The organism is Streptomyces diastatochromogenes, assembly GCF_002242805.1.
In the GTDB taxonomy this organism is placed as follows: Bacteria; Actinomycetota; Actinomycetes; order Streptomycetales; family Streptomycetaceae; genus Streptomyces; species Streptomyces diastatochromogenes.
Map to the genome: position 1 here is coordinate 567,171 of NZ_MCGQ01000007.1, position 56,393 is coordinate 623,563.

At 69.6% G+C, this 56,393-nt stretch carries 52 protein-coding genes and 4 tRNA genes (2 of these 56 cut by a window edge); 16 read left to right on the forward strand and 40 right to left on the reverse strand.

Annotated elements, in window-relative coordinates; translation table 11 throughout:
* The 15 genes from BEK98_RS07165 to BEK98_RS07240 all read right to left on the reverse strand — a co-directional run.
* Nucleotides 1–2,323, reverse strand: the 5' portion of a protein-coding gene (locus tag BEK98_RS07165) for a glycosyl hydrolase 115 family protein (RefSeq protein WP_094215518.1). The gene continues 710 nt to the left of window position 1, outside the view; 2,323 of the gene's 3,033 nt are visible here — the first part of the coding sequence; it begins with the start codon at nucleotides 2,321–2,323; its stop codon lies off the left edge, out of view.
* A gap of 181 nt (nucleotides 2,324–2,504) precedes the next feature.
* The gene (tuf, locus tag BEK98_RS07170) at nucleotides 2,505–3,698 is read right to left on the reverse strand and encodes an elongation factor Tu (protein WP_094215519.1); all 1,194 of its coding nucleotides are present in this window, start codon (nucleotides 3,696–3,698) and stop codon (nucleotides 2,505–2,507) included.
* Between the two features lie 156 nt (nucleotides 3,699–3,854).
* Entirely contained in the window at nucleotides 3,855–5,981 is a 2,127-nt protein-coding gene (fusA, locus tag BEK98_RS07175; RefSeq protein WP_094215520.1) for an elongation factor G, read from the reverse strand.
* Between the two features lie 39 nt (nucleotides 5,982–6,020).
* Nucleotides 6,021–6,491, reverse strand: coding sequence for a 30S ribosomal protein S7 (gene rpsG / locus BEK98_RS07180; protein ID WP_003992340.1), 471 nt, complete (start codon nucleotides 6,489–6,491; stop codon nucleotides 6,021–6,023).
* Nucleotides 6,492–6,493: 2 nt separating this feature from the next.
* Nucleotides 6,494–6,865 carry a 30S ribosomal protein S12 gene (gene rpsL / locus BEK98_RS07185; protein ID WP_003948652.1) on the reverse strand — a complete coding sequence of 124 codons (372 nt, stop codon included), beginning with the start codon at nucleotides 6,863–6,865 and terminating at the stop codon, nucleotides 6,494–6,496.
* Nucleotides 6,866–7,329: 464 nt separating this feature from the next.
* Nucleotides 7,330–11,229 (reverse strand): DNA-directed RNA polymerase subunit beta', encoded by a 3,900-nt coding sequence (locus BEK98_RS07190; RefSeq protein ID WP_094215521.1) that lies wholly within the window; start codon nucleotides 11,227–11,229, stop codon nucleotides 7,330–7,332.
* 97 nt (nucleotides 11,230–11,326) lie between these two features.
* Nucleotides 11,327–14,812 carry a DNA-directed RNA polymerase subunit beta gene (gene rpoB, locus BEK98_RS07195; protein WP_094215522.1) on the reverse strand — a complete coding sequence of 1,162 codons (3,486 nt, stop codon included), beginning with the start codon at nucleotides 14,810–14,812 and terminating at the stop codon, nucleotides 11,327–11,329.
* Between the two features lie 571 nt (nucleotides 14,813–15,383).
* Nucleotides 15,384–15,767, reverse strand: a complete 384-nt coding sequence (gene rplL, locus BEK98_RS07205) for a 50S ribosomal protein L7/L12 (RefSeq protein WP_094215523.1) — start codon at nucleotides 15,765–15,767, stop codon at nucleotides 15,384–15,386.
* A 116-nt stretch (nucleotides 15,768–15,883) separates the two neighbouring features.
* Entirely contained in the window at nucleotides 15,884–16,414 is a 531-nt protein-coding gene (rplJ, locus tag BEK98_RS07210) for a 50S ribosomal protein L10 (RefSeq protein WP_094215524.1), read from the reverse strand.
* A gap of 314 nt (nucleotides 16,415–16,728) precedes the next feature.
* Entirely contained in the window at nucleotides 16,729–17,646 is a 918-nt protein-coding gene (locus BEK98_RS07215) for an SCO4651 family lipoprotein (RefSeq protein WP_094215525.1), read from the reverse strand.
* 164 nt (nucleotides 17,647–17,810) lie between these two features.
* Complete coding sequence (gene rplA, locus BEK98_RS07220) at nucleotides 17,811–18,536, reverse strand: 50S ribosomal protein L1 (RefSeq protein WP_094215526.1); 726 nt, start codon at nucleotides 18,534–18,536, stop codon at nucleotides 17,811–17,813.
* Between the two features lie 81 nt (nucleotides 18,537–18,617).
* A complete protein-coding gene (gene rplK / locus BEK98_RS07225; RefSeq protein WP_037858373.1) occupies nucleotides 18,618–19,052 on the reverse strand; it encodes a 50S ribosomal protein L11 in 435 nt (144 codons plus the stop codon).
* A 199-nt stretch (nucleotides 19,053–19,251) separates the two neighbouring features.
* Nucleotides 19,252–20,106, reverse strand: coding sequence for a transcription termination/antitermination protein NusG (nusG, locus tag BEK98_RS07230; RefSeq protein WP_094215527.1), 855 nt, complete (start codon nucleotides 20,104–20,106; stop codon nucleotides 19,252–19,254).
* 80 nt (nucleotides 20,107–20,186) lie between these two features.
* Nucleotides 20,187–20,474: a preprotein translocase subunit SecE gene (gene secE, locus BEK98_RS07235; RefSeq protein ID WP_094215528.1), complete on the reverse strand. Its 288-nt coding sequence runs from the start codon at nucleotides 20,472–20,474 to the stop codon at nucleotides 20,187–20,189.
* A 105-nt stretch (nucleotides 20,475–20,579) separates the two neighbouring features.
* A tRNA-Trp gene (locus BEK98_RS07240) sits at nucleotides 20,580–20,652 on the reverse strand.
* Nucleotides 20,653–20,913: 261 nt separating this feature from the next.
* Between BEK98_RS07240 and BEK98_RS07245 the strand changes: the two genes are divergently transcribed.
* Together BEK98_RS07245 and BEK98_RS07250 are read left to right on the forward strand one after the other, a co-directional pair.
* Complete coding sequence (locus BEK98_RS07245) at nucleotides 20,914–22,140, forward strand: pyridoxal phosphate-dependent aminotransferase (RefSeq protein WP_094215529.1); 1,227 nt, start codon at nucleotides 20,914–20,916, stop codon at nucleotides 22,138–22,140.
* A 130-nt stretch (nucleotides 22,141–22,270) separates the two neighbouring features.
* Complete coding sequence (locus BEK98_RS07250; protein WP_094215530.1) at nucleotides 22,271–23,311, forward strand: adenosine deaminase; 1,041 nt, start codon at nucleotides 22,271–22,273, stop codon at nucleotides 23,309–23,311.
* On the opposite strand, the gene BEK98_RS07255 is transcribed toward BEK98_RS07250, so the two are convergent.
* Together BEK98_RS07255 and BEK98_RS07260 are read right to left on the reverse strand one after the other, a co-directional pair.
* Nucleotides 23,256–23,966: a hypothetical protein gene (locus tag BEK98_RS07255; protein WP_094215531.1), complete on the reverse strand. Its 711-nt coding sequence runs from the start codon at nucleotides 23,964–23,966 to the stop codon at nucleotides 23,256–23,258. The genes BEK98_RS07250 and BEK98_RS07255 overlap by 56 nt on opposite strands.
* 54 nt (nucleotides 23,967–24,020) lie before the next feature.
* Entirely contained in the window at nucleotides 24,021–24,656 is a 636-nt protein-coding gene (locus BEK98_RS07260; protein WP_094215532.1) for a TetR/AcrR family transcriptional regulator, read from the reverse strand.
* 104 nt (nucleotides 24,657–24,760) lie between these two features.
* On the opposite strand from BEK98_RS07260, the gene BEK98_RS07265 reads away from it, so the two are divergent.
* Nucleotides 24,761–25,393 carry an NAD(P)-dependent oxidoreductase gene (locus BEK98_RS07265; RefSeq protein ID WP_094215533.1) on the forward strand — a complete coding sequence of 211 codons (633 nt, stop codon included), beginning with the start codon at nucleotides 24,761–24,763 and terminating at the stop codon, nucleotides 25,391–25,393.
* Between the two features lie 37 nt (nucleotides 25,394–25,430).
* On the opposite strand, the gene BEK98_RS07270 is transcribed toward BEK98_RS07265, so the two are convergent.
* The 6 genes from BEK98_RS07270 to BEK98_RS07295 form a co-directional block, all read right to left on the reverse strand.
* The gene (locus BEK98_RS07270) at nucleotides 25,431–26,486 is read right to left on the reverse strand and encodes a UDP-N-acetylmuramate dehydrogenase (RefSeq protein WP_094215534.1); all 1,056 of its coding nucleotides are present in this window, start codon (nucleotides 26,484–26,486) and stop codon (nucleotides 25,431–25,433) included.
* A 153-nt stretch (nucleotides 26,487–26,639) separates the two neighbouring features.
* The gene (locus BEK98_RS07275; protein ID WP_094215535.1) at nucleotides 26,640–27,068 is read right to left on the reverse strand and encodes a MaoC family dehydratase; all 429 of its coding nucleotides are present in this window, start codon (nucleotides 27,066–27,068) and stop codon (nucleotides 26,640–26,642) included.
* Nucleotides 27,069–27,075: 7 nt separating this feature from the next.
* Complete coding sequence (locus BEK98_RS07280) at nucleotides 27,076–27,528, reverse strand: MaoC family dehydratase N-terminal domain-containing protein (protein WP_094215536.1); 453 nt, start codon at nucleotides 27,526–27,528, stop codon at nucleotides 27,076–27,078.
* Between the two features lie 88 nt (nucleotides 27,529–27,616).
* Entirely contained in the window at nucleotides 27,617–27,781 is a 165-nt protein-coding gene (rpmG, locus tag BEK98_RS07285) for a 50S ribosomal protein L33 (RefSeq protein ID WP_003948671.1), read from the reverse strand.
* A 90-nt stretch (nucleotides 27,782–27,871) separates the two neighbouring features.
* A tRNA-Met gene (locus BEK98_RS07290) sits at nucleotides 27,872–27,944 on the reverse strand.
* A gap of 44 nt (nucleotides 27,945–27,988) precedes the next feature.
* Nucleotides 27,989–28,061, reverse strand: a tRNA-Thr gene (locus BEK98_RS07295).
* 304 nt (nucleotides 28,062–28,365) lie between these two features.
* Here BEK98_RS07295 and BEK98_RS07300 point away from each other — a divergent pair.
* Together BEK98_RS07300 and BEK98_RS07305 are read left to right on the forward strand one after the other, a co-directional pair.
* Nucleotides 28,366–29,634, forward strand: a complete 1,269-nt coding sequence (locus BEK98_RS07300) for an amidohydrolase family protein (RefSeq protein ID WP_094215537.1) — start codon at nucleotides 28,366–28,368, stop codon at nucleotides 29,632–29,634.
* A 350-nt stretch (nucleotides 29,635–29,984) separates the two neighbouring features.
* Nucleotides 29,985–30,641: an SDR family oxidoreductase gene (locus BEK98_RS07305; RefSeq protein WP_094215538.1), complete on the forward strand. Its 657-nt coding sequence runs from the start codon at nucleotides 29,985–29,987 to the stop codon at nucleotides 30,639–30,641.
* A gap of 24 nt (nucleotides 30,642–30,665) precedes the next feature.
* Here BEK98_RS07305 and BEK98_RS49870 read toward each other — a convergent pair whose 3' ends face one another.
* Nucleotides 30,666–30,878: a hypothetical protein gene (locus BEK98_RS49870; RefSeq protein WP_094215539.1), complete on the reverse strand. Its 213-nt coding sequence runs from the start codon at nucleotides 30,876–30,878 to the stop codon at nucleotides 30,666–30,668.
* A 78-nt stretch (nucleotides 30,879–30,956) separates the two neighbouring features.
* A tRNA-Tyr gene (locus BEK98_RS07315) sits at nucleotides 30,957–31,038 on the reverse strand.
* A gap of 213 nt (nucleotides 31,039–31,251) precedes the next feature.
* Here BEK98_RS07315 and BEK98_RS07320 point away from each other — a divergent pair.
* Entirely contained in the window at nucleotides 31,252–31,740 is a 489-nt protein-coding gene (locus BEK98_RS07320; protein WP_094215540.1) for a YajQ family cyclic di-GMP-binding protein, read from the forward strand.
* Between the two features lie 83 nt (nucleotides 31,741–31,823).
* Here BEK98_RS07320 and BEK98_RS07325 read toward each other — a convergent pair whose 3' ends face one another.
* A complete protein-coding gene (locus BEK98_RS07325) occupies nucleotides 31,824–32,090 on the reverse strand; it encodes a GlsB/YeaQ/YmgE family stress response membrane protein (RefSeq protein ID WP_094215541.1) in 267 nt (88 codons plus the stop codon).
* A gap of 155 nt (nucleotides 32,091–32,245) precedes the next feature.
* Here BEK98_RS07325 and BEK98_RS07330 point away from each other — a divergent pair, with 155 nt between their 5' ends.
* Entirely contained in the window at nucleotides 32,246–33,490 is a 1,245-nt protein-coding gene (locus BEK98_RS07330) for an APC family permease (protein ID WP_094215542.1), read from the forward strand.
* A gap of 31 nt (nucleotides 33,491–33,521) precedes the next feature.
* On the opposite strand, the gene BEK98_RS07335 is transcribed toward BEK98_RS07330, so the two are convergent.
* The 12 genes from BEK98_RS07335 to BEK98_RS07390 all read right to left on the reverse strand — a co-directional run bounded on the left by BEK98_RS07335 (nucleotide 33,522) and on the right by BEK98_RS07390 (nucleotide 44,763).
* Complete coding sequence (locus BEK98_RS07335; protein WP_094215543.1) at nucleotides 33,522–33,914, reverse strand: YccF domain-containing protein; 393 nt, start codon at nucleotides 33,912–33,914, stop codon at nucleotides 33,522–33,524.
* Nucleotides 33,911–34,774 (reverse strand): zinc metalloprotease HtpX, encoded by an 864-nt coding sequence (gene htpX / locus BEK98_RS07340; RefSeq protein ID WP_094215544.1) that lies wholly within the window; start codon nucleotides 34,772–34,774, stop codon nucleotides 33,911–33,913. Before htpX ends, BEK98_RS07335 begins: the two co-directional genes overlap by 4 nt.
* A gap of 214 nt (nucleotides 34,775–34,988) precedes the next feature.
* A complete protein-coding gene (locus BEK98_RS07345; protein WP_094215545.1) occupies nucleotides 34,989–36,512 on the reverse strand; it encodes an NADH-quinone oxidoreductase subunit N in 1,524 nt (507 codons plus the stop codon).
* Nucleotides 36,509–38,083: an NADH-quinone oxidoreductase subunit M gene (locus BEK98_RS07350; RefSeq protein WP_094215546.1), complete on the reverse strand. Its 1,575-nt coding sequence runs from the start codon at nucleotides 38,081–38,083 to the stop codon at nucleotides 36,509–36,511. The genes BEK98_RS07345 and BEK98_RS07350 overlap by 4 nt, the downstream gene beginning before the upstream one ends.
* A 6-nt stretch (nucleotides 38,084–38,089) precedes the next feature.
* The gene (locus BEK98_RS07355; protein WP_094215547.1) at nucleotides 38,090–40,111 is read right to left on the reverse strand and encodes an NADH-quinone oxidoreductase subunit 5 family protein; all 2,022 of its coding nucleotides are present in this window, start codon (nucleotides 40,109–40,111) and stop codon (nucleotides 38,090–38,092) included.
* Entirely contained in the window at nucleotides 40,108–40,482 is a 375-nt protein-coding gene (gene nuoK / locus BEK98_RS07360; protein ID WP_094215548.1) for an NADH-quinone oxidoreductase subunit NuoK, read from the reverse strand. The genes BEK98_RS07355 and nuoK overlap by 4 nt, the downstream gene beginning before the upstream one ends.
* Complete coding sequence (locus BEK98_RS07365; RefSeq protein ID WP_094215549.1) at nucleotides 40,482–41,117, reverse strand: NADH-quinone oxidoreductase subunit J family protein; 636 nt, start codon at nucleotides 41,115–41,117, stop codon at nucleotides 40,482–40,484. Before BEK98_RS07365 ends, nuoK begins: the two co-directional genes overlap by 1 nt.
* A complete protein-coding gene (locus tag BEK98_RS07370; protein ID WP_094215550.1) occupies nucleotides 41,114–41,665 on the reverse strand; it encodes a NuoI/complex I 23 kDa subunit family protein in 552 nt (183 codons plus the stop codon). Before BEK98_RS07370 ends, BEK98_RS07365 begins: the two co-directional genes overlap by 4 nt.
* On the reverse strand, nucleotides 41,665–42,633 hold the full coding sequence (locus BEK98_RS07375; protein ID WP_094215551.1) for a complex I subunit 1/NuoH family protein: 969 nt from the start codon (nucleotides 42,631–42,633) through the stop codon (nucleotides 41,665–41,667). Before BEK98_RS07375 ends, BEK98_RS07370 begins: the two co-directional genes overlap by 1 nt.
* Entirely contained in the window at nucleotides 42,630–43,736 is a 1,107-nt protein-coding gene (locus BEK98_RS07380) for an NADH-quinone oxidoreductase subunit C (protein ID WP_094215552.1), read from the reverse strand. Before BEK98_RS07380 ends, BEK98_RS07375 begins: the two co-directional genes overlap by 4 nt.
* On the reverse strand, nucleotides 43,733–44,356 hold the full coding sequence (locus BEK98_RS07385) for an NADH-quinone oxidoreductase subunit B (RefSeq protein WP_094215553.1): 624 nt from the start codon (nucleotides 44,354–44,356) through the stop codon (nucleotides 43,733–43,735). The genes BEK98_RS07380 and BEK98_RS07385 overlap by 4 nt, the downstream gene beginning before the upstream one ends.
* Entirely contained in the window at nucleotides 44,347–44,763 is a 417-nt protein-coding gene (locus tag BEK98_RS07390) for an NADH-quinone oxidoreductase subunit A (RefSeq protein ID WP_094215554.1), read from the reverse strand. The genes BEK98_RS07385 and BEK98_RS07390 overlap by 10 nt, the downstream gene beginning before the upstream one ends.
* A gap of 220 nt (nucleotides 44,764–44,983) precedes the next feature.
* Between BEK98_RS07390 and BEK98_RS07395 the strand changes: the two genes are divergently transcribed.
* From BEK98_RS07395 to BEK98_RS07415, 5 genes are all read left to right on the forward strand, one after another.
* Nucleotides 44,984–46,174 (forward strand): sensor histidine kinase, encoded by a 1,191-nt coding sequence (locus BEK98_RS07395; RefSeq protein ID WP_094215555.1) that lies wholly within the window; start codon nucleotides 44,984–44,986, stop codon nucleotides 46,172–46,174.
* 160 nt (nucleotides 46,175–46,334) lie between these two features.
* A complete protein-coding gene (locus tag BEK98_RS07400; RefSeq protein ID WP_094215556.1) occupies nucleotides 46,335–47,663 on the forward strand; it encodes a sensor histidine kinase in 1,329 nt (442 codons plus the stop codon).
* A 152-nt stretch (nucleotides 47,664–47,815) separates the two neighbouring features.
* On the forward strand, nucleotides 47,816–48,475 hold the full coding sequence (locus BEK98_RS07405; protein ID WP_279635455.1) for a LuxR C-terminal-related transcriptional regulator: 660 nt from the start codon (nucleotides 47,816–47,818) through the stop codon (nucleotides 48,473–48,475).
* 292 nt (nucleotides 48,476–48,767) lie between these two features.
* Entirely contained in the window at nucleotides 48,768–50,696 is a 1,929-nt protein-coding gene (locus BEK98_RS07410; RefSeq protein WP_094215557.1) for a 2-oxoacid:acceptor oxidoreductase subunit alpha, read from the forward strand.
* On the forward strand, nucleotides 50,689–51,750 hold the full coding sequence (locus BEK98_RS07415; RefSeq protein WP_094215558.1) for a 2-oxoacid:ferredoxin oxidoreductase subunit beta: 1,062 nt from the start codon (nucleotides 50,689–50,691) through the stop codon (nucleotides 51,748–51,750). The genes BEK98_RS07410 and BEK98_RS07415 overlap by 8 nt, the downstream gene beginning before the upstream one ends.
* A 16-nt stretch (nucleotides 51,751–51,766) precedes the next feature.
* Here BEK98_RS07415 and BEK98_RS07420 read toward each other — a convergent pair whose 3' ends face one another.
* Nucleotides 51,767–52,177: a winged helix-turn-helix transcriptional regulator gene (locus tag BEK98_RS07420; protein WP_094215559.1), complete on the reverse strand. Its 411-nt coding sequence runs from the start codon at nucleotides 52,175–52,177 to the stop codon at nucleotides 51,767–51,769.
* Nucleotides 52,178–52,268: 91 nt separating this feature from the next.
* Here BEK98_RS07420 and BEK98_RS07425 point away from each other — a divergent pair, with 91 nt between their 5' ends.
* The 3 genes from BEK98_RS07425 to BEK98_RS07435 all read left to right on the forward strand — a co-directional run bounded on the left by BEK98_RS07425 (nucleotide 52,269) and on the right by BEK98_RS07435 (nucleotide 54,770).
* Nucleotides 52,269–53,123: an SDR family oxidoreductase gene (locus tag BEK98_RS07425; protein ID WP_094215560.1), complete on the forward strand. Its 855-nt coding sequence runs from the start codon at nucleotides 52,269–52,271 to the stop codon at nucleotides 53,121–53,123.
* A gap of 135 nt (nucleotides 53,124–53,258) precedes the next feature.
* Nucleotides 53,259–54,209 carry an EamA family transporter RarD gene (rarD, locus tag BEK98_RS07430; RefSeq protein WP_094215561.1) on the forward strand — a complete coding sequence of 317 codons (951 nt, stop codon included), beginning with the start codon at nucleotides 53,259–53,261 and terminating at the stop codon, nucleotides 54,207–54,209.
* A gap of 93 nt (nucleotides 54,210–54,302) precedes the next feature.
* The gene (locus BEK98_RS07435) at nucleotides 54,303–54,770 is read left to right on the forward strand and encodes a VOC family protein (protein ID WP_094215562.1); all 468 of its coding nucleotides are present in this window, start codon (nucleotides 54,303–54,305) and stop codon (nucleotides 54,768–54,770) included.
* A 23-nt stretch (nucleotides 54,771–54,793) separates the two neighbouring features.
* Here BEK98_RS07435 and BEK98_RS07440 read toward each other — a convergent pair whose 3' ends face one another.
* On the reverse strand, nucleotides 54,794–55,912 hold the full coding sequence (locus tag BEK98_RS07440; RefSeq protein WP_208643035.1) for a hypothetical protein: 1,119 nt from the start codon (nucleotides 55,910–55,912) through the stop codon (nucleotides 54,794–54,796).
* 205 nt (nucleotides 55,913–56,117) lie between these two features.
* Between BEK98_RS07440 and BEK98_RS07445 the strand changes: the two genes are divergently transcribed.
* On the forward strand, nucleotides 56,118–56,393 hold the 5' portion of the coding sequence (locus BEK98_RS07445) for a flavodoxin family protein (protein WP_094215563.1). Its footprint extends 318 nt past the window's final position; 276 of the gene's 594 nt are visible here — the first part of the coding sequence; it begins with the start codon at nucleotides 56,118–56,120; the stop codon falls past the right edge of the window.

Here is a 56,393-nt window from a genome sequence, read left to right on the forward strand (position 1 = left end):
GCACCGAGCACTCCACCCGGTACTCGAAGGGCGTACGGCCCCGGTTGAAGATCTCCACGTACTGCTGCGGGCGCGTCTGGTACGGGCTGAACTCAGCGAGCGATGCCTCACGAACCGCACCACCCCCGGGCCACCACTCCCCCGCATCCTCGGAGCCGTCGACGGACACCCCCAGCTCCGCCGCCTCCGGCACCTCGATGCGCCGCACCGCCGGGAAGAGCACGTCGGGCAGTGCCACGTTGTCCTTCTCCGGCTGCTGCCAGCCCGCGTTGGGGCCGTATCTGTCCACATCCCCGTAGTCGATGTGCGGCTGCGTCTGGAAGCCCCGCCATTTGCCGTTCGCCACCGTGGAGTTGAAGCGGTCCGCGAGTGCGAAGTCCTTCGCCAGGGCCGCCTCGGCCTCCGCCGCGCGGTCGTTCGTCGCGGCTCTGCCCTGCCTCGCGTAGAGGAGGTTCGTGAACTCCGCCTCACGGAGGGCGTACAGGTTCGCGGTCGCCGTCACCTCGTAGCCGACGAGTTCGAACCACGCGTCCTGCACCGGGGCCGGCAGCCGCCGCGCGAGACGGTCCGCCCGCCGGCCCAGCTCTTGCCACTCCCGCGTCACCCGCTCCAGCTCCCGGTGCCCGAAGTAGTACGGGGACTGCTGGTCGTCGTACACCACCTTGCCGTCGGCCAGTGTGATCCGGCGGTTCAGCAGCTCCGGCTTGCGGCGGGCCTGCAGACTCCCGTAGGCCGCCAGGATCGAGGCGATCTCCGCCGCCTGCCCCGGGCCCGGTCCGAAGTTCTGGCGCGCGTATCTCCGCTCCCACTCCCCCAGCCGCTCCAGCGGCCAACCCGAGGGGTTCCAGGCGTAGTTCAGGAAGAACTCCGTGGGGACCTCGTTGCCCTTCAGGTCTCCGACGTTCGCCACCCACAGTCCGTGGTTGCCGTACGCGTGCGCCTGGTGGAGCTGGTCCCAGACGTTGCGCAGGTTGGCCGTGTCGACCCACTTGTAGTTGCGGCCGACGCCCACGTAGTCGAAGTGGTAGTAGAGGCCGTAGCCGCCGGGCCGGGCCTCGGCCGGGTGTCTGCGGATGTTGCCCCAGTTGTCGTCCGTCAGGACCACCGTCACGTCGTCCGGCGCTCTCAGCCCCCGGTCCCAGTACCGCTGCACCTCCTTGTACAGCGTCCACACCTGCGGGGTCTCGGCGGCCGGCTTCCCCGTGACCTCCTCGATGATCTGCCGCTGCGCCGCGATGATCTCCTGCATCAGCTCGATGCCGTCGCCGTCGGGGAGGCTGGTGTCGCCGTTCCCGCGCATGCCGAGGGTCACCACGCCCTCGAAGCCCTGGTCCACCATCCGCTGGATCCCGGCCCGCCAGTACGCGCGGATCGCCTCTGCGTTACGGCGGTACGACCACTCCCCCGTGCCCCCGTAGGGGTCGCGACCGGCCGTCGCATGCCGGTTCCACTCCTCGATCCCCCTCATCATCGGCGCCTCATGAGACGTGCCCATGACAATGCCGTACTCGGAGGCACGCCGGTGGTTCTCCGGATCGTCCTCCGCGAAGGCCCGGCCCCACACCGCCGGCCACAGGTAGTTCCCCTTCAGCCGCAGCAGGACCTCGAAGACCCGCGCGTAGAAGTCCGCGTTGAAGCCGCCCGGGTACCCCGCCGCCTTCCCCGGCCCGAAGTGCGCCGGCGCCCACGCCCCCAGCGCCGGGTTCTCGTCGTTGACGAAGATGCCCCGGTACTTCACCGCCGGGGTGCCCTGGGTGAACCGGCCCGCGCGCACCCACACCTCGTCGCGGTGCACCGGCGGCACGTCGTCCCACCAGTACCAGGGCGAGACACCAATGCCGTACGAGACGTCGTACGCCCCGAAGATCGTGCCCCGCGGGTCGCTGCCCGCGATGACGAAGGCCCGCTCCACCCCGGGCATCGGGTGGTCCACGACCGTCTGCAGCGAGGTCTCCCAGCGGCCCCGCACCCCGGTCACGTCCAGCTTGCCGCTGTCGATCAACCCGTCGATCAGCGGACTGCGGCCGATCGTGCCGACCAGCACCGGGAAGCGGGCGATCGTCGAGCCTGGCCGTACGCCCATCACCCGCTCGATGTCGTCCCTGAGGTCCCCTGCCACCCGTACGACTCCGGGGTGATCCCCGGCGCTCACGACCACGGGGGCGCCCGCGAGCGAGAACGCGCCGCCCGTGAAGGAGACGTACGACCCCGGGTCCGTCACCCGCAGGACGTCACCCTCACCCCCGGCCCATGCGACTCCCGACGTCAGCGCCGGCACGACGGTGAGCCCTGCACCCAGCACAGTCCTGCGACGGACAGACATGCCCCACCCCTCCACCCGAATTTGGTCAGCGGCATGACAAATTCTGGAGGGCGTCGACGCACGTGCGGAACCGGTCGTCGGCGCCGAATAGTTTCGAACAGCAGAGGGGCCCGTACGACCGAAGTCGTACGGGCCCCTCCGACAGCTACCAGGTCGAAGACCCGGTCCTGGTCAGTTCAGATCACTTGGTGATCTTGGTGACCTGGCCGGCGCCCACGGTCCGGCCACCCTCACGGATGGCGAACTTCAGGCCCTCTTCCATGGCGATGGGCTGGATGAGCTGCACCGACATCTCGGTGTTGTCACCCGGCATGACCATCTCGGTGCCCTCGGGGAGGGTCACCACGCCGGTCACGTCCGTCGTACGGAAGTAGAACTGCGGACGGTAGTTGTTGAAGAACGGCGTGTGGCGGCCACCCTCGTCCTTGGACAGGATGTAGGCCTGCGCCTCGAACTCGGTGTGCGGGGTGACCGAGCCCGGCTTGATGATGACCTGGCCGCGCTCGACGTCCTCGCGCTTGATGCCGCGGAGCAGCAGACCGACGTTCTCACCGGCCTGGCCCTCGTCGAGCAGCTTGCGGAACATCTCGATACCGGTGACCGTGGTGGTGGTCTTCTCGGTCTTGATGCCGATGATGTCGACGGTCTCGTTGACCTTGAGGATACCGCGCTCGATACGACCGGTGACGACGGTGCCACGACCGGTGATCGTGAAGACGTCCTCGATCGGCATCAGGAACGGCTTGTCGACGTCACGCTCGGGCTCCGGGATGGACTCGTCGACGGCCTTCATCAGGTCGAGGACGGTCTGGACGTACTCCGGGTCACCCTCGAGGGCCTTGAGCGCCGAGACCTTGACGACCGGCAGGTCGTCGCCCGGGAACTCGTACTCGGAGAGGAGCTCACGGACCTCGAGCTCGACGAGCTCCAGGATCTCCTCGTCGTCCACCATGTCGGCCTTGTTCAGGGCGACGACGATGTACGGAACGCCGACCTGGCGGGCCAGGAGCACGTGCTCCTTGGTCTGCGGCATCGGGCCGTCGGTGGCGGCGACCACGAGGATCGCGCCGTCCATCTGCGCGGCACCGGTGATCATGTTCTTGATGTAGTCCGCGTGACCCGGGCAGTCGACGTGGGCGTAGTGACGCGCCTCGGTCTGGTACTCGACGTGCGCGATGGAGATGGTGATACCGCGCTGACGCTCTTCGGGCGCCTTGTCGATGTTGTCGAACGGGGTGGCCTCGTTCAGGTCCGGGTACGCGTCGTGCAGCACCTTGGTAATGGCGGCCGTGAGGGTCGTCTTACCGTGGTCGATGTGACCGATGGTGCCGATGTTGACGTGCGGCTTAGTCCGCTCGAACTTCGCCTTCGCCACTGGGGTCCTCCTGTGGAGTGGTTCTGTACGCCTTACTTCATCGGCGCCAGGTGATCTTTGCTGTAATGGCCCGGAACCCGGGGCAAACATCCGTGTTTGCGGCTGTTTGCCCCGTGAGGCTCCGGAGTCAAGCCTAAGGCGTGGGAACGCTGAGCGTTACTCGCCCTTGGCCTTCGCGATGATCTCCTCGGCGACGTTCCGCGGAACCTCGGCGTAGGAGTCGAACTGCATGGAGTAGCTCGCACGGCCGGACGTCTTGCTGCGCAGGTCGCCGACGTAGCCGAACATCTCCGAGAGGGGCACGAGACCCTTCACGACGCGGGCACCGGCCCGCTCCTCCATGGCCTGGATCTGGCCACGGCGGGAGTTGATGTCGCCGATGACCTCACCCATGTAGTCCTCGGGCGTGGTGACCTCGACGGCCATCATCGGCTCGAGCAGCACGGGGCTGGCCTTGCGCGCGGCCTCCTTGAAGGCCTGCGAACCGGCGATCTTGAAGGCGAGCTCGGAGGAGTCCACCTCGTGGTAGCCACCGTCGATGAGGATGACGCGCACGCCGGTCATCTCGTAACCGGCGAGGATGCCGAACTGCATGGCCTCCTGCGCACCGGCGTCCACCGAAGGGATGTACTCCTTCGGGATACGGCCACCGGTCACCTTGTTCACGAACTCGTACGAGGCGTCGCCGCCCTCGATGGGCTCGATCGCGATCTGCACCTTGGCGAACTGACCGGTACCACCGGTCTGCTTCTTGTGGGTGTAGTCCACGCGCTCGACGGCCTTGCGGATCGTCTCGCGGTACGCGACCTGCGGCTTGCCGACGTTGGCCTCGACCTTGAACTCACGGCGCATACGGTCGACCAGCACCTCGAGGTGCAGCTCGCCCATACCACCGATGATGGTCTGGCCGGTCTCCTCGTCCGAGTGGACCTGGAAGGACGGGTCCTCCTCGGCCAGGCGCTGGATCGCGACGCCCAGCTTCTCCTGGTCGCCCTTCGACTTGGGCTCGATGGCGACCTGGATGACCGGCGCCGGGAAGTCCATGGACTCCAGGATGACCGGGTTCTTGTCGTCGGACAGCGTCTCACCGGTGGTGGTCTGCTTCAGGCCCATGACGGCGACGATGTCGCCGGCGCCCACCGACTCGATCTCCTCACGCTTGTTGGCGTGCATGCGGTAGATCTTGCCGATGCGCTCCTTCTTGCCCTTGACGGAGTTCAGCACCGAAGAGCCGGACTCCAGGCGGCCCGAGTAAACCCGGACGAAGGTGAGCTTGCCGAGGTGCGGGTCGCTCATGATCTTGAACGCCAGCGCCGACAGCGGCTCGTCGTCGGACGGCTTGCGCTTGACGACCGTCTCCGGGTCCTTGACGTCGTGGCCCTCGATGGCCTCGATGTCGACCGGGGAAGGCAGGTAGCGCACGACCGCGTCGAGCAGGGGCTGAACGCCCTTGTTCTTGAACGCGGTACCGCAGAACACCGGGGTGACCGTGGTGTCCTTGGACTTGCCGGACGCGATGGTGATACGACGGATCGCGGCGTACAGCTGCTCCACGGAAGGCTCTTCGCCCTCCAGGTACAGCTCCATGATCTCTTCGTCGTTCTCGGCGACGGCCTCGATCAGCTTGCCGCGGTACTCCTCGGCAGCCTCGGTGTGCGTGGCCGGGATGTCGACGACGTCGTACATCTCACCCTTGGTGGCCTCGGCGGACCAGACCAGGGCCTTCATCGTCACGAGGTCGACGACGCCCTTGAAGTCGGCCTCGGCACCGATCGGGAGCTGCATGACGATCGGCTGCGCGCCCAGGCGGTCCGAGATCATGTCCACACAGCGGTGGAACTCGGCGCCCGTGCGGTCGAGCTTGTTGACGAAGCAGATACGCGGAACGCCGTAGCGGTCCGCCTGACGCCACACCGTCTCGGACTGCGGCTCAACGCCGGCGACGCCGTCGAACACCGTCACGGCACCGTCGAGCACGCGCAGGGAGCGCTCCACCTCGACGGTGAAGTCGACGTGGCCCGGGGTGTCGATGATGTTGATGGTGTGGTCGACGTCTTCCAGCGGCCAGTGGCAGGTGGTGGCAGCAGAGGTGATCGTGATGCCACGCTCCTGCTCCTGCTCCATCCAGTCCATGGTGGCAGCGCCGTCGTGGACCTCACCGATCTTGTAAGACACACCGGTGTAGAACAGGATCCGCTCGGTGGTGGTCGTCTTGCCCGCGTCGATGTGGGCCATGATCCCGATGTTGCGGACCTTGGCCAGGTCAAGTGAAGTGGTAGCCATAAGGCTTCAGTCTTCTCTCGGTCTCGATGTGGGTAGCGACTACCAGCGGTAGTGCGCGAAGGCCTTGTTGGACTCGGCCATCTTGTGCGTGTCCTCGCGCTTCTTGACGGCCGCACCGAGGCCGTTCGAAGCGTCGAGAAGCTCGTTGAGCAGACGCTCGGTCATGGTCTTCTCGCGACGGGCGCGGGAGTAACCGACCAGCCAGCGCAGCGCGAGCGTGTTGGCGCGACCGGGCTTGACCTCGATCGGAACCTGGTACGTCGCACCACCGACACGGCGGGACTTGACCTCGAGGGTCGGCTTGATGTTCTCCAGCGCGCGCTTCAGCGTGATGATCGGGTCGTTGCCCGTCTTCTCACGCAGGCCCTCCATGGCGCCGTAGACGATGCGCTCGGCGGTGGAGCGCTTGCCGTTCAGCAGCACCTTGTTGATGAGCGACGTGACCAGAGGAGAACCGTAGACCGGGTCGATGATGACCGGGCGCTTCGGGGCGGGGCCCTTACGAGGCATTCTTACTTCTCCTTCTTGGCGCCGTAGCGGGAACGGGCCTGCTTGCGGTTCTTGACACCCTGGGTGTCGAGGGAGCCACGGATGATCTTGTAGCGAACACCCGGCAGGTCCTTCACACGGCCGCCGCGCACGAGCACGATGGAGTGCTCCTGCAGGTTGTGTCCCTCACCCGGAATGTAAGCGGTGACCTCGATGCCGCTGGTCAGACGCACACGCGCGACCTTACGCAGGGCCGAGTTCGGCTTCTTCGGGGTGGTCGTGAACACACGCGTGCAGACGCCACGACGCTGAGGGGAACCCTCGAGTGCGGGCGTCTTGTTCTTCTCGACCTTGTCCTGCCGGCCCTTGCGGACCAGCTGCTGGATCGTAGGCACTACTTCTCCGGTTTCTGTGTGCCGATAGGTACAGCTAACCTGGAACGTCGCCGACCCACGCGGTCGGGTGTGTCGAATCTCGCGGACCTTTGCCGCAAGGCGAAAAGGGCGCAGATTACGGTGGCCGGTGTCGGCTCGCGATGCGGTTGAAGGCACGCACGAGAGCCAGGGCACACCCCAGGCACAAGGTCTGAGCGTACCTACCTCATTCGCTGCGGTCAAAACAAATGGAACCCAACGGCCTCGCGCTGCGGGGAATGTCAAGCCGCTGTACGCTACGTGATCTTCGAATCGACGACCGGGATGCCCACAGCGGCCGCACGGGCCCCGGAACGGCCGGCGCCTCCAGGACGGCGTTCCCCCGCTGTACGCGCGCCGTAGCCCCCCTCCACCCGCTTCTCGCCTGCCGCAACGCCGAAGGGCGGCCACCCCGAAACGGAGTGGCCGCCCTTCATGCTGCTCGCTTACTGGTTGTACGGACCGTAGTCGTAGTCCTCCAGCGGAACGGCCTGGCCGGAGCCGGTGCCGAACGGCGAGTAGTCGATGTCGTCGTAGCCGACGGCCGAGTACATCGCGGCCTTGGCCTCCTCGGTCGGCTCGACCCGGATGTTGCGGTAGCGGGACAGACCCGTACCGGCCGGGATGAGCTTACCGATGATGACGTTCTCCTTGAGGCCGATGAGGCTGTCGGACTTGGCGTTGATCGCCGCATCCGTCAGGACTCGGGTCGTCTCCTGGAAGGAGGCGGCCGACAGCCAGGACTCCGTCGCCAGCGAGGCCTTGGTGATACCCATCAGCTGCGGACGACCGGAGGCCGGGTGACCGCCCTCCTGGACCACACGACGGTTCTCGGTCTCGAACTTCGAGCGCTCGACCAGCTCGCCGGGCAGCAGCTCGGCGTCGCCGGACTCGATGATCGTCACGCGGCGGAGCATCTGCCGGATGATGATCTCGATGTGCTTGTCGTGGATCGACACACCCTGCGAGTTGTAGACCTTCTGGACCTCGCCGACCAGGTGGACCTGGACGGCACGCTGACCCAGGATGCGCAGCACGTCGTGCGGGTTGGTGGCACCCACGGTGAGCTGCTGGCCCACCTCGACGTGGTCGCCCTCGCGGACCAGGACCTTGGCACGCTTCGAGATCGGGAACGCCGTCTCGTCGCTGCCGTCGTCCGGGGTGACGACGATCTTCTTGGTCTTCTCGGTCTCCTCGATCCGGATGCGGCCGTTGGCCTCGGAGATCGGGGCGACACCCTTCGGGGTACGGGCCTCGAAGAGCTCGACGACACGGGGCAGACCCTGGGTGATGTCGTCACCGGCCACACCACCGGTGTGGAAGGTACGCATCGTCAGCTGGGTACCGGGCTCACCGATGGACTGGGCGGCGATGATGCCGACCGCCTCACCGATGTCGACCAGCTTGCCGGTGGCCAGCGAACGGCCGTAGCACATCGCGCAGGTGCCGACGTGCGACTCGCAGGTCAGGATCGAGCGGGTCTTGACCTCCTCGATGCCGTGGTGCACCAGCTGGTCGATGAGCACGTCGCCCAGGTCCACGTTGGCCGGCGCGATCACCTTGCCGTCGATGACGACGTCCTCGGCGAGCATGCGGGCGTAGACGCTGGTCTCGACGTCGTCCGCCTTGCGGAGCACGCCGTCGGCGCCGCGCGAGGCGATCCGCAGCTTCAGACCGCGCTCGGTGCCGCAGTCCTCCTCGCGGATGATGACGTCCTGCGAGACGTCCACCAGACGACGGGTCAGGTAACCCGAGTCGGCGGTACGCAGGGCGGTGTCCGCCAGACCCTTACGGGCACCGTGCGTGGAGATGAAGTACTCCAGCACGGACAGACCCTCACGGAACGAGGCCTTGATCGGACGCGGGATGGTCTCGTTCTTCGCGTTCGACACCAGACCACGCATACCGGCGATCTGCCGCATCTGCATCATGTTTCCTCGGGCACCCGAGTCAACCATCATGAAGATGGGGTTCGTCTTGGGGAAGTTCGCGTTCATCGCCTCGGCGACCTCGTTGGTCGCCTTGGTCCAGATCGCGATGAGCTCCTGAGTGCGCTCTTCCTTGGTGATCAGACCGCGCTCGTACTGCTTCTGGACCTTCTCGTCCTGCGCCTCGTAGCCGCGGACGATCTCCTTCTTCGCCTCGGGAACGACGACGTCGGAGATGGCCACGGTGACACCGGAACGGGTCGCCCAGTAGAAGCCGGCCGCCTTCAGGTTGTCGAGCGTCGCCGCCACGATGACCTTGGGGTAGCGCTCGGCGAGGTCGTTGACGATCTCGGAGAGCTGCTTCTTGCCCACCGAGTAGTCGACGAACGGGTAGTCCTCGGGCAGCAGCTCGTTGAAGAGCGCACGGCCCAGGGTCGTCCGCAGGCGGAAGGTGTCACCCTGCTGCCACTCGGGCTCGCCCTCCTCGCGCGCCGGCGGGGTCCAGCCGCGCGGCGGGATGGTGCCCACCGGGAAGCGGATGTCGACCGCGGACTGGAGCGCGAGCTCGCCGGCGTCGAACGCCATGATCGCCTCGGCCGTGGAGCCGAAGGACCGGCCCTCGCCCTTGGTGTCACGCAGCTCGCCGTCGGTGGTGAGGAAGAACAGACCGAGGACCATGTCCTGGGTCGGCATCGTCACCGGACGGCCGTCGGCCGGCTTGAGGATGTTGTTCGAGGACAGCATCAGGATGCGGGCCTCGGCCTGCGCCTCCGCGGACAGCGGCAGGTGCACGGCCATCTGGTCACCGTCGAAGTCCGCGTTGAACGCGGTGCAGACGAGCGGGTGGATCTGGATGGCCTTGCCCTCGACCAGCTGCGGCTCGAAGGCCTGGATGCCGAGGCGGTGCAGGGTGGGAGCACGGTTCAGCAGCACCGGGTGCTCGGCGATGACCTCTTCGAGGACGTCGTACACGACGGTGCGGCCGCGCTCCACCATGCGCTTGGCGCTCTTGATGTTCTGCGCGTGGTTCAGGTCGACCAGGCGCTTCATCACGAACGGCTTGAAGAGCTCCAGCGCCATGGCCTTGGGCAGACCGCACTGGTGCAGCTTCAGCTGCGGGCCGACGACGATGACGGAACGCGCCGAGTAGTCGACTCGCTTGCCGAGCAGGTTCTGACGGAAGCGACCCTGCTTGCCCTTGAGCATGTCGGACAGCGACTTCAGCGGACGGTTGCCGGGGCCCGTGACCGGGCGACCACGACGGCCGTTGTCGAAGAGCGCGTCGACGGCCTCCTGGAGCATGCGCTTCTCGTTGTTCACGATGATCTCGGGCGCACCGAGGTCGAGAAGGCGCTTCAGGCGGTTGTTGCGGTTGATGACACGGCGGTACAGGTCGTTCAGGTCGGAGGTCGCGAAGCGGCCACCGTCCAGCTGCACCATCGGACGCAGGTCCGGCGGGATGACCGGGACGCAGTCCAGGACCATGCCCTTGGGGCTGTTGGACGTCTGCAGGAACGCGGAGACGACCTTCAGCCGCTTGAGGGCACGGGTCTTCTTCTGGCCCTTGCCGGTGCGGATGATCTCGCGGAGACGCTCGGCCTCCTCCTCGAGGTCGAAGGACTCCAGGCGCTTCTGCAGCGCCGCGGCACCCATCGAGCCGTCGAAGTACGTGCCGAAGCGGTCACGCAGCTCGCGGTAGAGCAGCTCGTCGCCCTCGAGGTCCTGGACCTTGAGGTTCTTGAACCGGTTCCACACCTCGTCGAGGCGGTCGATCTCGCGCTGCGCACGGTCGCGCAGCTGCTTCATCTCACGCTCGGCACCCTCGCGCACCTTGCGGCGCACGTCGGCCTTGGCACCCTCGGCCTCCAGCTCGCCCAGGTCGGCCTCGAGCTTCTTGGCACGGGCCTCGAGGTCGGCGTCGCGACGGTTCTCGATCTGCTGGCGCTCGACCGAGACGTGCGCCTCCAGGGAGGGCAGGTCGCGGGTACGACGCTCCTCGTCGACGTACGTGATCATGTACGCCGCGAAGTAGATGACCTTCTCGAGGTCCTTCGGCGCCAGGTCCAGCAGGTAGCCGAGGCGCGAAGGAACACCCTTGAAGTACCAGATGTGCGTGACGGGCGCGGCCAGCTCGATGTGGCCCATCCGCTCACGGCGCACCTTGGCGCGCGTGACCTCGACGCCACAGCGCTCACAGATGATGCCCTTGAAGCGGACGCGCTTGTACTTGCCGCAGTAGCACTCCCAGTCCCGGGTCGGACCGAAGATCTTCTCGCAGAAGAGTCCGTCCTTCTCGGGCTTGAGGGTGCGGTAGTTGATGGTCTCGGGCTTCTTGACCTCACCGTGGCTCCACTGACGGATGTCGTCAGCGGTGGCCAGGCCGATCCGGAGCTCGTCGAAGAAGTTGACGTCGAGCACTATGCGTCAATCCCTCTCAGGGTCGTAAGTCTGTGGTCTGAAACGGGGGCCTGGGGGTCGGCGGGGCCCTGTGGGTGAGGGCCCCGCCGGACTCCCGTCAGACCTCTTCGACGCTGCTCGGCTCGCGCCGGGACAGGTCGATACCGAGCTCCTCCGCAGCGCGGAAGACATCCTCGTCGGTGTCACGCATCTCGATGGACATACCGTCGCTGGACAGCACCTCCACGTTCAGGCAGAGCGACTGCATCTCCTTGATGAGCACCTTGAAGGACTCGGGGATGCCGGGCTCGGGGATGTTCTCGCCCTTGACGATGGCCTCGTAGACCTTCACGCGGCCGGTGACGTCGTCGGACTTGATCGTCAGCAGCTCCTGGAGGGCGTACGCGGCGCCGTAGGCCTCGAGGGCCCACACCTCCATCTCACCGAAGCGCTGACCACCGAACTGCGCCTTACCACCCAGCGGCTGCTGGGTGATCATCGAGTACGGACCGGTCGAGCGGGCGTGCAGCTTGTCGTCGACCAGGTGGTGCAGCTTCAGGATGTACATGTAGCCGACCGAGATCGGGTCCGGGAACGGCTCACCGCTACGGCCGTCGAACAGCCGCGCCTTACCGGTCGGGAGCACCATGCGCTCGCCGTCGCGGTTCGGGATGGTGTGCTGCAGCAGACCCGCCAGCTCGTCCTCGCGCGCACCGTCGAACACCGGGGTGGCGACGTTGGTGCCGGGGGCGACCTGGTCGGCGCCGATGACCTGCAGGCGCTGGGCCCACTCGTCCGCGAGGCCGGAGACGTCCCAGCCGCGGCTGGCGAGCCAGCCGAGGTGGATCTCCAGGACCTGTCCCGGGTTCATTCGGGACGGGACACCGAGCGGGTTGAGAATGATGTCGACCGGAGTTCCGTCCTCGAGGAACGGCATGTCCTCGATGGGCAGGATCTTCGAGATGACACCCTTGTTGCCGTGACGGCCGGCGAGCTTGTCACCGTCGGTGATCTTGCGCTTCTGCGCCACGTACACGCGCACCAGCTGGTTCACACCGGGGGGAAGCTCGTCGCCCTCCTCGCGGTCGAAGACGCGCACGCCGATGACCTTGCCGGTCTCGCCGTGCGGCACCTTCAGCGAGGTGTCACGGACCTCACGGGCCTTCTCACCGAAGATCGCGCGCAGCAGGCGCTCCTCGGGGGTCAGCTCGGTCTCACCCTTCGGGGTCACCTTGCCGACGAGGATGTCGCCGGCGATGACCTCGGCACCGATCCGGATGATGCCGCGCTCGTCGAGGTCGGCGAGGACCTCCTCGGAGACGTTCGGGATGTCCCGGGTGATCTCCTCGGGGCCGAGCTTGGTGTCACGGGCGTCGACCTCGTGCTCCTCGATGTGGATCGAGGAGAGGACGTCGTCCTGCACGAGGCGCTGCGACAGGATGATCGCGTCCTCGTAGTTGTGACCCTCCCACGGCATGAACGCCACGAGCAGGTTCTTGCCGAGGGCCATCTCACCGTTCTCGGTGGCCGGACCGTCGGCGAGGACCTGGCCCTCGATGATCCGGTCGCCCTCGTTGACGACGACCTTCTGGTTGACCGAGGTGCCCTGGTTGGACCGGGCGAACTTGGCCAGGCGGTACGTGATGTACGTGCCGTCGTCGTTGGCCGTGGTGATGTAGTCCGCGGAGACCTCCTGGACCACACCCGCCTTCTCGGCCTTGACCACGTCGCCGGCGTCGACGGCGGAGCGGTACTCCATGCCGGTGCCGACGAGCGGGGCCTCGGACTTAATCAGCGGCACGGCCTGACGCATCATGTTCGCGCCCATGAGGGCACGGTTGGCGTCGTCGTGCTCGAGGAAGGGGATCATGGCCGTCGCGACCGACACCATCTGGCGCGGCGAGACGTCCATGTAGTCGACGTCCTCGGGGCTGACGTAGTCGACCTCGCCGCCACGACGGCGGACCAGGACACGCGCCTCGGCGAACCGGAGTTCGTCGTTGAGCGTGGCGTTGGCCTGCGCGATGACGAAGCGGTCCTCCTCGTCGGCGGTCAGGTAGTCGACCTCGTCGGTGACCTGGCCGTCGTTCACCTTGCGGTACGGGGTCTCGACGAAACCGAACGCGTTGACCCGGCCGTACGAGGCGAGCGAGCCGATCAGACCGATGTTCGGGCCTTCAGGGGTCTCGATCGGGCACATGCGGCCGTAGTGCGACGGGTGCACGTCACGGACCTCGAAGCCGGCCCGCTCACGGGAGAGACCACCCGGGCCAAGAGCCGACAGACGGCGCTTGTGGGTGAGACCCGACAGCGGGTTGTTCTGGTCCATGAACTGGGACAGCTGGCTGGTGCCGAAGAACTCCTTGATGGAGGCGACGACCGGCCGGATGTTGATCAGGGTCTGCGGCGTGATCGCCTCGACGTCCTGGGTGGTCATGCGCTCGCGCACGACACGCTCCATACGGGCGAGACCCGTACGGACCTGGTTCTGGATCAGCTCGCCGACGCTGCGCAGGCGACGGTTGCCGAAGTGGTCGATGTCGTCCGTCTCGACAACGATCGTCTGGCCGTTGTCGAGGGTCGTCTCGGTCTCACCGGCGTGCAGCTGTACCAGGTACTTGATCGTCGAGATGACGTCCTCGACGGTCAGGACACCCGCGTCGAGCGGAGCGTCCGCACCCAGCTTCTTGTTGACCTTGTAGCGGCCGACCTTGGCCAGGTCGTAGCGCTTCGGGTTGAAGTACAGGTTCTCCAGAAGCGTCTGCGCGGCCTCACGCGTGGGGGGCTCGCCCGGACGCAGCTTGCGGTAGATGTCGAGCAGCGCGTCGTCCTGGCCCTGGGTGTGGTCCTTCTCCAGGGTGGCGCGCATGGACTCGTACTCGCCGAACTCCTCGAGGATCTGCTCGGTGGTCCAGCCGAGCGCCTTCAGGAGGACGGTCACGGACTGCTTGCGCTTGCGGTCGATACGGACACCGACCATGTCGCGCTTGTCGATCTCCATCTCCAGCCAGGCACCCCGGGACGGGATGATCTTGGCCGAGAAGATGTCCTTGTCGGACGTCTTGTCGATGGAGGAGTCGAAGTAGACACCGGGGGAACGGACCAGCTGCGACACCACGACACGCTCGGTGCCGTTGATGACGAAAGTGCCCTTGTTCGTCATGAGCGGGAAGTCGCCCATGAAGACGGTCTGGGACTTGATCTCACCGGTCTCGTTGTTGGTGAACTCCGCGGTGACGAAGAGCGGAGCCGCGTACGTGAAGTCGCGCTCCTTGCACTCGTCGATGGAGTTCTTCGGCGGCTCGAAGCGGTGGTCCCGGAACGTCAGGGACATCGACCCGGAGAAGTCCTCGATCGGGGAGATCTCCTCGAAGATCTCCTCCAGACCGGACTTGGTGGGGACGTCCTGACCGTTCTCAAGAGCCTCCTCGACCCGACTCTGCCAGGCGGTGTTGCCGAGCAGCCAGTCGAAGCTCTCGGTCTGCAGCGCGAGCAGGTTCGGAACCTCGAGAGGCTCCTTGATCTTTGCAAAGGAGATGCGCAGCGGGGCGGTGCTGGCGCCGTTGTTCGTATTCGCGGTCGAGGCGTTGCGCGAGGCGGCCAAGAGGGGGTCCTTCCGAGGGCTCGGACTCACTACGCGCGTGCCGGCCCCTCTCCCACACACAGAGACGGAAACCCCAGGTCGGGGGGGCTTCGGTCATCGGCGTTCGAGTGAGGTCAGACCCCTGGTGACGGGCAGGGGACAGCTAACAGGCAGCGCAAAGGGTCAGTGTAGCCACTTGGCACACTGATGTCCAGTGCGGGTTCTGCGAGACCCTCGTTGTTCTCAACACCCTCGTCAACGCCCTCGGCATGTCTGCCCTCAACGCACGTTGATACTGCCCTCTTCGTCGTCGATCCATGCCTCGGATTCGGATCCTTGTGACGACGCGTCCTGAGAATTGCGCGCTGCGTGCGGTTCGTCAAGGCCCCCCAGCCCAAACGGGACCGTCCGGAGACACGACGAAGATCACCATACCCCTCGCCGTCACGAGTGCAAGGCAACCGCGGTCGCACCTCCGGATACGCCGAAGAGCGACCACCCGGATGGATGATCGCTCTTCGGTGCGTTCGCGTTACAGCCCTAGGAGGCCGTACTCAGCGCGCGGAGAGAGTCGCGGAGACTCCGAGAGGTCTTACTTGACCTCGACGGAGGCGCCGGCGCCCTTGAGGGACTCGGCAGCCTTCTCGGCGGCGTCCTTGGCGACCTTCTCGAGGACCGGCTTCGGAGCGCCGTCCACGAGGTCCTTGGCCTCCTTCAGACCCAGGGAGGTCAGCTCACGCACGACCTTGATGACCTGGATCTTCTTGTCGCCGGCACCGGTGAGGATGACGTCGAACTCGTCCTTCTCCTCCTCGACCGGGGCGGCGGCGGCCGGGCCGGCCGGGCCCGCGACGGCGACCGCGGCGGCGGCGGTGACGTCGAACTTCTCCTCGAAGGCCTTCACGAACTCGGAGAGCTCGATGAGGGTCATCTCCTCGAACTGGGCGAGCAGGTCTTCCTGGCTGAGCTTCGCCATGATGGGCGATCCTTCCACTAATTCGGCTGGTGCCGGATGTACTGGGTGAGGCGGGCGTACGTCGGCCCGCTGCGACCCGTGCCGCCTAGGCGGCCAAGGTCAGAAAGCGAGCCGAATTACTCGGCACCGCCCTGCTCGTCCTGCTTGGCGCGAAGAGCGTCCACGGTGCGGACGAGCTTCGAGGGAAGCGCCTGGAAGAGCTGAGCAGCCTGGGACTGCTTGCCCTTGAAGGCACCCGCCAGCTTGGAGAGCAGAACCTCGCGGGACTCGAGGTCCGCAAGCTTCTTGATCTCATCGGCGGACAGCGCCTTGCCGTCAAGGACACCGCCCTTGATGATGAGATTCGGGTTGTCCTTGGCGAAGTCACGGAGACCCTTCGCCGACTCCACCGGGTCACCGGTGACGAAGGCGACGGCCGTCGGACCAGCGAAGAGCTGGTCGTCCAGCGTGATCCCGGCCTCGTTGGCCGCAATCTTGGTCAGCGTGTTCTTCACCACGGCGTACTGGGCGTTCTCACCGAGCGACCGGCGCAGCGTCTTGAGCTGCGCCACGGTGAGACCGCGGTACTCGGTCAGCACGGCGGCGTTGGAGCTGCGGAACTTGTCCGTCAGCTCGGCAACCGCGGCAGCCTTGTCGGGCCTCGCCATAGAGCCTCGGCCTCCTTCCGGGTGATTCTGACCGCGCGGACCCGAAGGAGGACTGGGGAAAACGAAACGCCCCGGCGCAGGCGCTCGGGGCGGACTCGACCGGCCGCACACGAGTGAACGTGTGCCCCGGGAGTACTTCCACAGTCACCTGCGCGGGTCGTCCACTTTGCAGCGGATCCTTCGGCCACCGCACCCTCGTTCGAGCGCGCGGCAACGACCAGCGGTCTTTGGCTTCTGTAGGAGAGTACGGGACCGGGGCGCTGTCGAGCAAATCGGGCTCTACGGAGCCGCCCCGGTCCTTCTGCGTGCCGGACTCAGGAGGCGCTGGTGGTGCTGCTGCCCGAGACGGTCCCGGGACCGCCGGCCTTCATCAGCTCCGTGAAGTCCTTGGTGTCGGAAGCCGGGGGCGCCTCGGCGGCGACCTTCACGCCGTAGTCGCTGTAGTAGGCCGTGCTGATCATGGTGCCGGTCGCCATGTCCGCCTTCTCGACCTTCTTGACCAGCAGGTCCTGGCCGTCGACCCAGATGTCGATGGTCTCCGTGGTGACGCCCGCCTGGCTGAGCTGCTTCTTCAGGCCGGCCAGCTGGTCGGCGGTGAGGTTGCTGTTCTTGTCGGCGAGGCCGGCGACGTTGACCGTGCCCGAGTAGTGCGTGGCGTCGACGCCGGAGACCTTCTCCTGGCCGACCTTCTTCACGTCACCGGAGGCCAGCAGCAGCTTCACCGACTGGTTCGGCGTGGTGTTCTGCATCTGGTCCTTGAGGTACGCGCCGGAGCTGCCGCCGAGTTTGGCGAGGTCGTCGTACGCGTACTTGATCCAGTGCTTGCCGCCGAACTGCGCGGCGAACTTCTCGCTCATCTTCGCGTAGTAGGCGTCCGGCAGATAGCGGGCCTCCATCGACGTGGTGCCGGCCTTGCGCATCGCGTCGGCCATCTTGCCGCCGGTGTACGTGATGGTGAGGTTGCCCTTGAGGCCGTCGCCCCAGGCGAGGGCGCCGTTGGCGGTCATCGACATGGTGTCGCCGAGGGTCGTGCTGGAGCGGACCTTGGCGGACTCGGCCTTGTCCGTGGACTTCTCGGCGGAGCGCAGGGCGGCGAGGGGGCTGACATGCGTGACGCTCTTGCCGACCGACTTGTCGCCCTTCCCGGATTCGGAGCCGCAGGCGGCCACGCCGGTCAGCGCGGTCACCAGCGCGACGGAAAGGGTCACCCGGCGTACGGTCGTGCTCTTCATGTAGTCCCACCCCTATGCGAGTCCTGTGCCTGCAACGTAACGCAGGCCACTGACAGTCGTACGAAAAGTCGCACAAAGAAAGGACGGGCCCCGAACCTCGTAGGTTCCAGGGCCCGCCCTCTGCTTACGCGTACCTGACGCGGCTACCTAGGTGAGCGCGGGGCTCAGACGGCGGCCGGGTCCTCCTCGACGAGGAGGTTACGGGTGCGGTTCGGGTCGACCGGGATGCCGGGGCCCATCGTGGTGGTGATGGCGGCCTTCTTGATGTAGCGACCCTTGGCGGCGGACGGCTTCAGACGGAGGATCTCCTCCAGCGCGGCGCCGTAGTTCTCCACCAGCTTGGTGTCGTCGAAGGACGCCTTGCCGATGATGAAGTGCAGGTTCGAGTGCTTGTCGACGCGGAACTCGATCTTGCCGCCCTTGATGTCGTTGACGGCCTTGACCACGTCGGGGGTGACGGTGCCGGTCTTCGGGTTCGGCATCAGACCACGCGGACCGAGCACGCGGCCGAGGCGGCCGACCTTGCCCATGAGGTCCGGGGTGGCGACGACGGCGTCGAAGTCCAGACGACCCTTCGACACCTCGTCGATCAGCTCGTCGGAGCCGACGATGTCGGCGCCCGCGGCACGCGCGGCCTCGGCACGGTCACCGGTCGCGAAGACCAGGACCCGGGCGGTCTTACCGGTGCCGTGCGGGAGGTTCACGGTGCCACGGACCATCTGGTCGGCCTTGCGCGGGTCGACACCCAGACGGAAGGCGACCTCGACAGTGCCGTCGAACTTGGTCGTGGAGGTCTCCTTGGCGAGACGGACGGCCTCGAGCGGGGCGTACAGCTTCTCCCGGTCGATCTTGGCGTCCGCAGCGCGGAGAGCCTTGCTGCGCTTGCTCACAACTGCTCCTGTGTGTTCTGAGAGGAGTCGTGGTGTACGGGCCGAGCAGGCCCTACCACGGTGGTTCTACGAAGGTGGGGGTCAGCCCTCGACCGTGATGCCCATGGAACGGGCGGTGCCGGCGATGATCTTCGACGCGGCGTCCAGGTCGTTGGCGTTGAGGTCGGGCAGCTTGGTCTGGGCGATCTCGCGGACCTGCGCCTCGGTGATCTTGGCGACCTTGGTCTTGTGCGGCTCGCCGGAGCCCTTCTCGACACCCGCGGCCTTGAGGATCATCTTCGCGGCCGGCGGCGTCTTGGTGACGAAGGTGAAGGAACGGTCCTCGTAGACCGTGATCTCCACCGGGATGACCCAGCCACGCTGCGACTCGGTCGCGGCGTTGTAGGCCTTGCAGAACTCCATGATGTTGACGCCGTGCTGACCGAGCGCGGGGCCGACCGGCGGGGCCGGGTTCGCCGCACCGGCGTTGATCTGGAGCTTGATGAGCCCCGTGACCTTCTTCTTCTTGGGAGGCATAGCTCTCCGGGTCCTTTCAATTCGGGTCCATGCCCGCGCGCGGGGACCACCCGGACGTAGGCATACCGCACAACGATAACGGGTATGGATGCGCGGCCAAAAACCGAGCAGGTCAGACCGGCTGTAGCAGCCTGCCTGACCTGCGCGGAAGCGGTTCGTCCAGAAGGAGCTGGTTCTTGGGAACCCGCTTCCTGATGAACTAGTTCTTCTGGATCTGGTCGAAGGAGAGCTCGACCGGCGTCTCGCGGCCGAAGATCTCCACCAGGCCCTTGACCTTCTTCGAGTCGGGGTTGATCTCGTTGATGGTCGCCTGGAGCGTGGCGAACGGGCCGTCGGTGACGGTGACCGAGTCGCCGACCTCGAAGTCCAGCACCTGGACCTCGACCTTGCGCTGCGGGGCGGGCTTACCCTCGGCCTCGGCGGCCTCACGGGCGGCCTTCTCCTCCGCCTCCGGGGCGAGCATCTTGACGATCTCGTCCAGGGTCAGCGGGTAGGGGTCGTAGGCGTTGCCCACGAAGCCGGTGACGCCGGGGGTGTTGCGGACGACGCCCCAGGACTCGTTGGTCAGGTCCATGCGGACCAGGACGTAACCCGGCAGCTTGTTCTGCTTGATCGTCTTGCGGTCGCCGTTCTTGATCTGGACGACCTCTTCCTGCGGCACCTCGGCCTGGAAGATGTAGTCCTCGACGTTCAGCGAGACGGCACGCTGCTCCAGGTTCGTCTTCACGCGGTTCTCGTAGCCGGCGTACGTGTGGATGACGTACCACTCGCCGGGCAGGGACCGCAGCTCCTCGCGCAGAGCCTCGACGGGGTCGACCGGGGCGGCGGCCTCCGCCTCGACCTCTTCCTCGACCTCTTCCTCGATCTCTTCTTCGGTCTCGGCCGCTTCCTCGGCCTCGTCCTCGACGTGCAGCGCGGCCTCCTCGGCCGGCTCGCCAGCCTCGGCCTCGGCAGCCTCGAACTCGTCCTGCTCGTCCGCGCCCTCGACGATGTCGAGCTCGTCGTCCACCGTCTCGTCCGGCTCGATGGCGTCGTTCAGGTTCGGGTCAGACACGATGGCTGCTTCTTCCTGGATACATAGGGGTGGAACATGCGAAAACGGGCGCCGGTACCACGGCGCCCTTCGCTCTTGGCTCAGCCGAAGACGTACTTGGCCGCGTGGTTGAGCCCATAGTCAATCACGGTCACCAGGGCGATCATGATCGTGACGAAGAAGATCACCACGGTGGTGTACGACGTCAGCTGGTTACGCGTCGGCCAGACGACCTTGCGGAGTTCCGCGACGACCTGGCGGTAGAAGATGGCGAGGCGCTTCAGCGGGCCCTTCTTGGCGCGCTTGCCGCCCTTGCGGGCCTTCTTCTTGGTCTCCAGCGCTTCGTCCTGAGCATCAGGCGTGTCGATGGAGCCCACGGCGTCCGTCATTCGTCCTCACCTGATTCCGGGTCGTGGCCGTGCCGCGCCCGGTCTGAGCCGCACGGCGGTGCATCGCTGTACGTACATGTGCACACATCCTGGCGGTGTGTGTAGCAGGGCCGGAGGGACTTGAACCCCCAACCGCCGGTTTTGGAGACCGGTGCTCTACCAATTGAGCTACGACCCTTTGTGTGTCCCCCAACGTACCGCATCCGGCCGTGTGCTCGGTGTGCACCGGTTGTGGAGCGGCTGCTGAAGGCCAACGAGGTGAGAGTGTACGTGGTCCGCGGCCCGGCGTCGAACAGAAAGTGCCTGTCCGGAGTCACGGGACCGAAGATCGTCCTGGCCGGGGGCCGGATTCGGATCCCTGTTCACGTCCCGACCCCTTGTTGTTCAGTCCGTGAAACCCGCGTGCCGGGGGTGTTTCCGGTCTGAAACGATGGGCCCCATGAGCGCTGCAATCCCTCCCACCGAGCGCCGGGTCTCCGCCCGAGTCGGCGCGATCTCCGAGTCCGCCACCCTCGCCGTGGACGCCAAGGCCAAGGCCCTGAAGGCCGCCGGGCGTCCGGTGATCGGCTTCGGCGCCGGTGAGCCCGACTTCCCGACCCCGGACTACATCGTCGAAGCCGCGATCGAGGCCTGCAAGAACCCGAAGTACCACCGCTACACCCCGGCCGGCGGCCTGCCCGAGCTGAAGGCCGCGATCGCCGCGAAGACGCTGCGCGACTCGGGCTACGAGGTCGACCCGGCCCAGATCCTGGTCACCAACGGCGGCAAGCAGGCCATCTACGAGGCCTTCGCCGCGATCCTCGACCCGGGCGACGAGGTCATCGTCCCGGCGCCGTACTGGACGACGTACCCGGAGTCGATCCGCCTGGCCGGCGGCGTGCCGGTGGAGGTCGTCGCCGACGAGACGACCGGCTACCGGGTGAGCGTGGAGCAGCTGGAGGCGGCCCGCACGGAGAAGACGAAGGTGGTGCTCTTCGTCTCCCCGTCGAACCCGACCGGCGCGGTCTACAGCCAGGAGGAGGCCGAGGCGATCGGCCGCTGGGCCGTCGAGCACGGCCTGTGGGTCCTCACGGACGAGATCTACGAGCACCTCGTCTACGGCGACGCGAAGTTCACCTCGCTGCCGGCGCTCCTGCCCGAGCTGCGCGACAAGTGCATCGTGGTCAACGGTGTGGCGAAGACGTACGCCATGACCGGCTGGCGGGTGGGCTGGGTCATCGGCCCGAAGGACGTCGTCAAGGCCGCGACGAACCTGCAGTCGCACGCCACCTCGAACGTCTCCAACGTGGCCCAGGTGGCCGCCCTGGCCGCCGTCTCCGGCGACCTGGAGGCCGTGGCGAAGATGCGCGAGGCCTTCGACCGGCGCCGCAAGACGATCGTGCGGATGCTCAACGAGATCGACGGCGTGCTCTGCCCCGAGCCCGAGGGCGCGTTCTACGCCTACCCGTCGGTCAAGGGCCTGCTCGGCAAGGAGATCCGCGGCAAGCGCCCGCAGGACAGCGTCGAGCTGGCCGCGCTGATCCTGGAGGAGGCCGAGGTCGCGGTCGTCCCGGGCGAGGCCTTCGGCACGCCGGGCTACCTGCGGCTGTCGTACGCGCTCGGTGACGAGGACCTCGTCGAGGGCGTGAGCCGGATGCAGAAGCTGCTGGCGGAGGCGCGGGACTGAGGTCCTTTGCGCCTCACGCGCGCGTGCGGGCCGTTTCCCTCCGGGGAGGCGGCCCGTTCGCATGTGCGAGCAAGACCACGTTCGGGGAAAGAGCTACCGGCGCGACCGGGACGTACGGCAGGATCCTGGGATGGAGCGTGTACGTGATCTCTCTGAGCTGCCGAAAGCCCATCTGCACCTGCACTTCACCGGCTCGATGCGGCCGGGGACCGTCCTGGAGCTGGCCGACAAGTACGGCGTGCGCCTGCCCGAGACGCTGACCGAGGCACTGACCAGCGGCGAGCCGCCGAAGCTGCGCGCCACGGACGAGCGCGGATGGTTCCGCTTCCAGCGGCTGTACGACGCGGCGCGCTCCTGCCTCCGGGAGCCGGAGGACATCCAGCGGCTGGTCCGGGAGGCCGCCGAGGAGGACCTGAAGGACGGCTCGGGCTGGCTGGAGATCCAGGTGGACCCGACGTCGTACGCGCCCCGGCTGGGCGGTCTGCTCCCGGCCCTGGAGGTCATCCTGGACGCGGTGGACACGACGGTGCGGGAGACCGGGCTCGGGATGCGGGTCCTGGTGGCGGCGAACCGTATGAAGCACCCCCTGGACGCGCGCACGCTGGCCCGGCTCGCGGTGCGGTACGCCGACCGGGGTGTGGTCGGCTTCGGGCTGTCCAACGACGAGCGGCGGGGCATGGCGCGGGACTTCGACCGCGCGTTCGCCATCGCACGCGAGGGCGGCCTGCTGTCGGCTCCGCACGGCGGCGAGCTGACCGGCCCGGCGTCGGTGCGCGACTGCCTGGACGACCTGCATGCCTCGCGGATCGGGCACGGCGTGCGCGCGGCGGAGGACCCGCGGCTGCTGAAGCGGCTGGCCGACCGGGAGGTGACCTGCGAGGTGTGCCCGGCCTCGAACGTGGCGCTCGGTGTCTACGAGAAGCCGGAGGACGTGCCGCTGCGCACGCTCTTCGAGGCGGGCGTCCCGATGGCCCTCGGCGCCGACGACCCGCTGCTGTTCGGGTCCCGGCTGGCCGCCCAGTACGAGATCGCCCGCCAGCACCACGGCTTCACGGACGCGGAGCTGGCGGAGCTGGCCCGGCAGTCGGTGCGGGGCTCCGCGGCGCCGGAGGACGTCAAAGCACGGCTGCTGGCCGGCGTGGACGACTGGCTGACTCGCCCGGCCGTCTGAAGTGGGCGTAGGGCGGATACGCCTGGAAGCAGATCATCACCTCGGGGCTCCGCCACGGGTCCGCCTCGGACTGCAGGCCGCGGACGCAGCCCATGAGGGCGGAGCCGCCCTTCACGATCCGCTTCTGGCGCGGGCCCCAGCCGGCCGCGGACGCGCATGACATGGCCGTGTCGGCGAAGACGTCACGGCTGCCGATGAGGAAGAACGTCCGCGCGTGTGTGGTGTGACGCAGCTCGTCCCGGAAGCCACTGTCGTCGCGGCGTCGCTCCCAGGCGGCCGCGTCCCGCGCGGTGCGCGCCTCGTCGGTGCGGACGGTGAGTGGGGTGCCTCCGCCCAGCCTGCGGCGCAGCTCGGGCCACTGGCTGGGCCGCAGCCCGTAGGTGTGGTGGACCAGGACCAGGTCGACCAGGTCGCCGCAGCCTCCGTGGTGCGCGGTGACGGTGTCGCGCAGCGGAACGTGGACGACGGTGTGCCGCGAGTAGGCGGCGAAGGAGAACAGGCCGGCCAGCCGGTTGAGCCCGTCGTGGTCGCCGGTCAGGACGCCGTACGGCGCCGGGTCGCGCAGTGACGTGTGGCGCAGGGGCTGCCAGGGCTGGACCACGCGGTGTTCGTGCGGCCCGGTCCTGAACCGGAACTCTCGCAGTTTCAGCCGCATGTGCGATGCGTCATACCGTCGGATTCGCTCATGGCGTCGGGTTCGGTCATGGCATCAGGGTCGCGACCGGCCGCCGTCGTCCGCAACGGGGTTTTCCGCGGCCACGCCGCCCAGCAGGGTGCGGGCGAGCCGGGTGGCGAACGCGTCCACGGGCGGTCCTTCGCCGCTCTCCGTGGCGTCGTAGGCGAAGGCACGCTGGGCGCAGGCGCCGAGGAGGAGCGAGGCGGCCGCGAAGGTGTCGGCCTCGGCGCGGACGCGGCCGGCGGCCTGCTCGGCGCGCAGATAGGCGTCCAGGCTCTCGATCGGCGTGTGCGGCCCGGAGCCGATCTTCCGCAGCGCCTCGTAGTGCCGCCGCTTGAGCTGCGTCTCGGCGTACAGAGAGGCGGCGATCGGGAAGCTCTGCTCGTAGAAGAGGGCCGCCTGGCGGGCGATCTCGGTGAGGTTCTCCTCCAGGGTGCCCTGGCCCGGTTCCGCCACGAGGCCGCTCAGCAGCGGGGTGAGCCGGGGCAGGCGCTCGGCCAGCACGCGGACGAACAGCTCCTCTTTGCTGTCGAAGTACTTGTAGAGCGCAGCCTCGGAGCAGCCGGCCGCCCTGGCGATCTCCTTGGTGGTGGCGCGGGCGAGTCCGACGGTGAGCATCAGCTCGTGAGCGGCGTCGAGGATGCGGACGCGCGCCGGCTTCGTCTCCATGGGACGTCCAATCGGGGCTTGACGGGTGGGTGAGTGCTTACTCACTCTAGAAGAAACCTGGGTGAGTGAACGCTCACCCACCTCACTGGAGTACGGGAGTCCCCATGAAACTCACCGTTTTCGGCGCCACCGGCGGGATCGGCCGCGAGATCGTCCGCCAAGCGCTCGGCGCAGGCCACCAGGTGACCGCCGTCGTCCGCGACCCGACCCGGCTGGACGTCACGGGGAACGCCCTGGAGGTGTTCCGCGCAGACCTCACCGACCCGCAGGAGCTGCGCGCCGCCGTCGCCGGCCGGGACGCGGTCCTGTCGGGCCTCGGCGCACGCAGCCGCAGGGACGCGGGGGTGGCAGCCCGGCTCACCCGTACGGTGCTCGGGGCCATGGAGGCCGAGGGGGTACGGCGGCTGCTGGTGGTCAGCGCCGGCCCGGTCGGACCGGAGCCGGAGAACGACGGCTTCCTGGACCGCGGGATGCGAGGGCTGGTCTCGGCGGTCCTGAAGGACGTCTACGCCGACCTGCGCGAGATGGAGGCCGAACTGGCGCGCAGCGGCACGGACTGGACGTCGGTACGGCCGCCGCGCCTGCAGGACAAGCCGCTCACCGGCCGCTACCGCACGGTCGTCGGCGGCTTCCCGCCCAAGGGCCGCTTCATCGCGCGCGCGGACGTCGCCCACGCGATGCTGTCGATGATCGACGACATGGGGACGGTGAAGCAGGGGGTGGGGGTGGCGTACTGAGCCTCTCCGGCTGCATCCGCCTCTTCGGCTTCTGTGCCTAGAGGCTCACGCCGACGGTCACCGGCTCGTTGACCAGCGTGATCCCGAAGGCCTCGCGGACCCCGGCTACGACCTCGCGGGCCAGGGCCAGCAGGTCCTCGGTGGTGGCGCCGCCCCGGTTGGTGAGGGCGAGCGTGTGCTTGGTGGAGATACGGGCGGGTCCGCTGCCGTAGCCCTTGGTGAAGCCCGCCTTGTCGATCAGCCAGGCGGCCGAGGTCTTGGTACGGCCCTCCCCCGACGGGTACGCGGGCGGCTCGACACCCTCGCCCAGGCGCTCCCGCACGCGCGCGTGGAACGCAGCGAACTGCGTCTCGGTGAGGATCGGGTTGGTGAAGAAGGACCCGGCGGACCAGGTGTCGTGGTCCTCGGGGTCGAGGACCATGCCCTTGCCGGCACGCAGCTTCAGCACGGTCTCGCGGGCCGCGGCGAGCGGCACCCTCTCCCCCGGCTCCACACCGAGCGCCCGGGCCGCCTCGGCGTACTTGACCGGCGCCGACAGCCCGTCCGCGTCCTCCAGCTCGAAGCGGACGCGCAGCACCACATAGCGCTCGGGGTCGGCCTTGAAGCGGCTGTGCCGGTATGAGAAGGCGCACTCCTCGTTCGTCAGCGTGACGGTCCGGCCGGCCCGGCGGTCGTACGCGATCACCTCGGTGATCGTCGAGGAGACCTCCTGGCCGTAGGCGCCCACGTTCTGGATCGGGGTGGCGCCCGCGGAGCCCGGGATCCCGGCCAGGCACTCGATCCCGGCGAGCCCGGCCTCGACGGTGCGGGCGACGGCGTCGGTCCAGATCTCGCCGGCCGCCAGCTCCAGCGTGGTGCCACGCAGTTCGACACCGGTCGTGGCGATGCGCAGGGCGGTGCCGTCGAAGCCCTTGTCGCCGATGACCAGGTTGGATCCGCCGCCGATGACCAGCAGCGGCGTCCCGGTGTCGTCGGCGTCACGGACGGCGGCGATCACCTCGGCGTCGGTCGTCGCGGTGATCAGCCGGGTGGCGGGGCCGCCCAGCCGGAAGGTGGTCAGCGGGGCGAGGGGGGCGTCGTGGAGTTCCTGCACGCGCCCAAGACTACGAGACGGCACGGACAGCGCTGCGAGGGTCTTCCCGAGCGGGGGCACGCGTTCCGAAGGGGAGGCACAAGTAAGGGGCGCCCCGCAGTGGCGGACGCCCCTTACCTCAGCACTTCTTGGCTCGGCGTTTCGTGCGGGCCGTCAGGCCAGTCGCACGACCGCCCGGGACATGCCCAGCACCTTCTCGCCCTCGCTCGTCGCGGTCAGGTCCACGCGCACCGTGTTGTCGTCGAGCTTGGCCGCGACCTTGCCGCTGACCTCGATCACCGCGCCCTTGTCGTCGTTCGGCACGACGACCGGCTTGGTGAAGCGGACGCCGTACTCCACGACCGCGCCCGGGTCGCCGGTCCAGTCGGTGACCACGCGGATCGCCTCGGCCATGGTGAACATGCCGTGCGCGATGACGTCCGGCAGACCCACCTCCTTGGCGAACTTCTCGTTCCAGTGGATCGGGTTGAAGTCCCCGGAGGCACCCGCGTACCGCACCAGTGTGGCGCGGTCCACAGAGAAGGTCTGCGCCGGCAGTTCCGTGCCGACCTCGACGTCGTCGTACGCGATCTTCGCGGTCATCGCTGCCTCACGCCTCCTCGGCCGCACGGGCCACGAGCTTGGTCCAGGCGGTCACCACGTGCTCGCCCGCCTCGTCGTGCACCTCGCCACGGATGTCCAGCACGTCGTTGCCCGCGAGGGACTTGATCCCCTCGATGGTGGAGGTGACCGAGAGCCGGTCACCGACACGCACCGGGCGGGTGTAGGCGAACTTCTGGCTGCCGTGCACCACGCGGCTGAAGTCGAGACCGAGCTGCGGGTCCTGGACGACCTCGCCGGCGGCCCGGTACGTGATCGCGAACACGAAGGTCGGCGGGGCGATCACATCGGGGTGACCGAACGCCTTGGCGGCCTCCGGGTCCGTGTACACGGGGTTGGCCTCCCCGACCGCCTCGGCGAACTCACGGATCTTCTCCCGGCCCACCTCGTAGGGCTCGGTGGGCGGATAGGTCCGCCCCACGAAGGACTGGTCGAGCGCCATGGCCCGGCACCTCCTGGTCTCGGCAGCGTGTGAAACGACGTAAGGCCGCCCCCCTGCTAGTGGGGGCGGCCTTACGTACGAGCCTGATTTATCGCGTCTCGCGGTGCGCGGTGTGCGCGTTGCAACGCGGGCAGTGCTTCTTCATCTCAAGACGGTCCGGGTTGTTACGCCGGTTCTTCTTGGTGATGTAGTTCCGCTCCTTGCACTCCACGCAGGCCAGCGTGATCTTCGGGCGGACGTCGGTGGCAGCCACGTGAGTGCTCCTTGACGAACGGATGGGAATGGTTTAACGCAAGAAAGAGTAGCCGATCGAAGGACCGACCCCACAATCGGCTACTGTCAGTAGCGGTGACCGGACTTGAACCGGTGACACAGCGATTATGAGCCGCTTGCTCTACCGACTGAGCTACACCGCTTTGATGAGATCGGCCCCGCCTCGCGGCGGAACCTCTCACACCAGAGCCCCAAAACGGAATCGAACCGTTGACCTTCTCCTTACCATGGAGACGCTCTGCCGACTGAGCTATTGGGGCGAGCGATGAAGACATTACACGGTCCGCCGCCGTTCACCCAAATCCGTATCCGGCCGCCCGCCACAGGCCCGTACGCGGGCCGTTCCCGGGCCGTTCCCGGAGCCCCGGAAGCCTCACAAGTCCCCTTGTGGCGACCGTGAGAGGCGGGCCACACCGGTACGACTATTGCGCTCCTCCGCGCCCCGCACCGCTCGCCACCCTAGGCTCGACTCACTCTGCGTGATCTTGGGTCCCGGGGTCCGTCGCGGCCTTGGGCCCCGCACGCGGCCCTGCCCCGAGCCCCCGGTCCGACCCCTGGAGTCCGATGCCCGACAGTCAGCCGCAGCCGCCCTCGTCGTCGAACCCGTCCGGGCCCTCCGGACAGCCCGACCCGGCCGCCCTGTTGCTGTGCGGGGCGCGGCTCACCGACGGCCGGACCGTGGACGTACGGCTGGGCGGCGGGCGCATCGAGGCGGTCGGCACGGCCGGCAGCCTGACGCCGGGGCCGGGCCGGAAGGGCGCCGCGCGCGTGGACCTCGGCGGCTACCTGCTCCTCGCGGCCCCGGCCGAACCGCACGCCCACAGCGACACCGCGCTCTCCGCCGAGCAGCCGGGACCGGTCTCGTACGCCCCCGAGGACGTCCAGCGCCGGGCGACAGAGGCGGCACTGCTCCAACTCGGCCACGGGGCGACGGCGGTACGCGCGCACGTGCGCGTGGGCGACGTCCAGGGCCTGGGCGCACTCGGCGCCGTACTGCAGGCACGGCGCTCCCTGCGGGGGCTCGCGGAACTGACCACGGTGGCGATGCCGCGTCTGCTGACCGGGGTGGCCGGGGCCGAGGGGCTCGCGATACTGCGGGACGCGCTGAAGATGGGCGCCTCGGTGGTGGGCGGCTGCCCGGACCTGGACCCGGATCCCACGGGTTACGTGGAGGCCGTGCTGGAGGTGGCCTCGGAGCACGGCTGCCCGGTGGACCTGCACTCGGACGCGGCCGACCCGGCCCGGCTGTCCCGGCTCGCGGCCATGGCGGGTGGTCTGCGCCCCGGCGTGACGATCGGCCCGTGCGCCGGTCTCGCACGCCTGAACACCGAGGCCGCCTCCCGGCTCGCGGACCAGCTCGCGGCGGCCGGCGTGGCGGTGGTGTGCCTGCCCCAGGGCGGTTGCGGGGGCGCGGACCGGCGGGGCACGGCCCCGGTACGGCTGCTGCGCGCGGCCGGGGTGCGGGTGGCGGCCGGCAGCGGTGCCCTGCGGGACGTCTCGAACCCCGTCGGCCGCGGCGACCCCCTGGAGGCCGCCTACCTCCTCGCCTCCGCCCACGGCCTGCGCCCCGAGGACGCCTACGACGCGGTGAGCGCCTCGGCCCGCGCGGTCCTGGGCCTGCCCGAGGTCCGCGTGGAGGCCGGCTTTCCCGCCGAACTCCTCGCGGTACGCGGCGACCGCCTCTCCGGCGCCCTCTCCCTCGCCTACAGCCGGATCGTGGTGCACCGGGGGCGGGTGGTGGCACGCACGAGCGCGGTGCGCGAGTACTGCAACTCCTCGGCGGCAGCGGCGGAACTGGGGCTGCCGCGGCAGGGGCGGACGGAGTTGTCGTGAGGGGGTGCTTGTCGCTTCCGGCGCGCTCGTTCGCGTTCGGGGCGCGTGTTCGCGTTCAGGGGCCTGGCGTTCGCCTGACGGGGCTCGCCGCGTCAGGGGCCGGCGTTCGCCCTATGGGGCTCGCGTTCGTGTCAGGGGCTGGCCTTCCCGTCGGGAACCGGCCTTCCCGTTCGGCGGCTGGCGTTCGCGTCGGGGGGCGGGTGTTCCGGGCTTCACGCCGGGACCATGCGCCCAGGCGCCCTCCAGCCGCTGCGTGCCCCTGACCATGCGCCGAGGCGCCCCTGAGCCACGGCGCGCCCCGGCGTGAACCCGTGCGGCGGACGCGCCTCTTCGGGCGTACGGTCGGAGTCATGCGCATTGTCATCGCTGGTGGTCATGGTCAGATCGCGCTGCGGCTGGAGCAACTGCTCTCCGCGCGCGGGGACGAGGTCGCGGGGATCATCCGCAACGCGGAGCAGGGCGACGATCTGCGGGCGGCCGGCGCCGAACCGGTCCTGCTCGACCTGGAGTCGGCCTCGGTCGAGGAGGTCTCGGCGCATCTGCAGGGCGCGGACGCGGCGGTCTTCGCGGCGGGCGCGGGCCCGGGCAGCGGGACGGCCCGCAAGGACACGGTGGACAAGGGTGCCGCGGTGCTGTTCGCGGACGCGGCCGTACGCGCGGGCGTACGCCGTTTCGTGGTGGTCTCCTCGATGGGCGCGGACCCCGCGCACGAGGGCGACGACGTCTTCGACGTGTACCTGCGTGCCAAGGGCGCGGCCGACGCTTACGTCACGCGTCAGGACGCCCTCGACTGGACGATCCTGCGCCCCGGCGCGCTGACGAACGACGCGGGCACCGGCCTGGTCCGCCTGGAGGCCCAGACCGGGCGCGGCGCGATCCCCCGGGACGACGTGGCGGCCGTGCTGGCGGAGTTGGTGGACACCTCGGCGACGGCCGGCCTGACGCTGGAGCTGATCGGCGGGTCGACGCCGGTGTCGGTGGCGGTGAAGTCGGTCGCGGGGAACTGAGGCCGGCCGTCGGCCGTTCACCCGTCAGAAGAGAGGCAGCTGCCCGGGAAAGTCCGGCACGGCGTACCCGTCCAACGCCGGCTGGACCGCCCCGAGTTGGGCCTGCTGCCGGGACCCGGAGCACGAGACGAGTTCCCCGCCATCCCGCGCCCCGGGCGGATCGTGCCGCGCGAAGCGCCCCGCGACGACGGCGATCTCGCGACGGCACACAGGACAGGTTCTGCGACGGGAGGCCATGCCGCCAGTGTGCCCGTTGCAAACGAAGAGACCCCCTCCACTCTGCGTTTCCGCAGTTGGAGGGGGTCATCCCCAGTGTGGCGGCGCCAGGATTCGAACCTGGGAAGGCTGAGCCGGCAGATTTACAGTCTGCTCCCTTTGGCCGCTCGGGCACACCGCCGGGGTTGCTGCCGTTCGAACCGCTTTTCGGCGGTGCTCCCTGGCAACGACGTAAACAATACCCGATGCAGAGGGGTGCTTCGCCACCCAGTTGATCTGCGTCCCTCAGGTCGCGGGGTGGCTAGGCTGGTGCGGATGCGGCCCGGTGCCACACCGGGCTCGGCGGCCGCCGCCACGCACCCGATACGCACCCCGATACAAGGAGCCACAGGACATGGCCGACTCCAGTTTCGACATCGTCTCGAAGGTCGAGCGGCAGGAGGTCGACAACGCCCTCAACCAGGCCGCCAAGGAGATCTCGCAGCGCTACGACTTCAAGGGCGTGGGTGCCTCGATCTCGTGGTCCGGTGACAAGATCCTCATGGAGGCGAACTCCGAGGACCGGGTCAACGCTGTCCTCGACGTCTTCCAGTCCAAGCTGATCAAGCGCGGCATCTCGCTCAAGGCGCTGGACGCGGGCGAGCCCCAGCTCTCCGGCAAGGAGTACAAGATCTTCGCGTCGATCCAGGAGGGCATCACCCAGGAGAACGCGAAGAAGGTGGCGAAGATCATCCGCGACGAGGGCCCGAAGGGCGTGAAGGCCCAGGTGCAGGGCGAGGAGCTGCGGGTCACCTCCAAGAGCCGCGACGACCTGCAGACCGTGATCGCGCTGCTCAAGGGCAAGGACTTCGACTTCGCGCTGCAGTTCGTGAACTACCGGTAGGACGCGGGCAGGAGATCAGCAGGAAGGGGGGCACCGGCCGGTGCCCCCCTTCCTGCGCGTGCCGTGTACGCCCCTCAGTCGCGTCAGTCGCGCGAGTTGCCGAACAGGACGCGGTAGAGGATCAGCAGGACGAGCGAGCCGCCTATCGCGGCGGCCCAGGTCGCGCCGTCGTAGAAGTGCTTGCTGATCGGGTGGTCCAGCCAGCGGGCCGAGATCCAGCCGCCGATGAAGGCGCCCGCGATGCCGATGAGGGTCGTACCGATGAAGCCGCCCGGGTCGCGGCCCGGCAGCAGGAACTTGGCGATGGCTCCGGCCAGAAGCCCCAGGATGATCCAACCGATGATGCTCATGCCGTGAACCTGCCCTTCCGCGCTGTGTCCGCACTGTCCGGTCCTTGAGAATCCGGTGAGGATCGGCTGTCCGTCGCGCGCGTGTTCGTGCTGTGTCGATGAAGAGGACGTCACGGGTCCACCACCCGGTTGCGGCGATCAGTAGGGTGCGGCGCATGACACCTTCCGGCACCGGCCTGCGCCGCACCCTGGGCGTGCGGGACGCCGTGGTCGTCGGCCTCGGCTCGATGGTCGGGGCCGGCGTCTTCTCCGCCCTGGGCCCGGCCGCGCGCGCCGCCGGGCCGGGGCTGTTGCTCGGGCTGGCCGCGGCGGCCGTGGTGGCCTACTGCAACGCCATGTCCTCGGCCCGCCTGGCCGCCCGCTATCCGGCGTCGGGCGGGACGTACGTGTACGGCAGGGAGCGGCTGGGGCCGTTCTGGGGGTATCTCGCAGGCTGGGCGTTCGTGGTCGGCAAGACGGCCTCCTGCGCGGCCATGGCGCTCACCGTGGGGTCGTACGTGTGGCCGGGGCAGGCGCACGCAGTGGCGGTGGCGGCCGTGGTGGCCCTGACCGCGGTGAACTACGGGGGCATCCAGAAGTCGGCGTGGCTGACGCGGATGATCGTGGCCGTGGTGCTGGCGGTCCTTGTGTGTGTGGTGGTCGTGTGCCTGACCTCCGAGGAGGCTGACGCCGGGCGCCTCGGTATCGGGGTGTCGTCCGGTGTGGGCGGGGTGCTGCAGGCGGCCGGTCTGCTGTTCTTCGCGTTCGCCGGGTACGCGCGGATCGCGACCCTGGGCGAGGAGGTGCGGGATCCCGCGCGCACCATTCCGCGCGCCATTCCACTGGCGCTCGGGATCGCGCTGGTCGTGTACGTGGGCGTGGCGGTGGCCGTGCTCGCCGTCCTCGGTGCGGACCGGCTGGGAAACGCGGCGGCTCCGCTGGCCGAAGCGGTGCGGGCGGCCGGGGTGCCGGGTCTCGCGCCCGTGGTGCGGGTGGGGGCCGCCGTGGCCGCGCTGGGGTCGCTGCTCGCGCTGATCCTCGGGGTGTCCCGCACGACGCTCGCCATGGCCCGCGACCACCATCTGCCCGGCGCGCTGGCCGCCGTGCATCCGCGGTTCCAGGTCCCGCACCGGGCGGAACTGGCCGTGGGCGCGGTGGTCGCCGTGCTGGCCGCGACGGTGGACGTGCGCGGCGCGATCGGCTTCTCCTCGTTCGGCGTGCTGGCGTACTACGCCGTGGCCAACGCCTCCGCCTGGACGCTGAGCCCGGCCCTGCCGGCACGGGTCGTACCGGCCGTGGGGCTGCTGGGCTGCGCGACGCTGGCGTTCGCACTCCCGGCGGTCGCGGTCGCCGTCGGGGCGGGTGTGCTGGCCGTCGGCGTGGTGGCCTATGGCGTACGGCGGTGGTGGGCGGGGCGGTAGGGCCTTTCGACAGGCTCCGGCAGGCCCTGGGTCAGCGGGCCGCGAAGGGCTGGTCCGTGCGGACGATCTCGCGGCCCAGCGGCAGCAGGGAGACCGGGATCATCTTGAAGTTGGCGATGCCGAACGGGATGCCGATGATCGTCAGGCACAGGGCGATGCCGGTGGTGATGTGGGCGAGGGCCAGCCACCAGCCGGCCAGGATCAGCCACAGCACGTTGCCGATGCACGAGGGCGCGCCCGCGTCCCGGCGCTCGACCGTGGTGTACCCGAACGGCCACAGGGCGTAGACGCCGATCCGGAAGGCGGCGATGCCGAACGGGATGCCGATGATCGTGATGCAGAGGATCACACCTGCGAGCAGGTAGCCGAGGAACAGCCAGAAGCCGCTCAGGACGAGCCAAATGACGTTCAGGACGGTCTTCACTGGTTGCGACCTGCCATCTTCTCGAGCCGGGCGATGCGCTCCGCCATCGGCGGGTGCGTGGAGAACATCTTGGACAGTCCCTGACCCGCGCGGAAGGGGTTCGCGATCATCATGTGGCTCGCGGTCTCGATCCGGGGCTCGGGGGGCAGCGGAAGCTGCTGGGTGCCGGTCTCCAGCTTGCGCAGGGCGCTGGCGAGGGCCAGCGGGTCGCCGGTGAGGTGGGCGCCCGACGCGTCCGCCTCGTACTCCCTGGAACGGCTGATGGCGAGCTGGATGATGCTGGCGGCGATGGGGCCCAGGATCATGATCAACAGCAGGCCGAGCAGGCCCGGGCCGTCGTCGTCGTCCGAGCGGCCGACCGGGATCAGCCAGGCGAAGTTGACCAGGAACATGATCACCGAGGCGAGAGCACCGGCCACGGAGGAGATCAGGATGTCGCGGTTGTAGACATGGCTCAGCTCGTGGCCGATGACGCCGCGCAGCTCGCGCTCGTCGAGCAGGCGCAGGATGCCCTCGGTGCAGCACACGGCCGCGTTGCGCGGGTTGCGGCCCGTCGCGAAGGCGTTCGGTGCCTCCGTCGGGGAGATGTACAGGCGGGGCATGGGCTGGCGGGCCTGCGTGGACAGCTCGCGGACCATCCGGTACAGCGCGGGGGCCTCGAACTCGCTCACCGGGCGGGCGCGCATCGCGCGGAGCGCCAGCTTGTCGCTGTTCCAGTACGCGTAGGCGTTGGTGCCCAGCGCGACCAGGACCGCCACGATCAGGCCCGTACGGCCGAAGAAGCTGCCGATGACGATGATGAGTGCGGACAGTCCCCCGAGGAGTACTGCCGTCCTTAGCCCGTTGTGCCGGCGGTGCACGGTACGCCCTCCAAGTCGTGCAGCAGGGGAACCCTTTGGTCCAGTGGACCCTCCCGCTCTGGTCAACGCCAGGCGGCGCCCCCGAGTTCCCTTGTGCGTGCGTCGGCGCGCCTCGGCCGTACGGGTGACGTGCTCTTACGTACCTACGCGCGCCTCTTGCGCTCCTCCGCGCGCGTGGGAGCACAGGCGCCCCACGCGCGCGTGGCGCGCGTCCTCAGAACAGTCCGGTGGCCGCGAAGCGCAGGACCAGCTGGGGTGCGCCGGAGAGGACCACGCCGAGGACTCCGGTGAGGGCGAGCGCGGCGGTGAGGGGGGCCGGAACCCGGTGCCGGGCGGGGGCGCCCTCGGGGGCGCGGAACAGCAGGGCCGTCCACTGGAGGTAGTAGAAGAGGGCAATCACCACGTTGACGGCCATGACCACGGCCAGCCAGCCCAGACCCGCGTCGACGGCCGCCGAGAACACGGTGACCTTGGCGAACAGGCCGATGATGCCCGGCGGCAGCCCGGCGAGGCACAGCAGGAAGAACGCCAGGAGAAAGGCGGCGGCCGGGTTGGACGCGTACAGGCCCCGGTAGTCGCTGATCCGGTTCAGGGACTTCGTACGGCCCACCAGAGCGGCCACCGCGAAGGCGCCGAGGTTCACGGCGCCGTACATCAGGGCGTACGCGACCGTGGAACCGATCGCCTTCTGGCCGTCCTTGACGTACCCGGCGGCGGCGATCGGCACCAGGAGGTAGCCGGCCTGGCCGACCGAGGACCAGGCGAGCAGTCGTACGGCGCTGTACGCGCGCGTGGCCTGCTGGCGCAGGGCGCCGACGTTGCCGACGGTCATGGTGAGCGCGGCCAGCGCGGCGAGCGCGGGCCCCCAGACGTCGGCGTACGACGGGAGGGCGACGACGGTGACGAGGATCAGGCCGGAGAAGCCGACCGCCTTGCCGACGACCGACAGATAGGCGGCGACGGGCAGCGGCGCGCCCACATAGGTGTCGGGCACCCAGAAGTGGAACGGGACCGCGGCCGTCTTGAAGGCGAAGCCGACGAGGGTGAGGACGACGCCGGTCTGGGCGAGGGTGTGGAGCTGCCCGTCGACGTGCTGGATCCGCTGGGCGATCTGGGTGAGATAGAGGGTGCCGGTGGAGGCGTAGACGAAGCTGATGCCCATCAGGCTGACCGCGGTGGCGGTGACCGAGGACAGGAAGAACTTCAGGGCCGCCTCGGAGGACCGCTTGTCGCCGTGCCGGATGCCGACGAGGGCGAAGGCGGGCAGGGAGGCGACCTCCAGGGCGACGATCAGCGTGGCCAGGTCACGGGAGGCGGGCAGCAGGGCGGCGCCGGCCGCGGAGGACAGCAGCAGGAACCAGAACTCCCCCGCCGGGACGCGCCGCTGCTCGTCCTTGAGGTTCGTCACCGACATCAGGGCGGCCAGCAGGGCGCCGCCGAAGGCGAGGAACTGGATGACGAGGGTGAAGTGGTCGGCGGTGTAGCTGCACACGCGCGCGTGGCCGGTCAGGCAGAAGGTGCTGCGGTCGCCGTCCAGCAGCGGCAGCAGCATCAGCGTGGCGACGGCGAGGCCCGCGATGGAGGCCCAGCCGAGGAGGGGCTTGCGCGTCTCGGGGACGAACAGGTCGGCGACGAGGACGGCGAGCCCGACCACCGCGGCGATGGTGGGCGGCGCGATCGCGAGCCAGTCGACGGACTGGACCGCGGACTGGGCCAGCGGCTGGGCCAGGGCGCTCATCGGGTGCCTCCTGCCAGGAGCTGCTGCACGGCCGGGTCGGTCAGGCCGAGCAGGACCCTCGGCCACAGTCCGGCGACGACGGTGAGGGCGACGAGCGGGGTCCAGGCCGCGAACTCGTAGCCGTGGACGTCCGCGAGCTTCGGCATGTCCTGCGGTGTGGCGCCCATGCAGACCCGGCGGACCACGATCAGCATGTACGCGGCCGTCAGCAGGGTGCCGAACGCGCCGATCGCCATGAAGGTGAGGAACGCGGGCCGACTGAGGTCGGCGGCCGGGTTGAACGCGCCGAACAGGGCCAGCATCTCGCCCCAGAACCCGGCGAGTCCGGGCAGGCCGAGCGAGGCGACGGCGCCGAAGGCGAGCAGTCCGCCGAGGCGCGGGGCCTTGCCGTACAGGGCGGCGCCGGTCTCCTCGGCAAGGGTGTCGAGGTCGGTGCTGCCGGTGCGGTCCTTCAGCGCGCCGACCAGGAAGAACAGCAGGCCGGTGATGAGGCCGTGGGCGATGTTGGCGAAGAGGGCGCCGTTCACGCCGGTCGGGGTCATGGTGGCGATGCCCAGCAGGACGAAGCCCATGTGGCCGACGGAGGAGTAGGCGATCAGCCGCTTCAGGTCGCCCTTCGCGCCCTGCTTGGCGAGGGCCAGGCAGGCCAGGGACCCGTAGATGATCCCGACCACGGCGAACGCGGCGAGGTAGGGCGCGAAGGTGTGGAAGCCGTCCGGTGCGATCGGCAGCAGGATTCGGACGAACCCGTACGTACCCATCTTCAGCAGGACGCCGGCCAGCAGGACCGAGCCGACGGTCGGGGCGGCGGTGTGGGCGTCGGGCAGCCAGCTGTGCAACGGCCACATCGGCGTCTTGACCGCGAGCCCGATCCCGATCGCCAGAACGGCGATGACCTGCACGGATGTGGTGAGCGACCGGCCGTTGTCAGTGGCGAGTGCCACCATGTCGAACGTGCCCGCCTTGATTCCGATCAGGAGCAGGCCGAGCAGCATGACGACGGAGCCGAGCAGCGTGAACAGGATGAACTTCCACGCGGCCCGGGTCCGGCCCTCGCCGCCCCAGCGGGCGATGAGGAAGTACATCGGGATGAGCACCATCTCGAACGCGAGGAAGAACAGCAGCAGGTCGAGGACGGCGAAGGTCGCGAGGGTGCCGGACTCGAGCAGGAGCACCAGCGCGACGAACGCCTTCGGGGACGGGCCCGAGGGCATCTTGAAGTACGAGTAGAGCGCGCAGAGGAAGGTCAGCAGCGCGGTCAGGACCAGAAGGGGGAGGGAGATGCCGTCGATGCCGAGGTGGATCCGCACGTCGAGTGCGGGGATCCAGCTGATGTCGGTCGTGGCCTGCATCTTCGACGGTTGGTCGTGGTCGAAGCCGAGCGCGAGGACGATCGCGGCGATGAGGATCGCGCCGGTCACGGTCACGCCGTGCCGCAGCACGGCCTGCTCGGGCGACTTCCCCTTCAGCCCGGGCGGGGCCGGCAGCAGAGCGGCGACGGCGCCGAGGAGCGGGCCGACGACGACGAATGCCAGAAGGAACTGCATCACGGACTCGTTGATATCGATCACGCCTGCTCACGCTCCCGTGGCGACGAGGAGGACGGTCACCGTCAGGACGACGGCACCGGCGAGCAGCGCGCTCACATAGGTCTGCACATTGCCGGTCTGCGCGCGCCGCACGGCGGCCCCGAGCAGCCGGGGCAGCGCGGCCGCGCCGCCTACGTAGGTCTCGACGACCTCGCGGTCGAGGAACCGCACGAGGCTCGCTCCGGCCTGGACCGGGCGGACGAACAGCACGGAGTACACGGCGTCCAGGTGGAAGCCGGCGGCCGCGTGCCGGTACAGCGGGCCGAGCAGCAGCCGTCCGGGGTCGGGCGCGTGGGCGAGGTCGCGGTAGGCAGGCTCGTGGTCGGCGAGGGCGTGGGCCTCGACCAGGCTCGCGTCGCCCTCCGGGTGCGCGGCTGCCTCGCCCTGGAGGTGTTCCCACTCGAAGGAGGGTGCGGGCGCTGCCGGGACGCGGGCGGCGAGCGCGCTGGTGCGCTGCCAGGTGCCGTAGGTGAGGAGCCCGCCGACCAGGGCGAGGCCGGTGCCGAGGACGGAGGTGAGGAGCGTCGGGGTCAGGTCGCGGCCGTCGAACCAGCCGGGCAGCGAGCGGTAGGCGAGCCCGCCGAAGGCGAGAGACGGCACGGCGAGGACCCACAGCACGACGGTCATCGTGAGCGGCTGGCGGCCGTGGTCGGGGGCTTCGGCGCCCTTGCCGCGGAAGGCCAGCAGCCACAGGCGGGTGGCGTAGGCGGCGGTGAGCAAGGCCGCCAGCAGACCGGCTACGAGGACGATCCAGCCCGCCGCGCCGGGGGCGTGATCGGTGTGGCCGGTGGCCACGTCCTCGGCGGCGCCGAGGACGGACTCCTTGGAGAAGAAGCCGCTGAAGGGAGGGATCGCGGCGAGCGCGAGGAGCGCCACGGTCATCGTCCAGTACGCGTCCGGGACGCGGTCGCGCAGGTGGCTCATGCGGGACATGGCGGCGAGCGAGTTGGTGCCGGCGGCGTGGATGATCACGCCGGCCGCGAGGAACAGCAGTGCCTTGAAGGCGCCGTGGGACAGGAGGTGGAAGACGGCGGCACCGCGGTCGCCGACGGCGAGGGCGCCGGTCATGTAGCCGAGCTGGCCGATCGTCGAGTAGGCGAGGACGCGCTTGATGTCGTCCTGGGCGAGCGCGGCGAGGCCGGAGCCGGTCATCGTGACGGCGGCCATCACGGCGAGGACCACCATCGCGGCCTGGGACGCCTCGAACACCGGAAGGAGACGGGCGACGAAGTAGACACCGGCGGCGACCATCGTCGCGGCGTGGATCAGCGCCGAGACCGGTGTCGGGCCGGCCATCGCGTCGGGGAGCCAGGTGTGCAGCGGGAACTGCGCCGACTTGCCGGCCACGCCCGCGAGCAGCAGCAGGGCGATCAGGGTCGGGTGGTCGATGCCGCCGCTCGCCGCGGCCCCCAGGACGCGGGTGATCTGGAACGAGCCGGCGTCCGTGCCCAGGGCGAACAGGCCGATGAGGAACGGCACGTCACCGAGCTTGGTGACCAGGAAGGCCTTCAGTGAGGCGGCGCGGGCCTCGGGGGTCTCCCAGTAGTGGCCGACCAGGAAGTAGGAGCAGATGCCCATGACTTCCCAGCCGACCAGCAGCACGATCAGGTCGCCGGAGTAGACGACGAGGAGCATCGCGGAGGTGAACAGGGAGACGAGAGCCGCGTACGAGGGGTAGCGCGGGTCGTCGCGCAGGTAGCCCGTCGAGTAGATCTGCACGCAGCTCGCGACGAAGGCGACCAGGACGGCGACGAGCGCGGCGAAGCCGTCGATGTCCAGGGCCAGCTCGATCGGCACCGAACCGGTCGGGGTCAGCTCGGTGTGGGCCACGATGGGCGGGCCACCGCCCTGTCGTACGGCGACCAGCGCGGCCAGCACCAGCGCGGCCAGGGCCGGCAGTACGGCGAGCGGGCGGACGAAACCGGGGGCGGTGCGGCCCAGCAGCAGGCCGGCCGCGGCGCCCAGGAACGGCAGGAGGGGGACGAGGACGGCGAGGGAGGTGGTGGTCACGCGGTGGCCTCAGCCTTCTCGGCCGCGGAGGTGTCAGGGCCTTCGGTCTCGGGGCCCTCGGCGGTGTCGCGGAGCTTGTCGATGTCGGAGGTGCCGCGGTTGCGGTACACGGCGAGCACGATCGCCAGGCCGATGCCGATCTCGGCGGCGGCGATGGCGATGGTGAACAGGGTCAGCGCCTGCCCGGAGTGCAGGGTCTCCTCGGCGGCGCGGCTGAGCCAGACGTCGAAGGCGACCAGGTTGAGGTTGACGGCGTTGAGCATCAGCTCGACCGACATCAGGACCAGGATCGCGTTGCGGCGGGCGAGGACGCCGTACAGGCCCGTGCAGAAGAGGAGGGCGGAGAGGACGGCGGGATAGGCGAGGTGCATCAGCGGGCGCCTTCCTTCTCGCCGGTGGCGGCCACGGGGGTGGCCGGGGTGCCGGAGGCCGTGCCCGGGGCCGTGTCCGGTGCGCCGGAGGCCTCCTCCGCCTTCGCCTTGCGGGACAGGACGATCGCGCCGACCAGGGCCGCGAGGAGGAGGACGGAGAGGGCCTCGAAGGGCAGCACCCAGTTCTGGAAGAGGCTCTCGCCGGTGACGCGGGTGCTGCCGGCGGCCGGGCCGCTCAGGTCCATCCAGGTCGTGCGGAACGCGTCGACGACCACCCACACCAGGGCGACGGCGGCGGCCAGGGCGACGGCGAGGGCGGCCCAGCGGTTGCCGGAGTCGGCGTCCGGGGAGCGGCCGATGGGGGCCCTGGTGAGCATCAGACCGAACAGGAGGAGGACGACGACGGAACCGACGTAGATGAGGACCTGCACCCAGGCGATGAACTCGGCGGTGAGCAGGAGGTACTCGACGGCGAGGCCGCCGAGCGTGACCACCAGCCACAGGGCGGCGTGCACCAGCTGCCGGGTGGTGACGGTGACCAGGGCCGCGCCGAAGGTGACCAGGCCGACGAGCAGGAACGCGATCTCGACACCGGTCGGGGACAGGAAGCCGTGCGGGGCTGCGGCGAGGCTCACGACTCCCCCTCCTGTGGTTCGGCCTGTGCGGCGGCCAGTTTCTCGGCGGTCTTGCGGGCGGCCGCGAGTTCCTTCGGCTCCTCCGCGCTGGGGTCCAGGGCGGGCGGGGCCGGGACGGTCCACATCCACTCGCGGAGCTTGTCGCGCTCGTGGGTGAGTTCGCGGATGTCGGTCTCGGCGTACTCGAACTCCGGGGACCAGAACAGGGCGTCGAAAGGACAGACCTCGATGCAGATACCGCAGTACATGCACAGGGAGAAGTCGATGGCGAATCGGTCGAGGACGTTGCGGCTGCGCTCGCGTCCGCCGGGGGCGGCCGGCGGGACCGTCTCCTTGTGGGAGTCGATGTAGATGCACCAGTCGGGGCACTCGCGGGCGCACAGCATGCAGACCGTGCAGTTCTCCTCGAACAGGCCGATCACACCGCGGGTGCGGGGTGGCAGCTCGGGCTGGGTGTCCGGGTACTGCTCGGTGACGTGCTTCCGCGTCATCGTGCGGAGGGTGACGGCCAGGCCCTTGGCTAGGCCGGAGCCAGGAATGGGGGCCATTACGAGATCACCACCTTGACGATGCCGGTGAGGGCGATCTGGGCGAGGGAGAGGGGGACGAGGAGGGTCCAGGAGAGCTTCTGGAGCTGGTCCTCGCGCAGGCGGGGGTAGGTCACGCGGAGCCAGATGACGACGAAGGCGAGGAGCGCGGTCTTCAGCAGGGTCCACAGCCAGCCCAGGCCGTCGGCGCCCCAGGGGCCGTGCCAGCCGCCCAGGAAGAGGACGGTGGTCAGACCGCACAGGACGATGATTCCGGCGTACTCGGCGAGCAGGAACAGCGCGAAGCGCAGGCCGGTGTACTCGGTGTACGCGCCGAAGATGATCTCCGAGTCGGCGACGGGCATGTCGAAGGGCGGGCGCTGCAGTTCGGCGAGGCCTGCCACGAAGAACACGACCGCGCCCACGATCTGCCAGGGCAGCCACCACCAGTGGAAGGCGTGCAGGATGCCCGGCAGGGAGACGGTTCCGGCCGCCATGGCGACGGAGGCCGCGGCGAGCAGCATCGGGAGTTCGTAGGCGAGCAGCTGGGCGGCCGTGCGCAGGCCGCCGAGCAGGGAGAACTTGTTCGCGCTGGCCCAGCCGGCCATGAGCGAGCCGAGGACGCCGACGCCCATCACCGCAAGCACGAAGAAGACGCCCGCGTCCAGGACCTGGCCGACGGCTCCTTCGCTCGGCCCGATCGGGATGGCGACCAGCACGAGCAGGTACGGCAGCAGGGCCACGGCGGGGGCCAGCTGGAAGACCCGGCGGTCGGCTCCCGCCGGGACCACGTCCTCCTTCTGCGCGAACTTCACGCCGTCGGCGATGAGCTGGGCCCAGCCGTGGAAGCCACCCGCGTACATCGGGCCGAGCCGGCCCTGCATGTGGGCCATCACCTTGTGCTCGGTCTGGCCGACGATGAGGGGGAAGGTCAGGAAGACGACGAACACGGCCACGAGTCGCAGGGCGACGTCCAGCGCGCCGTTCACTGCGGGCCTCCTGTGGAGTCGTCGGGGGTGGTGTTGTCCTTGCCTTCGGTTGCCTCGGGGGCTTCCGGCTGCGGCTCGGCAGCTTGGGTCTCCTCCGGTGCCTGCTCGGGCTCCCGTGCCTGCTCCGGTGTCTGCTGCTCGTCGAACGCCGGGCGCGCGTGGTGCCACGGGGCGTCCGAGCTGTGCGGAGGGCGCTGCGAGGCCGAGCCCGCCGAGGCGCTGCGGGCGCGGCGCGTACCTGCCGGTGCCGAGCCGGGCTCAGGTGCCGACGGGGCTTCGGCAGCGGCCTCCGCCGCCGCCTGGCTCACCGAACCCTCGCTCGCGCTGCGCGTCCGACGCGGCGGCCGGGCAGCAGCCTCGGCGGCGGCCTCTCCGGCAGCCTGGCTCGCCGAGCCCTCCGCCGCCGTACGAGTCCGTCGTACCGGACGCTCGCCGGCTGCGGCGCGTTCCCCGGCCGCACGTACCGGCCGCTCCCCCGCCGCACGTGCCGGCCGCTCCCCCGCCGCGCGGGCCGGGCGTGCCGGGGCAGGCGGCAGTTGGCCCTTCAGCGGGCCCCATTCGTTCGGGTCCGGGACGCCCGGTGGCAGCATCTGGCGGCGCTTGGGGCCGCCGTGCTCGGACTCGCCCGGCTCCTTGGCGCCGGGCCAGGCCTTGGCCACGCGGGCGGCGAGGACGAAGTCCTTGCGCAGGGGGTGGCCCTCGAAGGTCTCCGGGAGGAGGAGGTGCTCCAGGCCCGGGTGGCCCTCGAAGTCGACCCCGAACATCTCGTGGGTCTCGCGCTCGTGCCAGGCCGCGCCCGCGTAGACGCCGACGGCGGAGGGCAGGGTCGGCGCGTCGTGCGGGACCGTCGTACGCAGGATCAGGCGGCGGACCGGCGCGAGGGCGACGACGTGGGCACAGACGCGGAAGCCCGTGCCCGGTTCGTCGACGGCGCTCAGCCAGTCGAAGTAGGTGCAGGACAGGGTCGTACGGGCCGTCTCCAGGGCGGTGAGCCAGGAGGACGGCGGGACGTCCACCGTCAGGACCTCGTACGACTCCTCGGCCGTGGCCTCCGTACCGAAGAGTTCCTCGGCGGGGGCGGGCAGCCAGCCGGCCGTGCTCATCGCGCGTCCCCTTCCAGGGCGGGCGCCGGGGGCTTCACCAGACCGCTCTGCAGGGCGGCGGCGGAGGGCCGGGCAGTCCCGTAGCGCTCCTCCAGCGACTCGCGGGCGATCTTCTCCTGGAGCTTGAGGATGCCCTGGAGCAGCGCCTCGGGGCGCGGCGGGCAGCCGGGCACGTACACGTCGACCGGGATGATCTGGTCGACGCCCTTGGTAACGGAGTAGGAGTCCCAGTACGGGCCGCCGCAGTTGGAGCAGGCGCCGAAGGAGATGACGTACTTGGGTTCCGGCATCTGCTCGTACAGGCGCTTCACGGCCGGGGCCATCTTGTCCGTGACCGTGCCCGACACCACCATCAGGTCGGCCTGGCGCGGCCCGGGCGCGAACGGGATCACGCCCAGCCGGATGAAGTCGTGCCGGGCCATGGACGCGGCGATGAACTCGATCGCGCAGCAGGCGAGGCCGAAGTTGAACACCCACAGCGAGTAGCGGCGGCCCCAGTTCAGGACCACCTTCATGGGCTCGGGGGCGAGCCGGGCGAGCGCGCCCAGCCGCTTCGGCTCGGGAAGCAGGAGAGGCTCCGCAGCAGACGGGTTCACGTCACCGGACGGGTTCACGCCCATGTCAGAACCCCCTTCTTGTAGGCGTACAGCAGGCCCACGGCGAGGAAGCCGAGGAAGATGAACATCTCCACCAGGGTTGTCGCGCCGTAGCCGGGGGCGGCGAAGACCGTCGCCCACGGGAACAGGAAGATCGAGTCGACCGCGAAGATCACGTAGAGGAAGGCGTAGACGTAGTAGCGGACCTGGGTGTGGGCCCAGCCCTCGCCCACCGGGTCGACGCCGCACTCGTAGGTCAGGAGTTTCTCGGGGGTGGGCACGACCGGGCGCAGCAGCCGGCCGGCGCCGAACGCGACCGCGACGAAGAGCACGCCGATGAGGGCGAGCACTCCCACGACCGAGTAGGACCGGAAGTAGCCGCCCGCGACGTCCGCCGCGGCGATCGTCGAGTTGCCCAACGTCTCCCGCACCGTCCGCCCTCGCTCCCTGACCTCGTGACTTGGTGAACCCTGTGATGCATCGTGATTCGAGGATCTGTACGCACGGGAGTCTAGGCCCTGATAAAGACACGGTAAGCAGCCCGTCACACCATGAGACGTGGGGAGGGTGCGGAGGGTGGGGTTTTCCCCCGGGCACAGGGGCGGTGGACCGCATGGCGCAAGGGGTGCCGGGCACGGCAGGCTGACCGGTATGACCGCTCCCACCACCGCCGCCGACCGGGCCGACCGTGCCGACGGCCCCGACCGTCTGCCTCCGGCTCGGTTCGCCCTCGACGCGCACACCTGGAAGGAGATCGCGCATCTCCTGTTGAACCTGCCGGTGTCGCTGCTCGGCTTCACCTACGTGTTCACCGTGGTGTTCGTCAGCGGAGTCCTCACCCTCACAGTGATCGGGCTTCCGCTGCTGGCCGTCTGCCTGCTGGGCGCCCGGCAACTGGGCAAGCTGGAGCGGATCCGGTCCCGGGCGCTGCTCGGGGTGCGGATCGAGGAGCCGACGCCGCTGCCGATCGCCCGGGGCGGCGGGCCGATGCAGCGGCTGTGGCTGGCGCTGAAGGACCCGGTGGGCTGGCGGACGCTGCTGTACGACCTCATCCGGCTGCCCTGGGGGATCCTCACCTTCGCCCTCGTGCTGACTTCGCTGTTCGTGCTGTGGCCTGTGCTGCCGTTCATCACGCGGGGCCTGGCCAACGTGGACCGGGCGATGGTGCGCGGACTGCTGTCACCCTCCGACGAGCTGGAACGCCGTATCGCCGAGCTGGAGTCGGACCGCGGGATCGTGGTCGACACGGCGGCCGCCGATCTGCGCCGTATCGAGCGGGATCTGCACGACGGGGCGCAGGCCCGGCTGGTGAACCTGGCCATGGGGCTCGGCCTGGCCAAGGAGAAGCTGCTGGAGGACCCGGACACGGCTGCCGCGATGGTCGCGGAGGCGCACGGCGAGGTGAAGCTCGCGCTGCAGGAACTGCGCGACCTCGCGCGCGGGATCCATCCGGCCGTGCTGACCGACCGGGGCCTGGACGCGGCCCTCTCCTCGGTCGCCTCGCGGTGCACGGTCCCGGTGAAGGTGACGGCGGACCTGCCGGCCCGGCCGGCGGCGGCCATCGAGGGCATCGCCTACTTCACCGTCTCCGAGCTGCTGCAGAACATCAGCAAGCACAGCGGGGCGCGCTCGGCCTCGGTGGACGTGTGGCGCTCGGACGACCGGCTGCTCATCCAGGTCCGGGACGACGGCCGCGGCGGCGCCAGCCTGGAGGGCGGCAGCGGGATGCGGGGCCTGGCGGAGCGGCTGGGCGCGGTGGACGGCCTGTTCGTGGTCGACTCACCGGCCGGTGGCCCGACGGTGGTCACGGCGGAGCTGCCCTGGCGTGACCGCCAGGAGTAGCCGGGCCCCGCACGCCCTCCGGACCCTTTGCACACCCGCAGGGGTGGGGAAAACCCCCGCCCCAAGAGGCCGACGGCCTCCATGGCCCGCGAAGTCGCGGCGCACCAGGCTGGAAGACACGGCAGCACGCCGCCAGGACGAGGAGAACGGGACGACACCGATGGCCACGGAGTACGGACGACAGGGGTACGTCTCGCCCGGCGAGCGGCGCCACCGGCTGCCCGCCGCGCTGCGGGCACCGTTCGAGGCGCGCAGCTGGCGCGAGTTCGGCTACGTGCTGCTGAGCCTGCCGATCGCGGTCGTGCTGTTCAGCTGGACGGTCACCATGGTGGCGCTCGGCGCGGGCCTGCTGGTGACCTTCCTCGGCATCCCGGTGCTGGCGGCGGCGCTCGCGAGCTGCCGGGGCTTCGGCGCGCTGGAACGCACGCGCGCGCGTGCGCTGCTGCGCCTGGAGGTGGCCGACCCGGAACCGCTGCGGATGCGTCGGCCGGGCGGGTTCGCGTGGATGGGCGCGGTGCTGAAGAGCGGCACGTCGTGGCGGCATCTGCTGTACGCGCTGCTGCAGTTCCCCTGGTCGCTGTTCTCGTTCGTCGTGGCGGTGAACTTCTGGGCGTACGGCTGGGCGCTGCTGACGTACCCGCTGTGGTTCTGGGTGTTCCCGATGTACGCCGGCCAGGGGGGCCTTCAGCTGTACGGCGACGAGCACCACAGGGTGTATCTCGACAACCCGTTCGAGATCACCGTGACCGCGCTGGTCGGTCTGCTGTTCACGCTGGCCACGCCGTGGATCGTACGGGGGCTGACCACGGTGGACGGACTGCTGGTGCGCGGGCTGCTCGGGCCGTCGCGGCTGTCGGCGCGGGTCGTGGAGCTGGAGTCGGACCGCGGGGTCGTGGTGGACACGGCCGCCGCCGATCTGCGCCGTATCGAGCGGGACCTGCACGACGGGGCGCAGGCTCGGCTGGTGAGCCTGGCCATGGATCTGGGCCTGGCCAAGGAGAAGCTGCGGGAGGATCCGCAGGCGGCGGCCCGGATGGTGGATGAGGCCCACGGCGAGGTGAAGACCGCCCTGCAGGAGCTGCGCGACCTCGCGCGCGGGATCCATCCGGCCGTGCTGACCGACCGCGGCCTGGACGCGGCCCTCTCCTCGGTCGCCTCCCGCTGTACGGTCCCGGTGCGGGTGGAGGTCGACCTGCCGGCCCGGCCGGCCGCGGCCATCGAGGGCATCGCCTACTTCACCGTCTCCGAGCTGCTGCAGAACATCAGCAAGCACAGCCGGGCGCGCTCCGCCTCGGTCGACGTGTGGCAGGCGGAGGACCGGCTGATGCTCCAGGTCATGGACGACGGGGTGGGCGGCGCGGACGCCTCCCGGGGCTCGGGCCTGGCGGGCCTGGCCGGCCGCCTGGACGCGGTGGACGGAGTCCTGGTGGTGGACTCGCCGGCGGGCGGCCCCACCCGGGTGATCGCCGAGCTGCCCTGGCGGTCCTGAGGGCGCACGTCCACCGAGGTAGGCCCCCTACGCCACCCCTGTGATTCCCCAGCTCCCGCGCACGACGGCCCGAATGCTGGAATGCTGGACCTCCGTGAAGGACGTCGTCGGAAGGTCGGGCTGTGGGGGGCCGGGAGATCGTGGAGGACAGGGTGCGGGTGGTCATCGCCGAGGACTCGGTGCTGCTTCGGGAGGGCCTGACCCGGTTGCTGACCGACCGCGGGCACGATGTCGTGGCAGGCGTCGGGGACGCGGAGGCGCTGATCAAGACCATCGCCGACCTGGACGCACAGGGCACGCTGCCGGACGTGGTGGTGGCGGACGTACGGATGCCGCCGACGCACACCGACGAGGGCGTGCGGGCGGCCGTACGGCTGCGCAAGGCGCACCCCGGGCTCGGGGTGCTGGTGCTGTCGCAGTACGTGGAGGAGCGCTACGCCACCGAACTGCTGGCCGGTTCCAGCCGGGGCGTGGGCTATCTGCTCAAGGACCGGGTCGCCGAGGTGCGGGAGTTCGTGGACGCGGTGGTGCGGGTGGCCGACGGCGGCACGGCGCTGGACCCGGAGGTGGTCGCGCAGCTGCTCGGCCGCAGCCGCAAGCAGGACGTGCTGGCCGGGCTCACCCCGCGCGAGCGCGAGGTGCTGGGGCTGATGGCGGAGGGGCGGACGAACTCGGCCATCGCCCGGCAGCTGGTGGTCAGCGACGGGGCCGTGGAGAAGCACGTCAGCAACATCTTCCTGAAGCTCGGGCTGTCCCAGAGCGACGGCGACCACCGGCGTGTTCTGGCCGTTCTGACGTACCTGAACTCGTAACGGGCCGACACTGTGTCAGCAGCGTGTCAGTCCGTCCGGCTTCTGTGGATGCCGGACATCCGGGAGGCCGCAGGAGAGAGCGGGAGACAACCGAGGAACGCGCGGGAAGCGTCTTGATCGATGCTCCAGCGATGCGGGAAAGCATGAGAAGTCAGCGCGACCAGCCGTCTCGAAAAGCCACCCGTCCGCGGATGGCCACGGGAAGGCGACCCTAACCGACGTAGGGTTGATACCGGGATGGTCCCTGGGACGACCATCCCCGGAACAGCCGCCTCGAAGGAGGTCCAGTTCAGTGACCAGCCAGGTCAGCAGCCCAGCGGAGCAGGCCGACGGAACCGTCGTGGGAGAGCAGCGCAAACCGGGCGGAGCCAAGGACGTGCGGCGCCTGGATCGGGTGATCATCCGGTTCGCGGGGGACTCGGGTGACGGCATGCAGCTCACCGGTGACCGGTTCACCTCGGAGACCGCGTCCTTCGGCAACGACCTCTCCACCCTGCCGAACTTCCCCGCCGAGATCCGTGCGCCCGCCGGCACCCTGCCCGGCGTCTCGTCGTTCCAGCTCCACTTCGCCGACCACGACATCCTGACCCCGGGCGACGCGCCGAACGTGCTGGTCGCGATGAACCCGGCCGCCCTGAAGGCCAACATCGGCGACCTGCCGCGCGGCGCCGAGATCATCGTCAACACGGACGAGTTCACCAAGCGTGCCCTGCAGAAGGTCGGCTACACCGCCTCCCCGCTGGAGGACGGCTCGCTGGACGGCTACAGCCTGCATCCGGTGCCGCTGACCACGCTCACCGTCGAGGCGCTGAAGGAGTTCGACCTCTCCCGCAAGGAGGCCGAGCGGAGCAAGAACATGTTCGCCCTCGGCCTGCTGAGCTGGATGTACCACCGGCCCACCGAGGGCACCGAGAAGTTCCTGCGGACCAAGTTCGCCAAGAGGCCCGACATCGCGGCCGCCAACATCGCCGCGTTCCGGGCGGGCGTGAACTTCGGCGATACGACCGAGGACTTCGCGGTCTCCTACGAGGTCGCCCCGGCCACCGAGGCCTTCCCGGTCGGTACCTACCGCAACATCTCCGGCAACCTGGCCCTGGCCTACGGCCTGATCACGGCGTCGCAGCAGGCGGATCTGCCGCTGTTCCTGGGCTCGTACCCGATCACGCCGGCGTCGGACATCCTGCACGAGCTGAGCAAGCACAAGAACTTCGGCGTGCGGACCTTCCAGGCGGAGGACGAGATCGCCGGCATCGGCGCGTCGCTGGGGGCGGCCTTCGGGGGCTCGCTCGCGGTGACGACGACGAGCGGGCCCGGTGTGTCGCTCAAGAGCGAGACGATCGGCCTGGCCGTCTCCCTGGAGCTGCCGCTGCTGATCGTGGACATCCAGCGCGGCGGCCCCTCCACCGGCCTGCCGACCAAGACCGAGCAGGCGGACCTGCTGCAGGCGATGTTCGGCCGCAACGGCGAGGCCCCGGTCCCGATCATCGCCCCGAAGACCCCGGGCGACTGCTTCGACGCGGCCCTGGAGGCCGCCCGGATCGCGCTGACCTACCGCACCCCGGTCTTCCTGCTCTCCGACGGCTATCTGGCCAACGGCTCCGAACCGTGGCGGATCCCGGACCTGGACGAGCTGCCGGACCTGCGCGTGCAGTTCGCGTCCGGCCCGAACCACACGTTGGAGGACGGCACCGAGGTCTTCTGGCCGTACAAGCGGGACCCGCAGACGCTGGCCCGCCCGTGGGCCGTTCCGGGCACGCCGGGCCTGGAGCACCGCATCGGCGGCATCGAGAAGCAGGACGGCACGGGCAACATCTCCTACGACCCGGCCAACCACGAGTTCATGGTCCGCACCCGCCAGGCCAAGATCGACGGCATCGACGTCCCGGACATCGAGGTCGACGACCCGCACGGAGCGAAGACGCTGGTGCTGGGCTGGGGCTCGACGTACGGGCCGATCACGGCCGCGGTACGGCGGCTGCGCAAGGCCGGCGAGTCGATCGCCCAGGCCCATCTGCGCCACCTCAACCCGTTCCCGCGCAATCTCGAAGCGGTGGTCACGTCGTACGACAAGGTGGTGATCCCCGAGATGAACCTCGGGCAGCTCGCCACCCTGATCCGGTCGAGGTACCTGGTCGACGCCCACTCGTACAACCAGGTCAACGGCATGCCGTTCAAGGCGGAACAGCTCGCCGCCGCGTTGAAGGAGGCCATCGATGACTGACGCCAGCAACGGGCTGCTGCAGCTGGTCCCCAAGGCCGAGGCCAAGCAGTCGATGAAGGACTTCAAGTCCGACCAGGAGGTGCGCTGGTGCCCGGGCTGCGGTGACTACGCGATCCTGGCCGCCGTCCAGGGGTTCATGCCGGAGCTGGGCCTGGCGAAGGAGAACATCGTCTTCGTCTCGGGCATCGGCTGCTCCTCCCGCTTCCCGTACTACATGAACACCTACGGGATGCACTCCATCCACGGCCGCGCCCCGGCCATCGCGACGGGTCTGGCGTCCTCCCGCCGCGACCTGAGCGTGTGGGTGGTCACCGGCGACGGCGACGCCCTGTCCATCGGCGGCAACCACCTGATCCACGCCCTGCGCCGCAACGTCAACCTCAAGATCCTGCTGTTCAACAACCGGATCTACGGCCTGACCAAGGGCCAGTACAGCCCGACCTCCGAGGTCGGCAAGATCACCAAGTCGACGCCGATGGGCTCGCTGGACGCGCCGTTCAACCCGGTGTCGCTGGCGATCGGCGCGGAGGCGTCCTTCGTCGCGCGCACGATCGACTCCGACCGCAAGCACCTGACCGAGGTACTGCGCGCGGCCGCCGACCACCCGGGCACGGCGCTGATCGAGATCTACCAGAACTGCAACATCTTCAACGACGGCGCCTTCGACGCCCTCAAGGACAAGCAGCAGGCCGAGGAGGCGCTGATCCGCCTGGAGCACGGGCAGCCGATCCGGTTCGGCGCCGACGGCGCGCACGGTGTCGTACGGGACCGGCAGACCGGCGATCTGAAGGTGGTGACGGTGACCCCGGAGAACGAGGCGGACATCCTGGTGCACGACGCGAAGTCCGCGTCCCCCACCACCGCCTTCGCCCTCTCCCGGCTGGCCGACCCCGACACGCTGCACCACACCCCCATCGGTGTGTTCCGCTCCGTCGAGCGGCCGGTCTACGACGTGCAGATGTCCGAGCAGATGGACACGGCCATCGAGCAGCACGGCAAGGGCGACCTGGCCACGCTGCTGGCCGGCGGGGACACCTGGACGGTCGTCGGCTGATTCCGCCGCTTTTCGATCACGAGGCCCGGGAGCGGAGTTCCCGGGCCTCGTCGTAGGCCTGGCGGGCCTTCTCCACCTCACCCATGCGGTCGTGCGTCCACTGCGCCAGGGACCGCACCTGCTGCGCCGCCTCACGGCCGAGGTCGGTGAGCGAGTAGTCGACGCGGGGCGGGATGACCGGCTTGGCGTCCCGGTGGACCAGGCCGTCGCGCTCCAGCGTCTGGAGGGTCTGGGTGAGCATCTTCTCGCTGATACGGCCCACCTGGTCGATCGCCCGCCGCAGCTCACTGAACCGCCGCGAGCCCTCCATCAGCTCGATCAGGACGAGCACGCCCCAGCGGCTGGTGACGTGCTCCAGGACGAGCCGGTAGGGGCACATGGCCTCGGCTTCGGCTCCGGTGCGCGCACGCGCATTACTTACTGCCATGCCAGTACCTTACTTCAAAGTGGGTACTTTCGCTCGGTTAGTGCACCTCCTAGGGTGAGTGCCATAGGCACCCCACAAGGAGTTCTGAACCATGAGCATCGTCGTCACCGGAGCCACCGGACACCTCGGCCGTCACGTCGTGGAGCAGCTGCTGGAGAAGGTTCCGGCCGAGCAGATCACCGCCGTCGTGCGCGACGAGGCGAAGGCCGCCGACTTCGCGGCCCGCGGGGTGAAGCTCGCCGTCGCCGACTACAACACGCCCGAGACCTTCGACGGCCTGTTCGCGGCCGGTGACAAGGTCCTGCTGATCTCCGGCAACGAGTTCGACAAGGGCCGGGTGCAGCAGCACCAGGTCGTCATCGACGCCGCCAAGGCGGCCGGCGTGGCGCTGCTCGCGTACACCAGCGCCCCGGGCAGCCTCAAGGCCGCGCTCGCCGACGACCACCGGGCCACCGAGGAGGCGCTGCTCGCCTCCGGTCTGCCCTACAGCCTGCTGCGCAACGGCTGGTACCACGAGAACTACACCGAGAACCTGGCCCCGGTGCTGGAGCACGACGCGGTCGTCGCGGCGGCCGGCGAGGGCCGGGTCTCCTCGGCCTCCCGCGCCGACTACGCGGCCGCCGCGGCCGCCGTGCTGACCGGCGAGGGCCACGAGAACACCACGTACGAGCTGGGCGGCGACGCGGCGTGGAGCTTCGCCGAGTACGCGGCCGAGCTGAGCCGGCAGACCGGCAAGGAGATCGCCTACAACGCCGTCACCGACGAGGTCCTGAAGGGCATTCTGGCGGGCGCCGGGCTGCCCGCGCCCCTCGTCGAGATCTTCGTGGGCGTGGACGCGTCGATCGAGAAGGGCGAGCTGGTCGTCTCCTCCGGCGACCTGTCCCGCCTGGCCGGCCGCCCGACCACGCCGCTGGCCGAGGCGGTCGCCGCCGCACTCAAGGGCTGAGACTCCCCGCCCCTGGCCCTTCGGCACCTCCACCCTCGCCTGTCATGACCGTATGCCGATACGGGCATGACAGGCAGGGGTGCTCGGCGCTACCTTCGTTCTCGCGTGCGTGAGTGAGGCGAGAAGGAGGGGCCCGTGGCCGGGACGACCAAGGGAGAGCACCGGGCAGGCCTGCTGAACGGCTTCGCCGCGTACGGCATGTGGGGGCTGGTCCCCCTGTTCTGGCCGCTGCTGAAGCCCGCCGAAGCCCTGGAGATCCTGGCCCACCGCATGGTGTGGTCCCTCCTCTTCGTCGCCGTCGCCCTGCTCGTCCTGCGGCGCTGGGCCTGGGCCGGGGAGCTGCTGCGGCAGCCGCGGCGGCTCGGCCTCATAGCGCTCGCGGCGGCCTTCATCACCGTGAACTGGGGCGTCTACATCTGGGCCGTGAACGCCGGTCACGTGGTCGAGACGTCCCTCGGGTACTTCATCAACCCGCTGGTGACCATCGCGATGGGTGTGCTGATCCTGAAGGAACGGCTGCGGCCCGTGCAGTGGGCGGCGGTCGGGGTCGGCGTCGCCGCCGTCGTCGTGCTGGCCGTCGGCTACGGCCGTCCGCCGTGGATCTCTCTCTGTCTCGCCTTCTCGTTCGCCACCTACGGGCTGGTGAAGAAGAAGGTCGCCCTCGGCGGCATCGAGTCGCTGGCCGCCGAGACCGCGATCCAGTTCCTGCCCGCGCTCGGCTATCTGCTCTGGCTCACCGCACACGGCGGCTCCACCTTCGCGAGCGAGGGCGCGGGGCACACGGCCCTGCTCGCCTCGACCGGCATCGTCACCGCGCTGCCGCTGGTCTGCTTCGGCGCGGCCGCAATCCGCGTGCCGCTGTCCACGCTGGGGCTGCTGCAGTACCTGGCCCCCGTGTTCCAGTTCCTGCTCGGCGTCCTCTACTTCCACGAGGCCATGCCCGCCGCGCGCTGGGCCGGCTTTGGGCTGGTCTGGCTGGCGCTGGTCCTGCTCACCTCGGACGCGCTGCGCGCCGCGCGGAGGCCGAGGACGATGGTCGTACCGCCCCGCACCGAGACGACCAGCTCCGCTCCGGTGGACGCCTGACGGGGCTGGACGCCTGACGGAGGGTCGGGTGTCAGTGGCGGGCCGCATGATGGGGGGGCCGGGTGTCAGTGGCGGGCGCTATAAGTGGTGCCCATGTCGACACAGACGCCCGCACCACTGCACTGGAAGCTCGTCATCGACGCGGCCGACCCGCACGCACAGGCCGACTTCTGGGCCGCCGCGCTGCACTACACGGCCGAGGACAACAGCGCGCTCGTCGAACGGCTGCTGTCCCTCGGCGCGTTGCCCGAACAGGCCACCCTCGACCACCACGGCCGCCCCGCCTTCCGTGACCTGATCGCCGTACGGCACCCCGACGACCCCTACGACCCGGACTCCGGCACCGGCCTGGGGCGGCGGCTGCTGTTCCAGCGCGTCCCGGAGGCGAAGACCGTCAAGAACCGGCTCCACCTCGACCTGCACCCCGGCGCCGGGCGGCGCGCGGACGAGGTGGCCCGACTGGAGGCCCTCGGCGCGCGGGTCCTGCGCGAGGTGAAGGAGCCCGCCGGTGAGTGGACGGTGATGGCGGACCCGGAGGGCAACGAGTTCTGCGTGCAGTAGCCGGGCGGGGGCGTGCGGGCCGGTTACGCCTGCGCCGCCTTGGCCGCACGGTCGGTCAGCCGGACCATGCGGGCACGGGCCGACTCCAGGGGCTGCGGGTCCTCGGCCGCGGGTCCCGGCTCCGCCATGAGGTCCGTCCACAGGTCGATCAGGTCGCGGCCCATCCGCAGGCCCTCCTCCGGATCGCGCACCGCCCGCCAGGCGGTGGCCGCGCTCCGTACGTTGCCGTAGGCAGCCTCCGCGTCCGCGGCCTGCCGGCGGAGCCGGGCGAGGTCCAGGGAGAGGTGGAAGGAGCGGACCGGGTCACCCGCCAGGTAGGCGATGTAGGCGGTCAGTTCGCGCAGGTGCAGCACCTCGGCGTGGTGGGGGCCCAGCACCCCGGTGGCCTCGACGACCGTGCGTTCGGCGAGTTCCGCCGCGGCGTCGATACGACCGTCCCGGACAGCCTCGTTGATCCGCGCCATCGGCTCGGTCAGCAACTCGGCCCCCTCCGCGGTCTCGGTCACGGGCTCGTCCCCGAGCACCTCTTCGGCCACGGCGTCGAAACCGCGCGCGGGGGTGGGGGTGGGGGACGAGGCCGGGGCGGGCTCGGGGTCGAACAGGGGGGCAGGCTCGGGGGTGAGTGCGGGTGCGGGGTCGGGCTTCGGGGCGGGCTCGGGTACGGCGGCGGAGGCGGGGCGCGCGTCCGCGGCCTCCGGTACGGCAGCCTGAGCCGGGCGTTCGTCCGCGGCCTCCGGTACGGCAGTCCGAGCCAGGGGTGCGTCCATGACGGGCGGCGGGCCGAACTGCCCGGTGGGCGCCTGCACCATACCCGGCGTGACCGGGGAGACCGGCCGCGCGCCCCGCGGAGCGACCCGTACGGGGTCTCCCGCCACCCTGCTGGAACCGTCCGCGGAGACTTCGAGAGGGACCACGCAGCCGGCACGGTCGTCGTGGATCGTCGCCCGTATGGGGGCGCCCAGGCTGATGGCCAGGCGCTGGAGGTGGTTCAGCACAGCCTGCTGGATCTCCTCGCCCGGTGCCGCGACGACCGCCGTCCCGCCCGCCGAGGCACTGCCCGCGCCGGACACCCGCACCTGCACCACGGCAGGGTGTGCCACGGGCTGCTGCACCCGCTTCTTCTCGAAGCTGAGTCGAGACATCGGTTCCCTCACTCCCCCGGCGTCACGATCCGGTCGTACGCGTCCTGCCAACCAGTCTGTCGGCTCAGCCCGGTTCCCGCGTCACCACGACGTCACAGCCTCGCACCAGCCGCACCCCTTGAACCAAACTGCTTGCGTGTGCATAAAATGCAGACGCCGATATTCACGGAATGGCATGAACGACATCGCTCACTCTGGGGGACCCATGAGCCGCCGCTTCCTGTTCGTCCTGGGCAGTGCCCGCCTCGACGGCAACACCGAACTGCTGGCCCGCGAGGCCGCCGCGCAGCTGCCCGGTGACGTCGAGCAGCAGTGGATCCGCCTCGCCGAGCATCCGCTGCCCGACTTCGTGGACCTGCGGCACGACAGCAACCACGTACGGGCGCCCTCGGACACCGAGACCGGCCTGCTGCTGGACGCCACGCTCGCGGCCACGGACATCGTGATCGCCTCGCCGCTGTACTGGTACTCGGTGTCCGGC

Coding starts and splice junctions, on each gene's coding strand:
- fusA (WP_094215520.1), bottom strand. CDS start 5,981: ATGGCTACCACTTCACTTGACCTGGCCAAGGTCCGCAACATCGGGATC.
- rpsG (WP_003992340.1), bottom strand. CDS start 6,491: ATGCCTCGTAAGGGCCCCGCCCCGAAGCGCCCGGTCATCATCGACCCG.
- rplL (WP_094215523.1), bottom strand. CDS start 15,767: ATGGCGAAGCTCAGCCAGGAAGACCTGCTCGCCCAGTTCGAGGAGATG.
- rplJ (WP_094215524.1), bottom strand. CDS start 16,414: ATGGCGAGGCCCGACAAGGCTGCCGCGGTTGCCGAGCTGACGGACAAG.
- BEK98_RS07215 (WP_094215525.1), bottom strand. CDS start 17,646: ATGAAGAGCACGACCGTACGCCGGGTGACCCTTTCCGTCGCGCTGGTG.
- rplK (WP_037858373.1), bottom strand. CDS start 19,052: ATGCCTCCCAAGAAGAAGAAGGTCACGGGGCTCATCAAGCTCCAGATC.
- secE (WP_094215528.1), bottom strand. CDS start 20,474: ATGACGGACGCCGTGGGCTCCATCGACACGCCTGATGCTCAGGACGAA.
- BEK98_RS07245 (WP_094215529.1), top strand. CDS start 20,914: ATGAGCGCTGCAATCCCTCCCACCGAGCGCCGGGTCTCCGCCCGAGTC.
- BEK98_RS07250 (WP_094215530.1), top strand. CDS start 22,271: ATGGAGCGTGTACGTGATCTCTCTGAGCTGCCGAAAGCCCATCTGCAC.
- BEK98_RS07255 (WP_094215531.1), bottom strand. CDS start 23,966: ATGCGGCTGAAACTGCGAGAGTTCCGGTTCAGGACCGGGCCGCACGAA.
- BEK98_RS07260 (WP_094215532.1), bottom strand. CDS start 24,656: ATGGAGACGAAGCCGGCGCGCGTCCGCATCCTCGACGCCGCTCACGAG.
- BEK98_RS07265 (WP_094215533.1), top strand. CDS start 24,761: ATGAAACTCACCGTTTTCGGCGCCACCGGCGGGATCGGCCGCGAGATC.
- BEK98_RS07275 (WP_094215535.1), bottom strand. CDS start 27,068: ATGACCGCGAAGATCGCGTACGACGACGTCGAGGTCGGCACGGAACTG.
- BEK98_RS07280 (WP_094215536.1), bottom strand. CDS start 27,528: ATGGCGCTCGACCAGTCCTTCGTGGGGCGGACCTATCCGCCCACCGAG.
- BEK98_RS07300 (WP_094215537.1), top strand. CDS start 28,366: ATGCCCGACAGTCAGCCGCAGCCGCCCTCGTCGTCGAACCCGTCCGGG.
- BEK98_RS07305 (WP_094215538.1), top strand. CDS start 29,985: ATGCGCATTGTCATCGCTGGTGGTCATGGTCAGATCGCGCTGCGGCTG.
- BEK98_RS49870 (WP_094215539.1), bottom strand. CDS start 30,878: ATGGCCTCCCGTCGCAGAACCTGTCCTGTGTGCCGTCGCGAGATCGCC.
- BEK98_RS07320 (WP_094215540.1), top strand. CDS start 31,252: ATGGCCGACTCCAGTTTCGACATCGTCTCGAAGGTCGAGCGGCAGGAG.
- BEK98_RS07325 (WP_094215541.1), bottom strand. CDS start 32,090: ATGAGCATCATCGGTTGGATCATCCTGGGGCTTCTGGCCGGAGCCATC.
- BEK98_RS07330 (WP_094215542.1), top strand. CDS start 32,246: ATGACACCTTCCGGCACCGGCCTGCGCCGCACCCTGGGCGTGCGGGAC.
- BEK98_RS07345 (WP_094215545.1), bottom strand. CDS start 36,512: ATGAGCGCCCTGGCCCAGCCGCTGGCCCAGTCCGCGGTCCAGTCCGTC.
- nuoK (WP_094215548.1), bottom strand. CDS start 40,482: ATGCACCTCGCCTATCCCGCCGTCCTCTCCGCCCTCCTCTTCTGCACG.
- BEK98_RS07370 (WP_094215550.1), bottom strand. CDS start 41,665: ATGGCCCCCATTCCTGGCTCCGGCCTAGCCAAGGGCCTGGCCGTCACC.
- BEK98_RS07380 (WP_094215552.1), bottom strand. CDS start 43,736: ATGAGCACGGCCGGCTGGCTGCCCGCCCCCGCCGAGGAACTCTTCGGT.
- BEK98_RS07385 (WP_094215553.1), bottom strand. CDS start 44,356: ATGGGCGTGAACCCGTCCGGTGACGTGAACCCGTCTGCTGCGGAGCCT.
- BEK98_RS07395 (WP_094215555.1), top strand. CDS start 44,984: ATGACCGCTCCCACCACCGCCGCCGACCGGGCCGACCGTGCCGACGGC.
- BEK98_RS07400 (WP_094215556.1), top strand. CDS start 46,335: ATGGCCACGGAGTACGGACGACAGGGGTACGTCTCGCCCGGCGAGCGG.
- BEK98_RS07415 (WP_094215558.1), top strand. CDS start 50,689: ATGACTGACGCCAGCAACGGGCTGCTGCAGCTGGTCCCCAAGGCCGAG.
- BEK98_RS07420 (WP_094215559.1), bottom strand. CDS start 52,177: ATGGCAGTAAGTAATGCGCGTGCGCGCACCGGAGCCGAAGCCGAGGCC.
- BEK98_RS07425 (WP_094215560.1), top strand. CDS start 52,269: ATGAGCATCGTCGTCACCGGAGCCACCGGACACCTCGGCCGTCACGTC.
- BEK98_RS07435 (WP_094215562.1), top strand. CDS start 54,303: ATGTCGACACAGACGCCCGCACCACTGCACTGGAAGCTCGTCATCGAC.
- BEK98_RS07440 (WP_208643035.1), bottom strand. CDS start 55,912: ATGTCTCGACTCAGCTTCGAGAAGAAGCGGGTGCAGCAGCCCGTGGCA.